Origin of the sequence: Amycolatopsis sp. WAC 04197 (genome assembly GCF_003947475.1) — a bacterium.
In the GTDB taxonomy this organism is placed as follows: domain Bacteria; phylum Actinomycetota; class Actinomycetes; order Mycobacteriales; family Pseudonocardiaceae; genus Amycolatopsis; species Amycolatopsis japonica.
This window is the reverse complement of sequence record NZ_QHJK01000005.1, coordinates 335,886-386,016: the sequence shown is the minus strand read 5'-3', so window position 1 is coordinate 386,016 and position 50,131 is coordinate 335,886. Positions and strand designations below refer to the sequence as shown.

Below are 50,131 nucleotides of genomic sequence, written 5' to 3'. Positions count from 1 at the left end.
GTTCGTGTTTCCGGGTCAGGGTTCGCAGTGGGTGGGGATGGCGGAGGAGCTTGTGGTGGCTGCTCCGGTGTTCGCTGAGTCGATGGCTGAGTGTGAGACGGCTTTGTCGTCCTTTGTGGACTGGAAGTTGTCTGATGTGTTGTCGGATGCGGCTGCGTTGGAGCGGGTTGATGTGGTGCAGCCGGTGTTGTTTGCGGTGATGGTGTCGTTGGCGCGGTTGTGGCGGGCGTGTGGTGTGGAGCCTGCTGCGGTGGTGGGTCATTCGCAGGGTGAGATCGCGGCTGCGTGTGTGGCGGGTGCGTTGTCGTTGGATGATGCTGCGCGGGTTGTGTGTTTGCGGAGTAAGGCGATTTTGGCGTTGTCGGGACTCGGTGGCATGGTGTCGGTGGCCGCTTCGGAGGATCGTGTTCGGGAGTTGCTGCCTGAGGGTGTGTCGGTGGCGGCGGTGAACGGTCCTGCGGCGGTGGTGGTGTCCGGCGACGTTGCAGGCTTGGACGCGCTGATCAAGCGGTGTGAGTTGCTGGATGTGCGGGCGAAGCGGATCCCGGTGGACTATGCGTCGCATTCGGCTCATGTGGATGCGATCGAGCAGGACGTGGTGTCTGCGTTGGCGAGTATTTCGCCGCAGTCGCCGGTGATCCCGTTCTATTCGACGGTGACCGATGAGCCTCTGGAATTGGATGCGGCGTACTGGTTCCGGAACCTACGGGGGAAGGTGCAGTTCGCGGCGACGGTGGATCGGTTGCTGGAGGATGGTTTCCGGTTCTTCGTGGAGACGAGCCCGCATCCGGTGTTGGTTCCCGGTATCAGTGAAGATGCTGTCGCTCTGGGGAGTTTGCGTCGGGGTGAGGGTGGCGCGGAGCGGTTCGTCGCGTCGCTCGCGGAAGCCCACACGCAGGGCCTGAGCCCCTCGTGGTCCACCGTGCTGCCGCCGGCCGAACGGGTCGACCTGCCAACCTATGCCTTCCAGCACAAGCGGTTCTGGCTCGAAGCGGGCGCCGCGAGCGGGGACGCGTCGGCGTTCGGGCAGACGGTGGTCGACCACCCGCTGCTCGGCGCCGCCCTGCCGCTCGCGGACGGCGACGGCCTCGTCCTCACCGGCCGGATCTCGCCGGAAACCCAACCCTGGCTCGCCGATCACGCGGTCCTGGACACCGTGCTCCTGCCAGGTACAGGGTTCGTCGAACTCGCCTTTCGCGCGGGTCGCGAGGTGGGCTGCGACAGTATCGACGAACTGACTCTGGAAGCGCCGCTCGTCCTCGACGGGCCCGTGGCACTGCAGGTCTTGCTCGGGGAGCTCGACGAGCGTGGCCGCCGTGCCGTGTCCGTGCACTCACGGCCGGAGGACTCCACCGAACCGTGGATCCGCAACGCACAGGGAACGCTGTCCGCTGGCGCGCCCTCGACGGTGTCGCTCGCCGAGTGGCCGCCTCCCGGCGCCTCCGAGGTGCCGGTGTCCGATCTCTACGACCGTTTCGCCGAACTCGGCCTCGCCTACGGCCCGGTGTTCCAGGGGCTGCGCGCGGCGTGGCGTCAGGGTGACGATGTGTTCGCCGAGGTCGACCTGCCCGCGGGCGAGGAGGCGGACCGCTTCGGCGTGCACCCGGCCCTGCTCGACGCGGCCCTGCACACCCTCGGCCTCGGCGCCCGGGACGAAACCGTGCGTCTGCCGTTCACGTGGTCCGGCGTGACCCTCCACGCCACGGGCGCGTCGAAACTCCGGGTTCGGCTGACCCCGGCCCCCGACGGTGGCTCGCTCACCGTGGCCGACGAGACCGGCACCCCGGTGCTGACCGTCGGGGAACTGGGCCTGCGCCCGATCTCCCCGGCCCAGCTCGGACGCCACCGGGATTCGCTGTTCCGGCTCGACTGGGTCCCCGCTCCGGTGGGGTCGCCGTCGCCGGAAGAGCCGGTGGTGTGGCGCTGCCCCGAAGGCGAACTGCGGCCGGTCCTGGAGGAGGTCCTGAAGCGGATCCAAGCGGGTTCGACGGCCACGACCGTCGTGCTCACGTCGGGCGCGGTGGCGAGCGCGTCGCCGGATCCGGTGACGGCCGCGGTCTGGGGTCTGGTGCGGTCGGCCCAGGCCGAGCATCCGGGCCGGTTCGTGCTGATCGACGCGCGGACCGACGACGAGGTCCGGACCGCGCTGGCGACCGGGGAAGCGCAGGTCGCCGTCCACGACGGCAAACCGCTGGTACCGCGGCTCGCGCGGGTCGCGGCCGCCGACGCGGGTGAACCGGACTGGACGCCCGACGACGTCGTGCTGATCACCGGTGGCACCGGACGGCTCGGGCAGGCGCTGGCCCGGCATCTCGCCGTCCGGCACGGTGTTCGCGGACTGGTGCTGACCGGGCGGACGGGCACCGGCGCGGAAGACCTGATCGCGGACCTGGCGGAGCGGGGCACCCAGGTCACCGTCGCGGCTTGCGACGTCGCGGACCCGTCGGCGGTGCGCGTGCTGCTGGCCGCGCATCCGGTGACCGCGGTGGTGCACGCCGCCGCTGTGCTCGACGACGGGCTCGTCGACGGCCTGACCCCCGATCGGCTCGGCACCGTGCTGGCTCCGAAGGCCGATGGCGCCCGCGTGCTGCACGAACTCGCCGGGCCGGTCCGCAAGTTCGTCGTGTTCTCCTCGGCGGCCGGCGTGTTCGGCAACCCGGGGCAAGCGGGCTACGCCGCGGCGAACGCCTACGCCGACGCCCTCATGCTCCGGCGTCGCGCCGAGGGGCTGCCGGGTGTGTCCCTCGCCTGGGGTTTCTGGGCGGAACGCAGCAAGCTGACCGGCGAACTCGACGACACCGACGTCCGCCGGATGGCCCGCGCGGGTGTCACCGCGCTGTCCACGGAGGAAGGTCTGGCGCTGTTCGACGCCGCCGTGGCCGGCGCGGACGGGCTGCTCGTCCCCGCCAAAATCGACCTGACCGCTTTCCGGGGCCGCCCGGCCACCGAGATCCCGGCGCTGCTGCGCGGCCTGGTGCGCGTTCCCGTACGCCGGTCGGGGGAGACGTCGGGCACGGCCGAGGCGCTGAAACGGGACCTCGCCGGGAAACCGGAGGCCGAACGCGTCCGGCTGCTGCTGGAGGTGGTGCGGGTCCGGGTGGCGGCCGTGCTCGGGCACGAATCGGCCGACGCGATCGCCGAAGACCGCGGGTTCCTCGAACTGGGCTTCGACTCGCTGACCGCCGTGGAACTGCGCAACCGGCTCGCCGAGGCGACCGGCCTGCGGTTGCCGCCCACGCTCGTCTTCGACCGGCCCAACGCCGGAGCGCTCGCGGCCCACCTGGCGGCCGAACTGGCCACCGAGTCCGCCGGACCGGGCCTCGACGCCGAACTCGACCGGTTCGCCGCCGCGCTGACCGCGGCCGATCCCGGAGAGGCCGAACGGGCCCGGCTCAGCGCCCGGCTGCGGGCCCTTCTGGGCACGCTTCAAGGCGGGGAAGACCCGGCCGAGGAAATCGACGGAAAACTCGAATCGGCGGACGATGAGGAAATGTTCGCTTTCATCGACAATGTGCTTAAACCTTCTTGAGTGGTAAGAATGGTTTCGGCATGGGGCTCCCGGGTGTTGCGAAAGCCACTTTCGCAACCTTCAACGTTGCGAAAGCCACTTTCGCAACACACCCGAGGCGGTGGGGCTCACCAAGCCGCGTCGGCGGGGTAGCGAAGGCCTCCTTACCTACCTTCAGGGTAGGCAAGGAGGCCCTCGCCACCATCTGGGGCGACCGGCTCGCCTCGGGCATGTCGCGAAAGCCACTTTCGGGACGTCACATGTCTCGAAAGTGGCTTTCGCGACACCCGCCCGGCGTCCGCCTCACCCCCTGAAATAGCCCTGTTCGTCGCCTATTCCCTAAGGGGACGTAGGGGCGGCTAGGGGTTGTCCGCCTCTTCGCAGCTCACCTAGCTTTTCCTCGAGTGGCATTTCGTTTTTCCCGGCGCGAAGAGGTTGGCTACTGATGCTGAACGAGGAGAAGCTGCGCGACTACCTCAAGCGGGTGTCGGCCGACCTGCATCGGACCCGGGCCCGGCTGCGGGAGGCCGAGGCGCGGGAGCACGAGCCGATCGCGATCATCGGGATGGCCTGCCGGTACCCGGGCGGCGTCCGCGGCCCGGAGCAGCTCTGGGACCTCGTGGTCGCGGGCACCGACGCGGTGGGCGGCTTCCCCACCGACCGGGGCTGGGACGTCGAGGCCCTCTACGATCCCGACCCCGCGCGGCACGGCAAGACCTACACGCGTGAGGGCGGTTTCCTCTACGACGCCCACGAGTTCGACGCCGCGTTCTTCGGTATCAGCCCGCGCGAGGCGCTCACCGTCGACCCGCAGCAGCGTCTGCTGCTGGAGACCGCCTGGGAGGTCTTCGAACGCGCCGGGATCGACCCGCTTTCCGTGCGCGGCAGCCGGACCGGCGTGTTCGCCGGGGTGATGTACAACGACTACGGCTCCAGGCTCGACCCCCGAGCCGAGGAACTGCGCGAGTTCGAGGGCTACCTCGGCAACGGCAGCGCCGGGAGCGTCGCCTCCGGACGCGTCGCCTACACCTTCGGTCTCGAAGGCCCCGCCGTCACCATCGACACCGCGTGCTCGTCTTCGCTGGTCGCGCTGCACCTCGCCGCCGAGTCGCTCCGGCGCGGGGAATCCACGCTCGCGCTGGCGGGCGGGGTGACCGTGATGGCCTCGCCCGAGACCTTCGTGGAGTTCAGCCGTCAGCGTGGGATGGCGCCCGACGGCCGCTGCAAACCCTTCGCCGACGCGGCCGACGGCACCGGCTGGGCCGAGGGCGCCGGGATCCTGCTGCTCGAACGGCTTTCCGACGCCCGTCGCCACGGGCATCCGGTCCTCGCCGTGGTGCGCGGCACCGCGGTCAACCAGGACGGCGCGAGCAGCGGGCTCACCGCGCCGAACGGCCCGTCGCAGCAGCGGGTGATCCGGCAGGCGCTCGACAGCGCCGGCCTCGCGCCGCACCAGGTCGACGTCGTCGAGGCACACGGCACGGGGACGACGCTGGGCGACCCGATCGAGGCGCAGGCCCTGCTCGCCGCCTACGGACAGGAGCGCGTCCGTCCACTGTGGCTGGGGTCGCTGAAGTCGAACGTCGGGCACACCCAGGCGGCCGCCGGGGTCGGCGGCGTGATCAAGATGGTCCAGGCGATCCGGCACGGGATCGCCCCGATGACCCTGCACGTCGACACCCCGTCGTCCAAAGTGGACTGGGAAGCGGGTGCGGTCGAACTGCTCACCGAAGCCCGCCCTTGGCCGGAGACCGGGGAGCCGCGCCGCGCCGGGATCTCGTCGTTCGGGGTCAGCGGCACCAACGCGCACGTCATCGTCGAACAGGCGCCGGAGGCCGAATCCGCCGAGCGTGACGGCGAATCTCCGCTCGGCGACGGGGTGACAACGCTGCTCCTGTCCGCCCGGAGCGCCGAGGCTCTGCGCGCGCAGTCCGCCCGGCTGCGTGAGCACCTTCGCCAGACGGAATCCTTGACCGACATCGCTTTCTCGCTCGCGACCTCCCGTGCCGCGCTGGAGCACCGCGCTGTCGTCGTGGCCGATGCGGAAGCGTCGCTCGACGCCTTGGCTGCCGGGGCGCCTGCGGCGGGGCTGGTCGAAGGTATCGCTTTGCCGCCGGGCAAGGTCGCGTTCGTCTTTCCCGGGCAGGGCTCGCAGTGGGCCGGGATGGCGCTGGAGCTCAAAGACTCCTCACCGGTGTTCCAGGCCGCACTGCTCGACTGCGAGCGCGCTCTTACGTCCTTTGTGGACTGGAAGCTCACCGACGTGCTCGGCGACGCGACGGCGCTGGAGCGTGTCGACGTCGTGCAGCCCGCCCTCTTCGCGGTCAACGTGTCGCTGGCGGCGCTGTGGCGGGCGTGCGGGGTCGAACCCGACGCCGTGACCGGGCACAGCCAGGGCGAGATCGCGGCCGCGTACGTGTCCGGCGCCCTGTCGCTGGCCGACGCCGCCAAGGTCGTCGCCTTGCGGGCCAAGGCCATTCTCGCGCTGTCCGGTGCCGGGGGAATGGTGGCGGTCGCCCTCGGCCGCGACGACGTGCTCCCTCGGCTGGCGGAATGGGGTGACCGGGTCGCCGTGGCCGCGGTCAACGGACCCGCGTCGGTCGTGGTCTCCGGCGACCCCGAGGCACTCGACGGACTCGTCGCCGCCTGCGAGGCGGACGGTGTGCGTGCCCGCCGGATCCCGGTGGACTACGCCTCGCATTCACCGCAGGTGGACGTCCTGCGCGAGGAACTGCTCGGCCTGCTCGCCGGCGTCGAACACCGCGCGTCCACCGTGCCGTTCTACTCGACGGTGACCGGGGAACCCCTCGACACGGCCGGGCTGACCCCCGAGTACTGGTTCCGGAACCTGCGGGCCACCGTCCGGTTCGACCGGTCCGTCCAGCGGTTGCTCGACGACGGTCACCGGTTCTTCGTCGAAGCCAGCGCGCATCCGGTGCTGACCGGCAGCGTCACCGAAACCATCGAGGAACGGGGCGCCCACGCGGTCGCGCTCGGTTCGCTTCGCCGTGACGAGGGCGGCCTCCGCCGGTTCCTGACGTCGCTGGCCGAGGCGCACGTACGCGGCCTCCGGCCGGATTGGGCCGCGTTGTGGCCCAGCGCCACCAGGGTCGACCTGCCCACCTACGCCTTCCAGCGGGTGCCGTACTGGCTCGACGCCGCCGTCGCCCGGCAGGGCGGGACGGAGGCCGAACTGCGCTTCTGGGCGGCCGTCGACCAGGCCGACACCGGCGCGCTCGACGCCGCCGTCCCCGCCGGGGAGGGAGCCTGGGACGCGGTGCTTCCCGCGCTTTCGGCCTGGCGCCGCTCCGGTCTGGAAAAGTCCACAGTGGACGGCTGGCGGTACCGGATCGACTGGGTCCCCGCGACCGGGACATCCGCAGCCGCCCTCGACGGGACGTGGCTGCTGGTCGTCCCGCCCGGCCCGGTGCCGCCCGTCGCGGAGGCGCTCACCCGGCTCGGCGCCCGTGTCCTGCTCGCCGGCCCGGATGACGAACTGCCGAACGAGCCGGTCGACGGCGTGCTTTCCCTGCTGGCCCTCGACGAACGGCCGCATGCGGACCATCCGGTGGTACCCGCCGGTCTCGTCGCGACCACGGACCTCGCCCGAAAGCTCGACGGACTCGGCGCTCCACTGTGGATTGTCACTTCCGGCGCGGTCGCCGTCGGCCGGTCGGAGAGCCCGAACGCGCAGGCCCCGGTGTGGGGCCTCGGCCGGGCGATCGGCCTCGAACATCCCGAACGCTGGGGCGGCCTCGTCGACCTTCCGGAGGAACTCGACGAACGCGCCGCGGCCCGGCTCGCCGGGGTGCTCGCCAGTGGCCACGAAGACCAGGTCGCCGTCCGGTCGTCCGGGGTCTACCTGCGGCGGCTCGTGCGGGCGCCGCTCGGGGACGCCGTCGCGCCGGAATGGCGACCCCGTGGGACCGTCCTGGTCACCGGTGGCACCGGGGCGGTGGCCGCCCACGTCGCGCGATGGCTCGCCGGGAACGGAGCCGAACACCTGGTGCTCACCAGCAGGCGCGGGGCGGCGGCCGAGGGTGCGGCGGAATTGCGCGAGGAACTCGCCGGACTCGGAGCGCGGGTGACGTTCGCCGCCTGCGACGTCGCTGATCGCGAGGCACTGGCCGCGGTGCTGGCCGAGTATCCGCCGAACGCCGTCGTGCACACGGCGGGGGTCGGGACCACCGCGTCGCTCGCCGAGACCGGCCCGGCGGAACTCGCCGACGCGCTCGCCGCCAAGGCGGGCGGTGCCGCTCACCTCGACGAACTCCTCGAAGGCACCGAACTGGACGCCTTCGTACTCTTCTCCTCCAACGCGGGGGTCTGGGGTGGCGCCGGACAGGGTGCCTACGGTGCCGCGAACGCCGCCTTGGACGCGCTCGCCGAACGCCGTCGTGCCCGGGGCCTGCCCGCCACCTCGGTGGCGTGGGGTCTGTGGGGCGGCGGCAGCGGGCTGGCCGGCCAGGACGACGTCGACCGCTTGCGCCGTCTCGGATTGGCCGCGATGGACCCGGCGCTCGCCGTCTCCGCGCTTGTCCAGGCCGTTTCGCACGACGAGACCTTCGTCGCGGTCGCCGACGTCGACTGGGCGCGGTTCGCTCCCGGATTCGCCCTCGCCCGGCCTCGGCCGCTGCTGGACGCGCTGCCCGAAGTCCGCGAGGCGCTGTCCTCCGACACCGCCGGACCGGGCGGTTCCGAATTCGCCGCCGGACTGCTGGCCGCCCCCGAGGCCGACCGGGCCCGTATCGTGCTCGATCTGGTCCGCGCGCAGGCCGCCGCCGTCCTCGGCCACGGTGGCGCCGCCGCCGTCGAGCCGGACCGGGCCTTCCGCGACCTCGGTTTCGATTCCCTGACCGCGGTCGAGGTCCGCGACCGGCTGGCCGCCGCCACCGGGCTGCGGCTGCCCGCGACCCTGGTCTTCGACCATCCTTCGGCCTCGGCGCTGGCCGGGCATCTCGTCGCCGAACTGACCGGCGACGTCACCGGGACCCAGGCCGCCCCCGCCGTGGTGGTGACCGACGACGAGCCGATCGCGATCGTCGCGATGAGCTGCCGGTTCCCCGGCGGGATCACGGATCCGGAGAAGTTCTGGGAGTTCGTCGCGGACGGCGGGGACGCGATGGCCGCGTTCCCCGGCGACCGCGGCTGGGACCTCGACGCGCTCTACGACCCGGACCCCGCGCACCTCGGCACCACGTACGCCCGCGAAGGCGGCTTCCTCGACGACGCGGGCGGTTTCGACGCGGCGTTCTTCGGGATCTCGCCGCGTGAGGCGCTGGCGATGGATCCGCAGCAGCGGTTGCTGCTGGAGACGTCGTGGGAGGCGTTCGAACGGGCCGGGATCGACCCGGCGACCCTGCGGGGGAGCGCGACCGGCGTTTTCGTCGGCGCTTCCTTCCAGAACTACGGCTTGGACGCCACCGACGCGCCCGAAGGCACCGAGGGCTACTTCCTCACCGGGACCGCCACCGCCGTCGTCTCCGGCCGCCTCTCGTACACCTTCGGGCTGGAAGGCCCGGCGGTGACGATCGACACGGCGTGTTCGTCTTCGCTGGTGGCACTGCATCTCGCGGCGCAGGCGCTGCGGCGCGGCGAATGTTCGCTGGCGCTGGCCGGCGGGGTGACCGTGATGGCCAACCCGGCCGCATTCGTGGAGTTCAGCCGTCAGCGCGGGCTCGCGCCGGACGGGCGCTGCAAGGCGTTCGCCGACGCCGCCGACGGCACCGCGTGGTCCGAGGGTGCCGGAATCCTTCTGGTGGAACGGCTTTCCGACGCGCGCCGCCTCGGCCACCCCGTACTGGCGCTGGTGCGCGGTTCGGCGGTGAACCAGGACGGCGCGTCCAACGGGCTGAGCGCGCCGAACGGGCCGTCTCAGCAACGGGTGATCCGGCAGGCACTGGCGAACGCCGGTTTCGCACCGTCCGATGTGGACGCCGTAGAGGCACACGGCACCGGAACCAGCCTGGGCGACCCGATCGAGGCGCAGGCCCTGCTCGCCGCGTACGGCGGGGAGCGCGAGCACCCGCTGTGGCTCGGTTCGGTCAAGTCGAACCTGGGGCACACGCAGTCGGCGTCGGGTGTGGCGGGTGTGATCAAGATGGTGCAGGCGATCCGCCACGGTGTCCTGCCGCGGACCCTGCACGTCGACGCGCCCACCACGGAGGTGGACTGGACGGCGGGTGACGTCCGGCTGCTCACCGAACCGGTGGACTGGCCGGACACTGGACGTCCGCGCCGGGCGGGCGTCTCCTCCTTCGGGGTCAGCGGGACCAACGTGCACACGCTGATCGAAGAGGTCCCCGAGAGCGCGGCACCGCCCGCCGCCGGGGACACGTGGGTGCCGTGGGTGCTCTCGGCCAAGACCGAGGAAGCGTTGCGGGCGCAGGCTTCCCGCCTGCACGCGCGCCTGGAAGAGCACCCCGGGGACGACTCCGACATCGCGTACACGCTGGCGACCGCCCGTGCAGGGCTGGAGGTCCGGGCCGCCGTGACCGGGCCGGACCGGCTGCGCGAACTGGCGCTCCTCGCCGAGGGGACGCCGAGCGCGGCGGTGCTGCGCGGCGCGCTCACCGCCGGGGCGCCGGGGTTCCTGTTCACCGGTCAGGGCAGCCAGAAACCCGGGATGGGCGCCGAACTCGCGGCCCGCTTCCCGGTGTTCGCCGCCGCGTTCGACGAGGTGTGCGCCCATCTGGACCCGCGCCTCGGGCTATCGCTGCGCGAAGTCCTCGGAACCGAACGAGTGCACGAAACGGCGTTCGCGCAGTGTGCCCTGTTCGCCGTCGAGGTCGCGCTGTTCCGGCTGTTGGAGAGCTGGGGTGTCCGGCCGGCGATGCTGCTCGGGCATTCGGTCGGCGAGATCGCGGCCGCGCATGTCGCCGGGGTCCTGTCGCTCGCGGACGCGGCCACGATGGTCGAGGCGCGCGGCAGGCTCATGGGTGCCCTGCCGTCTCGCGGCGTGATGATCGCCTTGCAGGCCAACGAAGACGAGGTGACCTCGCTGCTCACCGAGCGCGTGTCGATCGCCGCCGTCAACGGCCCGGAAGCGGTGGTGCTGTCCGGGGACGAGGACGCCGTCACCGCCGTGGTGGACCGGTTCGCGGACCGCAAGAGCAAGCGGCTCGTGGTCAGCCACGCGTTCCACTCGCCGCTGATGGAACCGATGCTCGCGGACTTCCGCCGGGTCGTGTCCGGGCTCTCCTTCAGCGAGCCGCGGATCCCGGTCGTGTCCACGGTGACCGGCCGTCCCGATCCCGAAATCGCCTCGCCCGGGTACTGGGTGCGGCACGTCCGCGAGGCGGTGCGGTTCCACGACGCGATCCGGTTCGCCGAAGCCGAGGGTGTGCGCGCCTTCGTCGAACTCGGACCGGAGGGCGTCCTTTCCGCCATGGCGAAGGACTTCCTCGAAGACACCGTGCTGATCCCGACCCTGCGCGGGGAACGCCCCGAGGTCGCCGCGCTGGCGACCACGCTCGGCCGCCTGCACGTCCACGGCGTCGGGATCGACTGGGCGGGCGTGTTCGACGGCGTTCCGGCGAACCGGGTCACGCTGCCCACGTATCCCTTCGAGCACCAGCACTTCTGGCTGGCGAGCACCGGCGCGACGGCGGGCGACGCGGCCGCGTTCGGACTCGGCGAGGCCGGGCACGCGCTGCTCGGCGCCGCCGTGCCGGTGCCCGGCGGGAGCGGGATCTCGTTCACCGGAAGGCTTTCGCTGCGGACCCAGCCGTGGCTCGCGGAGCACGTCGTACTTGGTACGGCTCTGCTGCCCGGCACCGCGTTCGTCGATCTCGCGTTGCACGCCGGTGACCGTGCCGGCTGCGGAACCGTCGCCGAGCTGACCCTGGAGGCCCCGCTGGCGTTGCCGGAAAGCGGCGACGTCCGGCTGCACGTCACCGTCGGCGAGCCCGGCGAGGACGGCGAGCGCACGATCGAGATCCATTCCCGCCCCGGAGCCGCGGCCGACGACGAACCGTGGACGCGGCACGCCACCGGTCTCCTGGCCACCGGAACCCCTGTCGAGAACGGGAATCCGGACAGCTGGCCGCCGGAGGGCACCGAGATCCCGGTCGGGGATTTCTACGACCGGCTCGACGGCACCGGTTTCGAGTACGGGCCGTTGTTCCAGGGCCTGCGCGCGGCGTGGAAGGCCGGGGACGACGTCTACGCGGAGGTTTCGTTGCCCGAAGACCGGTTCCGTGACGCCGAAGGCTTCGGCGTCCACCCCGCGCTGCTGGACGCCGCGCTGCACGCGTCGAAGCTCCGGCTGGAGGGCGAGAGCGAGGGACCGTTCCTGCCGTTCACGTGGAAGGGTGTCTCGCTGGCCGCGACCGGTGCGCGGACGTTGCGGGTCCGGCTGTCCTCGTCCGCTCCGGACACGATCTCACTGCTCCTCACCGACGGCGAAGGCGCTCCGGTGGCCACGGTCGATTCCCTGGTCTTCCGTCGGATTTCGCCGGAGCAGCTGGGAAACCGGCAGGGGAGCAGCTCACTGTTCCACGTCGAGTGGACCGAGGTGCCTGCCGAGGAAGTGTCCGCAGAGGACGTCAGGGTCGGCACCGGAGAGTCCTATGTGGACGTCGCTGCCTTGCTTGCCGCCAAGACGCCGGAAGTCGCGCTGCTGGTCTGCCCGTCCGGGGAGACCGCCGAGGCGGTGCACGACGCGACCGCGTGGGCGTTGCGCCAGGTGCGGGACTGGCTCGCCGACGAGCGGCTGGACACGCACCGGCTCGTCCTGGTGACCGACGGCACCGACCTGGCGCAGGCCGCGGTACGGGGACTGTTCCGCTCTGCCTCGTCCGAGCACCCCGGCCGGTTCGGCATCGCCGAGACCACCGGGGATCCGGTCCGGGTGTCGGCCGACGATCCCGAACTGCGGCTGGAGAACGGCGCCGCGTACGCGCCGAGGCTGGTCCGCAAGACCGCCGCGGCGGCACCGGTCGCGCTCGATCCAGGCAAGACGGTGCTGGTCACCGGTGGTACGGGAGCGCTCGGCGCGTTGGTGGCCCGGCATCTGGTGGCCGCACGCGGCGTGACCCGGCTGCTGCTGGTCTCCCGGCGCGGGCTGGAAGCCGAGGGTGCCAAGGACCTGGTGGCCGACCTGACGGCCGCGGGTGCCGACGTCACCGTCGAAGCCTGCGACGTCGCCGACCGCGCGGCGCTGGAAGCGGCCCTCGCCGGGCACGAGCTGACCGCCGTCGTGCACACGGCCGGCGTGCTCGACGACGGTCTGGTCGACGCGTTGACCCCGGAGCGGCTGGCGAAGGTGCTGCGGCCGAAGGTCGACGCGGCGCTGAACCTGCACGAACTCGCGGGTGACGTCGACGAGTTCGTGCTGTTCTCCTCGGCGTCGGCCACGTTCGGCAATCCCGGCCAGGCGAACTACGCGGCGGCCAATGCGTTCCTCGACACGCTCGCCCGCCACCGTCACGCCCAAGGACGTCCGGCCACGTCGCTCGCCTGGGGACTGTGGGCGACCGACGGCGGCATGACGGGCGAACTGAGCGACACCGACCTGGCCAGGATGGGCCGCACCGGTATCGCCGCGCTGACCCCGGAAGCCGGGCTCGCCCTGTTCGACGCGGCCTCCGGCGCCGGACCGGTGGTGCTGCCGATGGCGCTGACGCCGTCCTCGCTCCGCGATGTGGAACCCGCGATGTTGCCTCCGTTGCTGCGGGGACTGGTGCGGGCTCCGTCCCGGCGCGCCGCGTCCACCCCCGCCGGTCCGTCGTTGCAGGACAGGCTTTCGGGCCTGACCGGCGCCGAACGCGACGACGCGGTGCTGGAGGTGGTGCGCGAGCAGGTCGCGGCCGCGCTCGGTCACGCGGGCGCCGGGGCGATCGATCCGGGCAAGGGCTTCGTCGAACTCGGGATGGATTCGCTCAGTGCGGTCGAACTGCGCAACCAGCTGTGCGCGCTGAGCGGGCTGAAACTCTCGACGACGGTGGTGTTCGACCACCCCAACCCGGCCGCGCTGGCCGGGCACCTCGCGGCCGAACTGCCCGCCGAAGGGGTGGCCACCACCGCGTCGGTGCACGCCGGGCTCGACCGGCTCGAAGCGCTGCTGGCCACCGCCGCCCCGGCGAACGGGGACCGCGCCGGGGTCACCGCGCGCCTGCGCACGCTGCTGGCGGCGTGGACCGGCGAGCCCGCCGCCGAGGCCGACGACTCGCTGGAGTCGGCCACCGCGGACGAACTGTTCGACCTGCTCGATCACGAACTCGGCGCGTCCTGAACCGCCTGACCTGGGAGACCCTTCCGTGGCGAACGAAGACAAGTACCTCGACTACCTCAAGCGCGCGACCGCCGACCTGCGGGAGACCCGGCGACGGCTGAAGGAGGCCGAGGACCGCGGCCACGAGCCGATCGCCATCATCGGGATGGCCTGCCGGTTTCCCGGTGGCGTGCGGTCGCCGGAGGATCTGTGGGAGCTGGTCGCCGAGGGCCGCGACGGGATCTCCGGGTTCCCCGCCGACCGCGGCTGGGACCTGTCCGCGCTGTACGACCCGACGGGGGAGAAGCCCGGTACCTCGTACTGCCGCGAGGGCGGTTTCCTTGACGGCGCGGGCGAATTCGACCCGGCCTTCTTCGGGATCTCGCCGAGGGAAGCGCTCGCCATGGACCCTCAGCAGCGGCTGCTGCTGGAGATCTCCTGGGAGACCTTCGAACGCGCGGGTATCGACCCCGGCTCGCTGCGGGGCAGCCGGACCGGGGTGTTCGCCGGGGTGATGTACCACGACTACGTCTCCCGGCTCGCTGCCATCCCGGAGGAACTCGAGGGCTACCTCGGCACCGGGAACTCGGGCAGCGTCGTGTCCGGGCGCGTCGCCTACACCTTCGGGCTGGAAGGCCCGGCGGTGACGATCGACACCGCTTGCTCGTCCTCGCTCGTCGCGCTGCATCTGGCCGCGCAGGCGCTGCGGCAGGGTGAATGCACGATGGCGCTCGCCGGTGGTGTCGCGGTGATGTCCACACCGGACACGTTCGTCGACTTCAGCCGTCAGCGCGGGCTCGCCGCGGACGGCCGCTGCAAGTCCTATTCGGACGGAGCGGACGGCACGTCGTGGGCCGAGGGCGTCGGGATGCTCCTGGTGGAGAAGCTCTCCGACGCGCGGCGGCTCGGCCACGAGGTGCTCGCCGTCGTCAGCGGTAGCGCGGTCAACCAGGACGGGGCGAGCAGCGGGCTCAGCGTGCCGAACGGCCCGTCGCAGCAGCGGGTCATCAGGCAGGCCCTGGAGAACGCGCGCCTTTCGGCGGGGCAGGTCGACGTCGTGGAGGGCCACGGCACCGGGACGACGCTGGGTGACCCGATCGAGGCGCAGGCGCTGCTCGCCACCTACGGCCGGGAGAAGTCCGCGGACCGGCCGTTGTGGCTGGGCTCGCTGAAGTCGAACATCGGGCACTCCCAGTCCGCCGCCGGGGTCGGCGGCGTGATCAAGATGGTGCAGGCGATCCGGCACGGGATCCTGCCGCGCACCCTGCACGCGGACGATCCTTCGTCCAAAGTGGACTGGTCGGCCGGTGCCGTCGAACTGCTCACCGAAGCGCGTGAGTGGCCGGAGACCGGGCAGCCGCGCCGCGCGGGCGTGTCCTCGTTCGGCGTCAGCGGCACCAACGCGCACACCATCATCGAGCAGGCTCCCGAGAGTGAAGAAGTCGCGGGCGTGCCGCCCATCGGCGCCGTGCCGGCGGTCCTGTCCGGCAAGACCGCGGACGCGCTGCGCGATCAGGTCGTGCGGCTGCGCTCGCATATCCTCGCCCGGCCGGAGCTGAGCGTCGCCGATGTCGCCGCTTCGCTCGCCACCACCCGCGTCCTGCACGAGCACCGGGGCGCGATCGTCGCGGCCGACCGGGACCAGCTGCTCGCCGGGCTGGACATCCTCGCCGCCGGCGCCACCACCGCCGGAGTCGCCCACGGTGTCGCCGCCGACGGCCGGACGGCGTTCCTGTTCACCGGCCAGGGCAGCCAGCGCCGCGGGATGGGCCGGGAGCTGGCTGAGCGGTTCCCGGTGTTCGCCGAGGCCTACGACGACGTCTGTGCCCGGTTCGAGCGGCCGATCAAGGAACTGTCCACCGAGGAACTGAACCAGACGGCGAACACGCAGTGCGCGTTGTTCGCCTTCGAGGTGGCGCTGTTCCGGCTGGTGGAGAGCTGGGGCGTCAAACCCGATTTCCTGGCGGGCCACTCGATCGGCGAGATCGCGGCGGCTCATGTCGCGGGCGTGTTCACGCTCGATGACGCTGTGAAACTGGTGTCGGCACGCGGTCGGCTGATGCAGGCGTTGCCCACCGGTGGCGCCATGGTGGCCTTGCAGGCGACCGAGGCCGAGGTCGTCCCGCTGCTGACCGACCGGGTGTCGCTGGCCGCGATCAACGGTCCGGAGTCGGTGGTCCTCTCCGGTGACGAAGACGCCGTCGCCGCCGTGGTGTCCCGCTTCGACGACCGCAAACACAAACGGCTCGCCGTGAGCCACGCTTTCCATTCGCCGCTGATGGATCCGATGCTCGACGACTTCCGCGCGGTCGCGGACAGTCTGTCGTATGCGGCACCGCGGATCCCGATCGCGTCGGGTGGTTTGGCGGAGGTGTCCACTTCGGACTATTGGGTCCGTCATGTCCGTGACGCGGTGCGGTTCCACGATTCGGTCAAGTTCCTGGAGGCCGAGGGTGTCACCCGGTTCCTGGAGATCGGGCCGGACGCCGTCCTCACCGCGATGGCCCAGGAGAGCACCGAGGACGCGGTCGTCGTCGCGGCCACACGCCGCAACCGCGCGGAGGACGTCACCCTGCTCGCCGCGGTCTCCACACTGCACGTCCACGGGGCGGCCGTCGACTGGACGCCGCTGCTCGCCGGAGCCCGCCGCGTCGACCTGCCCACGTACGCCTTCCAGCACCGTCGTTTCTGGCTGGACGGCCCGCTGAACGCCGAGGGCGACGCGGCGAGCCTTGGCCTCGGCGCCACCGACCATCCGCTGCTCGGCGCCGTCGTCACGATGGCGGACGCGCACGGCGTCCTGCTCACCGGGCGGCTTTCCCTCGCGGCGCAGCCGTGGCTGGCCGGGCACGTGGTCGCGGGGCATGTCCTGCTGCCGGGCACCGCCTTCGTCGATCTCGTGCTGCACGCCGGGGACAAGGTCGACTGCGGGGTCGTGGAGGAACTGACCCTGCGGGAACCGCTCGTCCTGCCCGAACACGACGCGCTCAGCCTTCAGCTGGTCGTCGGCGCGCCGGACGAGACCGGCAGGCGCACGGTCGGTGTCCACTCGCGCCCCGAGGCCGCCGACGCCGAATGGTCGTGCCACGCGACCGGTGTCCTCGCCCCCGGCTTCCCCGACACCGACTTCAGCCTCGCCGTTTGGCCGCCCGAAGGTGCCGAGCCGGTCGCGATCGACGGCCTGTACGGCGCGCTCGCCGAGGTCGGCCTCGACTACGGGCCCGCCTTCCAGTGCGTCCGCGCCGCCTGGACCCACGAATCGGCCGTCTACGCCGAAATCGAGCTCGCCGACGCCGAGAAGGCCGACGCGGCCCGGTTCGGGATCCATCCGGCCCTGCTCGACTCGGCTCTGCACGCCGCCGGCCTCGGCGCGCTGGACGCCACCGAGGCGCGGCTCCCGTTCTCGTGGTCCGGCGTGAGCCTGCGGGCTTTCGGGGCGACCACGATCCGCGTGCGCCTGACCCCGGCTGGACCGGACACGATCGCGCTGGTCGTCGCGGATCCGGAGGGACGGCCGGTGTTCACCGCCGACGGCCTCCTCGTCCGCGCGGTCCCGTCCGGCGCCCTCACCTCGCGAAACCCGGTGCGCGACGCGTTGTTCCGGGTGGACTGGCAGCCGCTCACCATCCCCGCCGAAGCCGCCGCGGAGCACGTCGTCGCCTCGTTCACCGGGTACACCGGCGACCTGCTCGGCGACGCCCACGCGGCCGCCGTCCGCGCGCTCGAACTGGTGCGTGCCGACGATGGCGGGCCGAAACTCGTCTTCCTGACCAGCGGTGCCGTCGGCGACGCCGTGCCGCATCCGGCGCAGGCCACCGTCTGGGGTCTCGTCCGCACCGCGCAGGAAGAGTTCCCGGACCGGTTCGTCCTCCTCGACAGCGACACCGAGCCCACGCCCGAACTCGTCGCGGCCGCCGTCGCCACCGGCGAACCCGAACTCCTGCTCCGCGAGGGCGTCCTGTCCGGTGCCCGGCTCGTCCGCGCCCCGCGTGCCTCCACGGAGCCCGGCGACATCTCCGGGACGGTGCTCGTCACCGGCGGCACCGGCGCGCTCGGCGCGGATCTCGCCCGGCACCTCGTCCGGTCGCGCGGTGTCCGGCGACTGCTGCTCACCAGCCGTCGAGGTGCGGCCGCACCCGGCGCGGACACCCTCACCCGCGAACTGACCGCGCTCGGCGCCGACGTCCGGATCGAAGCCTGCGACGCCGCCGACCGCGACGCACTCGCCGCCCTGCTGGCCGATCAGCCGATCACTCTCGCCGTGCACGCGGCGGGTGTCCTGGACGACGGCCTTCTCGGTGACCTGTCCCCGGAGCGCCTCACCGCCGTCCTGAGGTCCAAAGTGGACGCCGCCGTGCATCTGCACGAACTGCTCGGCGACACCGAACTCGTCCTGTTCTCTTCCGCCGCCGGGGTGTTCGGCAACGAAGGGCAGGCGAACTACGCAGCCGCGAACGCCTTCCTCGACGCCTTCGCCCGGCATCGCCACGCGAACGGACAGCCCGGCACGGCGCTGGCCTGGGGGATGTGGGCCGCCGGAATGGGCGACGCGCTCACTGCCCGCCCCGGCTTCCCCGCACTGTCCACAGAGGACGGGATGGCGCTCTTCGACGCCGCGACGGCGCTCGACGACGCCGCGCTCGTCCCGATCCGGCTCGATCTGCCCGCGTTGCGCGCTCGGCTCGGCGGTGACGTGCCACCGTTGTTCCGCGGCCTGATCCGGCCTGCCCGCCGCGCCGCCGTCACCGGTTCGGCGGGTGCGCTCGCCGACCGGCTGGCCGCGCTCACCCCGGCCGAACGGAGCCGGGAACTGCTGGAGATCGTGCGGACGCACGTCGCCATCGTGCTGGGCCACCTCGGTTCGGAGGCGATCGACGCCGGGAAACCGTTCCAGGAGCTCGGCTTCGACTCGCTGGCGGCGGTCGAACTGCGCAACCGGCTGACCGAGGTCACCGGCCTGCGGCTGGCCGCGACCCTCGTCTTCGACTACCCGACCCCGCTCGTGCTCGCCGAACACCTGCTGGAGGGACTCGCCGGGGGCGGGCTCGCCGAGGCGCCGGACGTGCCGGTGCGCACCGGTCCGGTCGACGAGCCGATCGCGATCATCGGCATGGCCTGCCGCTACCCGGGCGGTGTCACCTCCCCGGAAGAGCTGTGGGACCTGGTGGCCGCCGGCCGGGACGGGGTTTCGGAGTTCCCGGTCAACCGGGGCTGGGACGACGTCTACGACGCGGACCCCGGCAAGGTGGGCAAGAGCTACGCCCGCGAGGGCGGATTCCTGCACGACGCGGGCGAATTCGACGCTGCGTTCTTCGGGATCTCGCCGCGTGAGGCGCTGGCGATGGATCCGCAGCAGCGATTGCTGCTGGAGACGTCGTGGGAGGTCTTCGAACGCGCCGGGATCGATCCGCACGCGGTGCGGGGCAGCAAGACCGGCGTCTTCGCCGGGGTGATGTACCACGATTACGCGGCGCGGCTGAACTCCGTGCCGGAGGACGTCGAGGGCTACCTCGGCACGGGGAACTCGGGCAGTGTGATCTCGGGACGGCTGGCCTACACCTTCGGGCTGGAAGGCCCGGCGGTCAGCATCGACACGGCGTGTTCGTCGTCGCTGGTCGCGATGCACCTCGCCGGACAGGCGCTGCGGCAGGGCGAATGTTCGCTCGCGCTCGCGGGTGGTGTGACCGTGATGGCGACGCCGAACACCTTCGTCGAGTTCAGCCGTCAGCGCGGGATGGCCGCCGACGGCCGGTGCAAATCCTTCGCCGAGGCAGCGGACGGTACCGGCTGGGGTGAGGGCGTCGGCATGCTGCTGCTGGAGCGCCTGTCGGACGCCCGCCGCAACGGTCACCGGGTGCTGGCCGTGGTTCGCGGCTCGGCGGTGAACCAGGACGGCGCGTCGAACGGGTTGACGGCGCCGAATGGGCCGTCGCAGCAGCGGGTGATCCGTCAGGCTTTGGCTCAGGCGGGTCTGCGTCCGTCCGATGTGGACGCTGTCGAAGCGCACGGAACCGGGACCACTCTTGGTGACCCGATCGAGGCGCAGGCTCTGCTGGCCACGTACGGGCAGGATCGTGAAGAGCCGTTGTGGCTGGGTTCGGTGAAGTCGAACCTCGGTCACACCCAGGCCGCCGCCGGTGTCGCGGGCGTGATCAAGATGGTCGAGGCGATGCGGCACGGCGTGCTGCCCAAGACGCTGCACGTCGACGAGCCTTCATCCCATGTGGACTGGGCCGAGGGCGCGGTGTCCTTGGTGACGGAGTCGCGGGAGTGGCCGGACACCGGTCGTCCGCGTCGTGCCGGGGTGTCGTCGTTCGGGATCAGCGGGACCAACGCGCACACCATCATCGAGGCCGTCGAGCCGGATCCCCAGCCGTCCGGAAACCCGGATGTCCCGCCGTGGCCGCTGTCCGGCAAGACCGAGGAGGCGTTGCGAGCGCAGGCCGCCCGCCTCCACGACCACCTGCTGGCCACTCCCGAGGTGACCGCGGCGGACGTCGCGCTCGCGCTCACGGCGCGGGCGGACTTGGAGCATCGGGCCGCGCTTGTGGCCGGCGACCGCGACGGTCTCCTCGCCGCGCTGGACGCGCTCGCGCACGGTGAGACCGCCGAGGGGATCGTCCGGGGAATCGCCCGGCACACCGGCCGGACGGCGTTCCTGTTCACCGGTCAGGGCAGCCAGCGGCTCGGGATGGGGCTTGAGCTGGCCGAGCGTTTCCCGGTGTTCGCCGAGGCTTATGACGAGGTGTGCTCCCGCTTCGAGCAGCCGATCAAGGAGCTGACGGCTGAGGAGTTGAACCAGACCGCCAATACGCAGTGTGCGTTGTTCGCCCTCGAGGTGGCGCTGTTCCGGCTGGTGGAGAGCTGGGGTGTTCGGCCGGACTTCCTTGCCGGGCATTCGGTCGGGGAGATCGCGGCCGCCCACGTGGCCGGTGTGCTTTCCCTCGACGATGCGGTGACGCTGGTGTCGGCGCGCGGCCGGTTGATGCAGGCGCTGCCCACGGGCGGCGCGATGGTGGCGCTGAGGGCGACCGAAGCGGAGCTGACCCCGCTGCTGACGGAGCGGGTGTCGATCGCCGCTATCAACGGCCCGGAGTCGGTGGTGGTCTCGGGTGACGAGGACGCCGTCGCCGCTGTGGTCGAGGGCCGCAAGCACAAGCGACTTACCGTGAGTCATGCGTTCCACTCGCCGTTGATGGACCCGATGCTCGATGACTTCCGTACGGTGGTGGAGGGCCTGACGTTCGCGGCGCCGCGGATCCCGATCGTGTCCGGTGGTCTGGCGGAAGTGTCCACTTCGGACCATTGGGTCCGGCATGTCCGTGACGCGGTGCGGTTCCACGATTCCGTGAAGTTCCTGGAAGCCGAAGGCGTCACGCGGTTCCTGGAGATCGGACCCGACGGTGTCCTGACCGCGATGGCGCAGGACAGCCTGGAGGACGCGGTCGTCGTCCCCGCCCTGCGGCGCGACAAGCCCGAGGTGACGACCCTGCTGACGGCGGTCGCCGGTCTGCACGTCCACGGCGCCGACGTCGACTGGAGCCCGTTGTCCGCCGGGGCCCGCCGGGTGGATCTGCCCACGTATGCCTTCCAGCGCACGGAGTTCTGGCTCGACGCGGGGGCCGCGGCCGGCGATCTGACCGCGGCGGGACTGGCCGACGCCGGACATCCACTGCTCGGTGGCGCGGTGACCCTGCCGGACTCCGGCGGGACCGTGTTCACCGGCAGGCTGTCGCTCGCGGCCCAGCCCTGGCTCGCCGACCACGCCGTCGGGGAGACCGTGCTTCTGCCCGGTACCGCGTTCGTCGATCTGGCGCTCGCCGCCGGACGACGGCACGGCACCGTCGTCCTCGACGAACTCACCCTGGAGAGCCCGCTGGTCCTGCCGGAGCGCGGCGGTGTCGATCTGCGCGTGTGGGTCCGCGAACCGGACGACACCGGCGCGTGCGCGGTCAGCGTGCATTCCCGTGCCGACGACGAGCCCTGGATCCGCCATGCGGTCGGAACACTGACCGAGGACACCGGCGCCACGCCCGCCGACCTCACGTCATGGCCGCCCGCCGCGGAGGAGACCGACGTCGACGGGCTGTACGACGCGCTCGCCGACGCGGGCCTGAACTACGGCCCGGTCTTCCAAGGCGTCCGCGCGGCCTGGCTCGACGGCACGACGGTGTACGCCGAGATCGACCTCGACGAACGCCACCACGGCGACGCCGCGCGCTTCGGCCTGCACCCCGCGCTGTTGGACGCGGCCCTGCACACCGCCGGACTCGGCGCGCTGAGCACCGAAGGCGGGGCACGGCTGCCCTTCCTGTGGTCGGGTGTCTCGCTCACCGGCCTCGGCGCCACGAGCCTGCGCGTCCGGCTCACCGGGACCGGCGACACGCTCTCCCTGACGATCGCGGACGGGGCGGGCGCGCCGGTGGCGACCGTCGCCGGCCTGACCGTCCGCCAGGTCGACCCCGCCGCGTTCGGTGGTGGCGGCGACTCGCTGTTCCGGGTGGAGTGGGTGCCGGTCCGCGCCCGTGCCGCGGACACCGCGCCCGCCATGGTCGTCCGGTCCGAAGTGGACAGTGCGGTGGACGTGCACGACGCGACCGCGCAAACGCTTGCGGCGCTCCAATCCTGGCTCGCCGACGAAAGCAACGCCGACACCACCCTGGTCGTGCTGACCAGCGGCGCCGTGTCGGTGGCGGGGGAGGACACGCGTGATCTCGCCCGCGCCGCCGTCTGGGGGCTGGTGCGGTCGGCGCAGTCCGAGCATCCGGGCCGGTTCGTGCTCATCGACACCGACGGCGAAACAGTGGACCTGGCCGGAGCCGTCGCCACCGGCGAAGCGCAGCTCGCCATCCGCGACGGGAAGCTGTGGGCGCCGCGCCTGGTGAAGAGCGCGCCTTCCATCGCCACACCGCGTTTCGACCCGGAAGGGACGGTCCTGCTCACCGGGGCCACCGGCGCGCTGGGCCGATCGCTGGCCCGTCACCTGGTCTCCGCACACGGGGTGCGGCATCTGCTGCTGGTCAGCCGCAGCGGCGCCGCCGCCTCCGGTGCCACCGACCTGTTGGCGGAACTGACCGGGCTCGGTGCCTCCGCGGTCCTGGAGTCCTGCGACGTCGCCGACCGGGAAGCCCTCGCGGAGCTGCTGGCCGGAGTCGACCCCGAGCATCCGCTCACCGCGGTGGTGCACGCGGCCGGCGTCCTCGACGACGGTCTGATCGACAGCCTGACCCCCGAACGGTTCGACGCCGTCCTGCGGCCCAAGGCCGACGCGGCGCTGAACCTGCACGAACTGGCGGGCGACGCCGAGGAGTTCGTGCTGTTCTCCTCGGCGGCGGGCACGTTCGGCAACGCCGGACAGGCGAACTACGCCGCGGCGAACGCCTTCCTGGACGCCCTGGCGCAGCACCGGCTGGCCAACGGGCTCCCGGCCCGGTCCCTGGCCTGGGGCCTGTGGGACACCGACGACGGGATGGACGCCTCCGCCGCCGTCGCCAGGCTCACCGGTTCCGGGCTCACCACCGAAGAAGGGCTGCGCCTGTTCGACACCGCGGGTGACGGCGTCGTCCTGCCGATGAAGCTCGACCTCGCCGCGCTCCGTGCCGAACTCGGTTCCGACGTGCCGTCCCTGCTGCGCGGTCTGATCAAGGCGCCCGCGCGGCGCTCCGCCGGGGCGTCGGCGTGGAAACGTCAGCTCGCGGGACTGTCCGAAGAGGACCGTGACGCGCGTCTGCTCGAACTCGTGCGGACACAGGTCGCCGCGGTGCTGGGCTACTCCGGCCCGGAGGACGTGCCGTCGGACCGGGCGTTCACCGAGCTCGGCTTCGATTCGCTCACGTCGGTGGACCTGCGGAACCGGCTGAACTCCGCGACCGGTCTGCGCCTGCCCGCCACCCTCGTGTTCGATCACCCGAACTCCGACGCGGTCGTCTCCCGGCTGCGGGAGGAACTGTCCGGCACCACGGTCGCGGCCGCCGTCGTCACCACGGCACCGGTGGACGAACCGATCGCCATCGTCGGCATGGCCTGCCGGTTCCCCGGTGGTGTCCGTTCGCCGGAAGACCTCTGGCGGCTGGTGAGCGAAGGCCGCGACGGCATCACCCCGTTCCCGGCGGACCGGGGCTGGGACGTCGAAGGTCTGTACGACCCCGAGGCAAGCAGGCCCGGCACCTCCTGCACCCGCTACGGCGGATTCCTGCACGACGCCGGTGACTTCGATCCAGGGTTCTTCGGGATCTCGCCGCGTGAGGCGCTGGCGATGGACCCGCAGCAGCGATTGCTCCTGGAGACGTCCTGGGAAGCCTTCGAGCGCGCTGGGATCGACCCAGCCACCCTGCGCGGTTCCGCGACCGGCGTCTTCGCCGGGGCGATGTACCACGACTACGTTTCGCGGCTCACCGAGATCCCATCGGATCTGGAGGGCTACCTCGGCACGGGGAACTCGGGCAGTGTGATCTCGGGGCGCCTCGCCTACGCCTTCGGGCTGGAAGGCCCGGCGGTCAGCATCGACACGGCGTGCTCGTCCTCACTGGTCGCGATGCATCTCGCGGCGCAGGCGCTGCGGCAGGGCGAATGCGGCCTGGCGCTGGCCGGTGGCGTCGCGGTGATGTCCACTCCGGACACCTTCATCGAGTTCAGCCGCCAGCGCGGGATGGCGCCGGACGGCCGGATCAAGGCGTTCTCCGAGACCGCGGACGGCACGGCGTGGGGCGAGGGCGTCGGCATGCTGCTGCTGGAGCGCCTTTCGGACGCCCGTCGCAACGGACACCGGGTGCTGGCCGTGGTCCGTGGCACGGCGGTGAACCAGGACGGTGCGTCGAACGGGTTGACGGCGCCGAACGGGCCGTCGCAGCAGCGGGTGATCCGGCAGGCTTTGGCGCAGGCCGGCCTGCGACCGTCTGATGTGGACGCTGTCGAGGCGCACGGAACCGGGACCACGCTCGGCGATCCGATCGAGGCGCAGGCTCTGCTCGCCACCTATGGCCAGGATCGTGAGGAGCCGTTGTGGCTCGGCTCGGTGAAGTCGAACCTCGGCCACACCCAGGCCGCCGCCGGGGTGGCGAGCGTGATCAAGATGGTCGAGGCGATGCGCCACGGCGTGCTGCCCAAGACGCTGCACGTAGACGAGCCGTCGTCCCATGTGGACTGGACGGAAGGCGCCGTCTCCCTGCTCACCGAATCGCGGGAGTGGCCGGACACCGGTCGTCCGCGGAGGGCCGGGGTGTCGTCGTTCGGGATCAGCGGGACCAACTCGCATGTCGTCCTGGAAGCGGATGTCTCCGGGGACGCGGCACCGGCCGGACAGCCGGACGTACTCGCCTTCCTGTTGTCCGCCAAGACGCCGGACGCTCTGCGCGGGCAGGCCGCCAGGTTGCGTGCCCGGTTGCTGACCGGACACGAGCCCGAGCTCGCCGACGTCGCGCAAACGCTTGCCACACGGGGGCTTTTCGAGCACCGGGCGGTGGTCACCGCGGGCGACCGCGACGGACTGCTCGACGCGCTCGCCGCGCTGGCCGGGGGAGAACCGGGCGCCTTCGTCACCGGTCTCGCGAAACCGGGCGGGAAACTCGCGTTCCTCTTCACCGGTCAGGGCAGCCAGCGTGCCGGGATGGCCGACGAACTGTCGGCCGCGTTCCCCGTCTTCGCGCAAGCCTTCGACGAGATCTGCGAGCGTTTCGACGCTCTACTGGACCGTCCGCTGCGCGAAGCGCTCGCCGGTGATCTGGTCGACCGCACCGAATACACCCAGTGCGCGATGTTCGCCGTCGAGGTCGCGCTGTTCCGGCTCGTCGAAAGCCGCGGCGTGCGACCGGACTTCCTGGCCGGGCATTCGATCGGGGAACTGGCGGCGGCCCACGTCGCCGGGGTCTGGTCGCTGGAGGACGCCTGCACGGTGGTCGCCGCGCGCGGCAGGCTCATGCAGGCGCTGCCCCCGGGCGGCGCGATGATCGCCGTCCAGGCCACCGAGGAGGAGGTCCGGCCGCTGATCGACGACGAGACCGTGTCGATCGCCGCGATCAACGGCCCGGTGTCGGTCGTCGTCTCCGGTGCGGAGGCCGCCGTGACCGCGCTGGCCGCCGGGTTCGCCGAACGCGGCCGCAAGACCAAGCGGCTCACCGTGAGCCACGCGTTCCACTCGCCGCTCATGGACGGGATGCTCGGCGAATTCCGCGCCGTGCTCGACGGGATCTCCGCCGCCGAACCGCGGATCCCGCTGGTGTCCACGCTGACCGGGGAACCGCTGACCGGCGATCAGGCACGATCGAGCGAGTACTGGGTCCGGCACGTGCGGGACGCGGTCCGGTTCTGCGACGCGGTCCGAACCCTGGAGGCGCATGGTGTCCGGCGTTATCTGGAGCTCGGCCCGGACGCGCCGCTGACCGCCCTTGGCGAGCACTGCGTCACGAACGAGTCCACAGTGGACGCTCCGCTGTTCGTGCCATCGCTGCGGGCAGACCGGTCCGACGTCGAGTCGTTCGTCACCGCGCTCGCGCGGTTGCACGTCGACGGGGTCCGGGTCGACTGGGCGAAGGCGCTCCCCGGCCGGAAGATCGATCTGCCCACCTACGCCTTCCAACGCGAGCGGTTCTGGCTGCGGCCCGTCGCCCCCGCGGTGGGCGATGTCACCGGGCTGGGGCAGTCGCCCGCCGGGCATCCGCTGCTCGGCGCGGCGGTCGAGGCGCCGGACAGCGACGCGGTGCTGTTCACCGGCAGGCTGTCGGTGCAGGAGCAGCCGTGGCTGGCCGACCACGTCGTCGCCGGGACGACCCTCCTGCCGGGTACGGCGTTCGTCGAGCTCGCGTTGCGGGCCGGGGAGCTGACCGGCTGCGCGGCCGTCGACGAACTGACCCTGGAAGCGCCGCTGGTGCTGCCGGACCACGGTGGCACGGCACTGCGGATCGTCGCCGCCGCGCCGGACGAGACCGGCAGGCGCGCGCTGGACGTCTACTCCCGCCCCGACGACGGCGACTGGATCCGCCACGCCACCGGGACCGTGTCGCCTCTGGCGGCGGGCGCGCCGTTCGATCTGTCGGCCTGGGCGGCCGCCGATGCCGAGACCGTCGAAACCGACGGCCTCTACGACGGCTTGGCCGCCGCCGGGCTCGAGTACGGCCCGGTCTTCCAGGGACTCCGCTCCGCCCGCAGGCGAGGGGACGACATCTGGGCCGAGGTCGACCTCCCCGAGGACACCACGACCGAGGGTTTCGGCCTGCATCCGGCCTTGCTCGACGCCGCCTTGCATGCCCTGGGCTTCGCCGAAGGGGGTGAGCAGGAGGCCGACGTGGCGGCCGGACGCGTGCGGCTGCCGTTCGCCTGGTCCGGCGTCCGGCTCCACGCCTCCGGTGCGCGTGCCCTGCGGGTTCGGCTGTCCCCGGCGGGGGAGAACGCGGTCTCCCTGGCCGCGGCGGACGAGACCGGCAGGCTGGTGGCCACAGTGGACGCTCTGACGCTGCGCCCGGTCTCGCTGGAGCAACTCGGCGGGCGGCAGGGCAGCCACGAGTCGCTGTTCGGTCTGGAGTGGGCGCCGGTTCCGCTCGACCCCACCGCCGCCGTGGCCGCGAGCTGGGCGGTCGTCGGTGTCGACGACTACAAACTCGACGCCGCGCTCACGGCCGCCGGCTATCGCGGGCAGGTTCACGCGAATCTGGCCGAGGTGAGCGATCGAGTGCCCGAGCTGGTCTTCGTTTCGTGCGCGCCGGACCACCGTCAAGGGCTGGCCGCCGCCGCGCACACCGCCGCCCACCGCGCGCTGGAGCTGGTCCGTGCGTGGCTGGCCGAGGACCGGTTCGCCGGTTCCCGGCTGGTGCTGGTCACCGGCGGCGCCGTCGACGAACCGGCGCAGGCGGTGATCTGGGGCCTGATCCGCTCGGCGCAGTCCGAGCACCCCGGCCGGTTCGTGCTGGTCGACCTCGACGAACAGGACGCGTCGTATCGCGTGCTGCTGCCCGCCCTCGCTTCCGGCGAACCGCAGCTGGAGTTGCGCGAGGGAACGGTGAAGGCACCGCGGCTGGTCAAACCGGCCGTGACGCCGGTCGAAGGCAAGGTGCGGACCGACGGGGCCGTGCTGATCACCGGTGGCACCGGCGCGCTCGGCGCGGCACTGGCCCGGCATCTGGTCACCGCGCACGGGAAGACCCGGCTGGTGCTCGCCGGCCGCCGGGGCCCGGACGCGCCGGGCGCGGGCGAGCTGGCCGAAGAACTGCGAGGGTTGGGCGCCGAGGTCGCGGTGGTCGCTTGCGACGCGGCCGACCGTGAAGCGCTGCAACGTCTTCTTGCCGAGCATCCGGTGACCGGGGTCGTCCACGCCGCCGGCGTCCTCGACGACGTCGTCCTCGACGGCCTCACCCCGGAGCGGCTCGACGCCGTCCTGCGGCCGAAGGTCGACGCCGCGGTGAACCTGCACGAACTGGCGGGCGACGTCGACGAGTTCGTGCTGTTCTCCTCCGCGGCGGGCACCTTCGGCAATCCGGGGCAGGCGAACTACGCGGCGGCCAACGCGTTCCTCGACGCGCTCGCCCGGCATCGCCGTGCGCACGGGCTGCCGGCGACCTCGCTCGCCTGGGGGCTCTGGGCCGGCGACGGGATGGCGGGCGGCATGTCCGGACGCGATCTGGAACGGATGACGGCCTCCGGCGCGGGCGCACTGTCCACAGAGGAGGGACTGGCGCTGTTCGACCTCGCGGTGACGGCGGCCGAACCGGTGCTGTTGCCGATGCGGCTGGACCTCGCCGCGGTGCGGGCGGGCCTCGGCACCGACGTCCCGCCGCTGCTGCGCGGCCTGATCCGCGGTACCGGCAAACGTGTCGAGACCGCCGGTTCGCCGACCGGGGACGCGCTCAAGGCGGAGCTGGCCGGGATGACCGGGGAGGAACGCGCCGCGGCACTGCTGAACCTCGTCGCCACCCACGTCGCCGGTGTGCTCGGGCACGCCGGTCCCGAGCAGGTCGATCCGGACAAGGCGTTCACCGAACTCGGGTTCGACTCGCTCGCCGCGGTCGAACTGCGCAACCGCGTCAACGAGGCCACCGGTCTCCGGCTGCCCGCCACGCTGGTCTTCGACCATCCGACCACCGCCGCGGTGGCGGAACTGGTCGGCGCGGAGATCGTCGTGGACGACGCGCCACCGCCGCTGGGGGTGCTCGCGGAACTCGACCGGCTGGAGGCCGCGTTCGCCGGGGGAAGCCCGGACGACGCGATCCGCGGCAAGGTCAAGGACCGGCTGCGCGCCCTGCTCGCGGCGTGCGATCCGGGCGAGGGCACCGAATCCGTGGCGGATCGGCTCGAAGACGCCTCGGACGACGAAATGTTCGAATTCATCGGCAAGGAACTCGGGATCTCCTGACTTGGGGGCGGAAATGAAAGACACCGAGGACAAACTCCGGTACTTCCTCAAGCAGGTCACCGCGGATCTTCACGAGACCCGGAAGCGCCTGAAGGAGACCGAAGCCGCGGGCAGCGAACCGATCGCCATCGTCGGGATGGCCTGCCGCTATCCCGGCGGCATCGCCTCGCCCGAGGATCTGTGGCGGATGGTCGAAACCGGCGGCGACGGGATCAGCGGATTCCCGGTCGACCGCGGCTGGGACCTCGAAGCGCTGTACGACCCGGACCCGGACAAGCAGGGGACGAGTTACGTTTCGCAGGGCGGTTTCCTCCACGACGTCGCCGAGTTCGACCCGGCGTTCTTCGGGATCTCGCCGCGTGAGGCACTGGCGATGGATCCGCAGCAGCGGCTCCTGCTGGAGACGTCGTGGGAGGCCATCGAGCGGGCGGGTATCGATCCGGGTTCGCTCAAGGGCAGCCGGACCGGCGTGTTCGCCGGGCTGATGTACCACGACTACGTCTCCGGGCTGACCGAGATCCCCGACGAGGTCGGCGGCTACCTCGGCACCGGGAACTCCGGCAGCATCGCCTCCGGGCGGGTGTCGTACACCTTCGGGTTCGAGGGGCCGGCGCTCACCGTGGACACCGCGTGCTCGTCGTCGCTGGTGACCCTGCACCTCGCCGCACAGGCGTTGCGGCGGGGCGAGTGCGACCTCGCGCTGTCCGGCGGCGTGACGGTGATGTTCACCCCCGGGACGTTCGTGGAGTTCAGCCGTCAGCGCGGAATGGCGCCGGACGGCCGCTGCAAACCGTTCGCCGAAGAGGCGGACGGCACCGGCTGGTCCGAAGGTGTCGGGATGCTGCTGGTGGAACGGCTTTCCGACGCGCGGCGCAACGGCCATCCGGTACTGGCGGTCCTGCGCGGGTCGGCGGTGAACCAGGACGGCGCGTCGAACGGCCTGACCGCCCCGAACGGCCCGTCCCAGCAGCGGGTGATCCGCGAGGCGCTCGCCGACGCCCGGCTGACGACGGCGGACGTCGACGTCGTCGAGGCGCACGGGACCGGCACCACCCTGGGCGACCCGATCGAAGCGCAGGCGTTGCTCGCGACCTACGGCAAGGGCAGGCCGTCGGACCGGCCGCTGTGGCTCGGGTCGATCAAGTCGAACCTCGGGCACACGCAGGCCGCGGCGGGGGTCGCCGGGATCATCAAGATGGTGCAGGCACTGCGAAGCGGGACCCTGCCGCGCAGCCTGCACGCGGAGACCCCGTCGTCGCATGTGGACTGGAGCGCGGGCGCGGTCTCGTTGCTGGACGAAGCACGGCCGTGGCCGGAACTCGACCGTCCTCGCCGGGCCGCGGTGTCGTCGTTCGGCATCAGCGGTACCAACGCGCACGTCGTCCTCGAAGCGGCCCCGGCCGCCGAGGTCGAGCCTCGGCCGCCGGTGGTGACCGGTGCGACGCCGTGGCTTCTGTCGGCGCGGACGCCGGAAGCCTTGCGGGCGCGAGCTGCTCAGCTTCGGTCCTTTGTGGATCTTCCGGGCGCGGCCGCCACCCTGGCCGCGCGGCCGCTGTTCGCGCACCGGGCGGCCATCGTCGGTGATCCGCGCGCCGCGCTCGACGCGCTCGCCGCCGGAGAGCCGTCGAGCCTGCTGATCGAGGGCACGGCGCAGTCGGGTAAGGCTGTTTTCGTGTTTCCGGGTCAGGGTTCGCAGTGGGTGGGGATGGCGGAGGAGCTTGTGGTGGCTGCTCCGGTGTTCGCTGAGTCGATGGCTGAGTGTGAGACGGCTTTGTCGTCCTTTGTGGACTGGAAGTTGTCCGATGTGCTGTCCGATGCGGCTGCGTTGGAGCGGGTCGATGTGGTGCAGCCTGTGTTGTTTGCGGTGATGGTGTCGTTGGCGCGGTTGTGGCGGGCGTGTGGAGTCGAACCCGCAGCCGTGGTGGGGCATTCGCAGGGTGAGATCGCTGCGGCGTGTGTGGCGGGTGCGTTGTCGTTGGATGATGCTGCGCGAGTGGTTTGCCTGCGGAGTAAGGCCATTTTGGCGTTGTCGGGTCGTGGTGGCATGGTGTCGGTGGCCGCTTCGGAGGATCGTGTTCGGGAGTTGCTGCCTGAGGGTGTGTCGGTGGCGGCGGTGAACGGTCCCGCGGCGGTGGTGGTGTCCGGCGACGTTGCAGGCTTGGACGCGTTGGTCAAGCGGTGTGAGCTGCTGGACGTGCGCGCGAAGCGGATTCCGGTGGACTATGCGTCGCATTCGGCGCATGTGGATGCGATCGAGCAGGATGTGGTGTCTGCGTTGGCGGGTATTTCGCCGCAGTCGCCGGTGATCCCGTTCTATTCGACGGTGACCGATGAGCCTCTGGAATTGGATGCGGCGTACTGGTTCCGGAATCTGCGGGGGACGGTGCAGTTCGCGGCGACGGTGGATCGGTTGCTGGAGGATGGTTTCCGGTTCTTCGTGGAAACAAGCCCGCATCCGGTGCTGGTCCCCGGGATCAGTGAAGACGCTGTGGCGTTGGGGAGTTTGCGTCGGGGTGAGGGTGGCGCGGAGCGGTTCGTCGCGTCGCTGGCCGAAGCCCATGTGCACGGTCTGAGCCCGGCGTGGTCTTCGATCCTGCCCACGGCGGACTGGGTCGATCTGCCGACGTATCCGTTCCAGCGCAAGCGGTTCTGGCTGGAAGCCGGGACCGTCGCCGGGGACGCGTCGGCGTTCGGGCAGACAGTGGTGGACCATCCGCTGCTCGGCGCCGTCGTCGCGGTCCCCGGGACCGGCGGGCTGCTGTACACCGGCCGGATCTCGCTGGAAACGCATCCCTGGCTCGCCGATCACGCCGTGTCCGGGACCGTGCTCGTGCCCGGTACCGCGTTCGTGGAGCTCACGCTGGCCGCCGGCAGCCAGGTGGGCTGCACGATGCTCGACGAATTGACCCTCGAAGCCCCGCTCGTGCTCGAAGAAGGCACCGACGTCCGGCTCTCGGTCGAACTCGGCGACGCGGACGTCGACGGCCGTCGCGAGGTCGGCGTGTACTCCCGCCGCGGCGACGAACCCTGGACCCGGCACGCCAACGGCGTCCTGCTGCCCGAAACGGACGGCGTGCCCACCCCGCTCGCGGAATGGCCGCCTGCCGGGGCGGAACGCGTCGGCGTCGAGGCGCTGTACGACGAACTCGCGGACGCGGGCCTCGAATACGGCCCCGCGTTCCAAGGACTTCGCGCCGCTTGGCGTCGCGAGAACGAGGTCTTCGCCGAAATCGACCTTCCCGAAGCCCAGACCGGCGACGCTCCGGCCTTCGGTCTGCATCCCGCGTTGCTGGACGGCGCGCTCCACGGGATCGCGCTGGGGGTGCTTCCCGACGACGCCGAGGGGCTTCGGCTCCCGTTCGCGTTCTCCGGGGTACGGCTGTGGTCACGGGGTGCGACGGCGTTGCGGGTGCGGCTGCGGCCGGCTGCGGACGGGGTCGCGCTGACCGTCGCCGACGCCGAAGGCCTGCCGGTCGCCGACGTGGACGGTCTGCTGCTGCGGCCGGTGTCGGTGTCCGGGCTCGGTGGGTATCGCGAGTCCCTGTTCGGCCTGGACTGGGTGCCCGCGGGCGCGACCGAGCCGCACGACGCGACGGTGTGGCACTGCGAATCCGGGGATCTCCGCACCGTGCTGGGGGCGGCGCTCGAACGCGTCCGGACGTGGCTCGACGAACCGGGGGACGGCCCGCTCGTGGTGGCCACCCAAGGCGGGATCGCGACCGAACGCCCGGATCCGGTGGCGGCCGCGGTGTGGGGGCTCGTGCGCTCGGCGCAGTCGGAGCACCCCGGGCGGTTCGTGCTCGTGGACGGAGACGTCCCGGCCGCGCTGCCCGCCGGGGAGGCGCAGGTCGTGGTTCGCGACGGGGTCAGCTTCGTCCCGAGGCTCGTCCGCGTCCCCGAGCCCGGCCCGGCGCGGCTGTGGAGCGACGGCGACGTCGTGCTGATCACCGGTGGCACCGGCCTCCTCGGCGCGGCCGTCGCGAAACATCTGGTGGTGACACACGGCGTCCGTTCGCTGGTGCTGCTGAGCCGTTCCGGTGCTTCCGCGCCCGGCGCGGCGGCGTTGGCGGACGAACTCACCGGGCTGGGTGCCGAGGTCCGGATCCTGGCGTGCGACGCGGCCGACCGGGAGGCGCTGCGCCAGGTGCTGGCCGCGCATCCGGTGACCGGTGTCGTGCACGCCGCCGGTGTCCTCGACGACGGGCTGATCACCGCGCAGACCCCCGAACGGCTCGACCGGGTGCTCGCGCCGAAGGTGGACGCCGCGGTGAACCTGCACGAACTCTTGCCCGACGCCGCACCGTTCGTGATGTTCTCATCGGCGGCCGGGGTCTTCGGCAATCCGGGGCAGTCCGGTTACGCCGCGGCCAACGCGTTCGTGGACGCGCTGGTGGAACGCCGCCGGGCAGAAGGCGCCGCAGCGACGTCACTGGCGTGGGGCCTGTGGGCGACCACCAGTGCGATGACCGATTCCGCCGACGTCGAGCGGATGGCGCGGGCCGGGCTCGGCGGACTGTCCACTGAGGAGGGTCTGGAGCTGTTCGACGCCGCGCTCGCCACCGGGCGGCCGCTGACCGTCCCGATGCGGCTCGACCTCGCCGCGCTCCGCGCCGAGGAGGTCCCGCCGTTGCTGAGCGGACTCGTCCGCGCTCGTGCCCGGCGCGCGCCCGACGGCGGCGGCGCGTTCCGTGCCCGGCTCGCCGGACTCGACGCGGACGGCCGTGACGCGGAGATCCTGGAACTGGTGCGCGGTCAGGTCGCGGCCGTCCTCGGCCACGACGGTGCCGGCGCCATCGACGCCGACGTCGCCTTCCTCGAACTCGGCTTCGACTCGCTCACCGCCGTCGACCTGCGCAACCGGCTCGCGGCCTCGACCGGCCTGCGGCTCCCGCCGTCGCTGGTCTTCGACCACCCGACACCGCTCGCCGTCGCGGAACGGATCTCCGGTGACTTCTCGGCCGCCGACCGGCGGCCCGAAACACCGCCCGCGGCCACGAGCTTCTTCGGCGCGATGTTCGCCCGCGCGGTCGAACTCGGCGAGGTCGCTCAGTTCGTGGCGCTGGCCGCGCAGGCGTCGCGCTACCGGCCGTCATTCACCGTCGAAACCGCGCGGGAACAGAACCTGCAACCGGTCCGGCTCGCGAAAGGCCCGTCCGGCCCCGAACTCGTCTGCGTCCCCTCCCTCCTGGTCGGCTCGGGGGCGCACGAATACGCGCGGTTCGCGGCGTCGTTCCGGGACGTGCAGGACGTTTCCGTCGTTCCGGTGCCCGGCTTCGGGCACGGGCAGCCGCTGCCGGACTCGATCGAGGCGGTTCTCCACGCACAGGCGGACGCCATCCTCCGCGAAGGCGGCGACCCGGTGGTCCTGGTGGCCCACTCGTCGGGCGGCCCACTCGCGCACGCGCTGGCGAGGCATCTGGAGGAAGCGGGCGCCGCGCCCCGCGCGCTCGTGCTGATCGACGTCTACCCGCAGGACGAACACGCGCTGGACGGCATCCGCGACCGGCTCGCCGACGGCCTCGGGGACGACACGCGGCTCACCGCGATGGGTGCTTACCTGCGGCTGTTCGCCGACCACGTGCCCGCGGCGACCGGTGTGCCGACCTTGCTGGTGCGGGCGTCGGAGCCGCTCGAGGCGTGGCGCGACCGGGCCGGGTGGCAGTCCGACTGGGCTTTGCCGCATGACACGGTGGACGTCGAGGGAGATCACTTCACGATGCTGGAGCGGCATGCGGGGACGACCGCCGAGGCCGTTCGGGAGTGGCTGGGGCGGCTGCCGTAGCGACTGCGCGTGAAGGCCCCCTTCCCTCGGCTCAGCCGAAGAAAGAGGGCCTTCACGCGCTGGGGGAGCGGAAACCTTAGGCGCGGCTCCGCGGCTTCAAAGCCATCGCCGGCGTCACCGTCCGCACCTCGAAGTTCGCCACCGTGCTGTCCACCCGGTGGAAGAGATTGTCCGGACCGGAGAAGCACAACGACGTCACGCCCTGCTCCCGCAAGGTCGCGACCATCGACGGCCAGTCGATCGGCCGGTCGAAGGTGTCGAGCAACATCCGGCGCACCCCCGCCGCCGAGTCCAGGAGCGCACCGTCCTGGTCCGCGACCACCGGCAGTTCGGGGTCGCGGAGGGTGAAGCCGGACAGCACCTCCTCTTCGGCACGCCGACGCAAATCGCCGAAGAAGGTGGAGTGCACGGGCGGGCGCATGGTGTGCATCGAGTAGCCGCCGATCGCCCGGACTCGAGCCTTCACCCGTTCCAAGTCCTTCTCCCGCACCGAAAGCAGGTAGAAGCCCTTGTCGATGACGCCCGAAACGTCGTGGAACTCGTCCTTCAGTTCGGCCAGGACCTCGGCGAAACCCTCTTCCGGAGTCCGGACGAAACAGTGGGTCACGACGTCCGAGTAGTCGCTTTCGAAGTAGGACACCTCGCATCGCGAAAGCTCCGCGGTGAGCCGGACGGTCTCCTCGAACGACAGCACACCGGTGTACGAGGTCAACGCCTTCTGGCCGAAACTGGGACCGGCGCAGATCTCGGGTTTCACCCCGAGGGCGTCTTCGGCCCACTCCGCCAGGGAAAGACACGTCAGCATGAAGACGACCTGCGCGGCCTCGTCGTACACATCACCGTCTTCGCGGGCCGGGCCGAGCAGGCGACGGCCGAGGACGTCCTCGGCCGTCGCGAGCCGTTCCCGAGCCTTCCGGTTGATCATCAGGAACCGGCTCACGTCCCCGGATTTCGTCGGGGCCATTCCCGGGAAGATCAGGGCGGTGCGTTCGTCGGTCACGTCGCTCAGCCGGCCTTCGGTGAACTGGCCGATTCGGCGAGCGCCAGCTCCGTCATCCGCTTCTTGTCGGGTTTTCCGTTGCGGTTCAGCGGAAAACGGTCGACGACCCGGATGCGGTCCGGTCGCTCGAACTCCGGCAGCACCTCGGCGATACGCGTACGCCAGTGCCTGCCGTCGTGGCCGAGCGGGTCTTCGACGAAGAACGCCAGCTGACAGCCGCGCCGTTCGTCCGGCAGCGCGATGATCTTGACCGGGACCAGTGCTTCGGTGACCTTGTGCTCGATGATCTCCGGGTAGAGCGTGTGTCCCTTGCGGTGCACGGCGAACTTGCGGCCCACCACGAACAGATTGTCGTTCTCGTCCAGGTAACCGAAGTCGCCGGTGTGCCGCCAGCCCTGCTCCGCCGGCTCCAGCGAGCCGTCCGCGGCGAGGTAGCCCGCCATCATGTCGGGGCAGTGCATCACGATCTCGCCGGTCTGCCCGGCGGGCAGCGAGTTGCCTTCGTCGTCGAGGATCCGCAGTTCGTGCCCGGGGAGCGCGCGGCCGCAGCCGACCGGGTTCTCCGGCGTCGCGAACGCGAGGTTGCCCAGTTCCGTGCTGCCGTAGCTGTCCAGCAACGGGAGGCCGAACCACGCGACGTAGTCTTCGCTGAGTGTCGAGCCCAGGGGAGCGGCACCGCTGCAGAACATCCGCACGCCCGCGAGGTCGAGGCCGTAGCGGGGATTGCGCTTCACGATGTTGAGGATGCTCTGGTACGTCGACGGCGTGCCGTCGGTGACGGTCACCCCGCACTGGCCCGCCATCCGCAGCGCGCGGTCGATCCGCCGGTACGGCGCCACCACGAGCGAGCAGCGCACCAGCCACGCGATCAGCACCATCGACAGGCCGTACTGGTGGGAGAAGGGCAGCATCGGCATCAGCACGTCACCCGAGTGGTGGCCGACCTGGTCGGCGTTGCGCTGGAGGTTCTTGAGGAACCGCCCGCCGTTCTTGACCACGCCCTTGGGCACTCCGGTCGATCCGGAGGAGTACATGATCAGCCCGTCCGGCAGCTCGCACCACGGCTCCACCCGCAGCTCCGGATCGCGGGTGGTCTGGGACGCCCCGGCGACGAGCAATTCGTAGAGCAGGGTGTGCGGGCCGTCGGTGACCAACGGCGCGTCCTCGTCGACCAGGCTGATCTTGACCCCGGCCTGGTTGCAGACCCGCTGGGTTTCGGCGGCGTTCTCCTGCTGGTCGACGAGCACGATGCTCGCGCCGACATGCATCAGGGCCAGCAGGGTCGTCACGTAGGCGGCCGAGTTCCCGGCCTTCAGCATCACCCTGGTCGCGGGTGTCACGCCACGCTCCCGGAGGGACTCCGCCACCCCCAGCGCGCTGTGTTCGAGTTCGTCGAACGTCTGCAAGGAATCGAGGGCGAAGAGTCTCGCGGACATGGGATTCCCCTTTCTCTCACTCGGCGATCTTGGTGCGGCCAGACCACCGGAAGACGGCGACGACCTCATGACCGTCCTTTTGGAATTCCCCGTCATGGGAAAAGTGCTCGTAGCCTCCGTCGACGCAGATCTTCAAGTCCTGGTCCAGGTTCTCGACCTTCTGGTAGGACTCCAAATCCGCCGAACGCGCGCGGGATCCGGTGGGATCGATTCTGATGTGCACCACGGAAGGGCTCCTTTCACTGGGTGACGCGGAGGTCGGAAGGGCGCAAGGCGTCCGAGATGGCCCCGATCACGGCCGGGGCGTGGGTGTTCAGATAGAAATGCCCGCCGGGATACGTGGTCAGGGTGAACCGCCCGGACGTGTGGGTGGCCCAGTCGCGGACTTCGTCGACGGTCGCCTTCGGGTCGTTTTCGCCGACGTGGGCGTGGATCGGGGTCCGCAGTAGGGGGCCCGGCGTGTATCGGTAGGTCTCCGCGGCGGTGTAGTCCGTACGGATCGAGGGCAGCACCATTTCGAGGATCGCCTCGTCCTCGAAGATCTGGGCGTCGGTGCCGCCGAGTTCCTTCACGGCCGCGATGAGTCCCGCGTCGTCGCGCCGGTGGACCGTCTCGTCGCGAGCGCGGCTGGGCGCCACGCGGCCGGAGACGAACAACGCGTGGGGCCGCACGTCACCGGCTTCGAGGCGGCGGGCGACCTCGAAGCCGAGTGACGCGCCCATGCTGTGACCGAAAAGGACGGTCGGCCGGTCCAGCCACGGCAGGAGCGCCTCGGTGACACCGTCGGCCAGTTCGGCGATGGTGGCGAGCCCCGGTTCGTGACGCCGGTCCTGACGTCCGGGGTACTGGATCGCGAGTACGTCGGCGGCGGGGCTCAACGCCCTTGAGACCGGGAAGAAATAGCTCGCGGAACCTCCCGCGTGCGGGAAACAGACCAGACGGAAGGGCGCGTCGTCCGCGGGATGGAACCTGCGTACCCAGAGTCCTTCGTCGTTGCCTGCCACCCGGCCACCTCCTGCGTCGGCGACGGGCGGATCGCCCGTCCCACCGAGCGTGCGGGCGGCCGGTCCGGCCGGACAACCCCTACCGACCCGGCGTGGCCCCTATCGCGCCTCCTGAACGACCAGGGCGATCAGCGGGCGATGGAGACGGCGAAGGGGGTGAAACCGTTGCGGCGCAGGACATGGGGGACGACGAGGACCATGGCTTCGGTCGCGCGGGCGGTGGTGATGTCGCCGAGGTCCTCGATCCAGCCGGGATCCCAGCCCAGGTCGCCGAGGAGTCCCGCGACGGTTTTCTTGGCCTGTTCGTCGTTTCCGGACAGATAGGCGGTGGGCGGGATCCTCAGCGCGCCGGGGTCGGTCATGACCGTGAACAGCATGGTGTTGAGGGTCTTGACGACCTGGGTGGCGGGCAGGGCGGCCTGGAGCTGCTCGGCGAGACTGCCACCGGGGTAGCACAGATCGCCGGGCAGACCGTCGGCCGCGTCGTGGGTGGCGTTGGAGACGTCGACGAGGATCTTGCCCGCGAGTTCGGCTCGCAGGGCGGTGAGCCGCTCCAGTGTGGTGTCGCCGGGGGTCGCGTTGATGACGATGTCCGCGCCACCGGCGACGGTGGCGTGATCGCCGTTCCCGCGGCGGCCGAGAGTGACCTGGTGGCCCGATGCGGCCAGCGCGCGGGCGAGATTGGTGCCGACACGGCCGGCGCCCAGGATGCCGATGGTGGTCATGGCGTGGTGCTCCCTTGTGGACTGGTCAGAGCGGGGAAAGGACGTCGAGCGCGGCGGCGTGGACGCGGGGAGCGGCGGCGAGGAAGTCGCGGCTGCCCGCGTTCCAGGGCTTGCCGTCCAGGTCGGTGACGGTGCCTCCGGCCTCGGCGACCAGGAGGGCGCCGGCGACGAGACCGGAGCGGACGTCGGAGAACTGCCAGAAGGCGTCCATGCGCCCGGCGGCGACGTGGATGAGTTGCAGGGTGGCCGGAACGGACACGCGCACGACGAGGCCGGCGGTGAGCATGGCGGTCACCGATTCGCCGATCCGGCGGAAGGTGCCGGCGCTCTCGCCGGGCCTGGCCTGCCCGGTGCCGATCAGCGCGGCCTCCAGGTCGGCCTTCGCGGAGACGGCCAGGGGGCGGCCGTCTAGATGGGCGCCGCCACCGGCGGTGGCCGTGTACGTGTCGCCGCTCAGCGGAAGATGCACGACGGTGAGGATGGGCTGGTTGTCGCGCACCAGGGTGGCGGTGACGGCCCAGTCCGGCATGCCGTGGACGTGATTGATGTTGCCCTCGGCCGGATCGACGACCCACCACTCGCCGGGCGGGAGCGCTCCGCCCGCGAGTTCGTCCTCCGCCCACTGGGAACCCGGCCTCGCCGCCAGCAGCGGCTCACGCATGACGGCGAGGACCGCTTCGTCGTTCGCATGGATCTCGCCGACGACCTCCGCCAGGGTCACGCCCCGGGCGTGGGTCGTGTAGCGATCCCGCAAGGTCTTTCCCGCGTCCTTCACGATGGCGGTCACCGCGGGCAGCAAGGTCGTCCGGAGGTCGGTGGGCATGGCTGTACTCATGGCGTACTCCTTGGGATTCGGGCTTTTTCCAGCCCCGTGATTTCCAAAGTAGAGAGCCCGACCATTAACGACAAGTGCATGTTCAGCACTTATATAGTTACTGCCATGCAACTGGATTTGAACCTGCTCACCGCGCTCGACGCCCTGCTGGAAGAGGGGAGCGTGGCCGGGGCCGCGGCTCGGCTTCACGTCACCGCACCGGCGATGAGCCGCTCGCTGGGCCGCATCCGCAAAGCGACCGGCGACGAGATCCTGGTCCGCACCGGACGCCACATGACCCCCACCACCCGCGCGGTGGCCATGCGCACCGAGGTCCACGCCCTGGTGCGACAGGCGCACCAGTTGCTGTCGGCTCAGGCGGAACTCGACCTGGCGACGCTGGAGCGGGTGTTCACCGTCCGCTGGCACGACGCCCTCACCGCCGCCTGCGGAACCGCGCTGATCGCCGCGGTGCACCGCCAGGCCCCTGGTGTCCGGCTGCGTCTCACCGCCGAACCCGGCGACGACACGCCGGAGTTGCGTCGTGGCGAGGTCGACCTCGCCTCCGGCACCGGCCCGCCGTCCCTGCCCGACATCCGCCACCACCTCGTCGGCCACGACCGGCTCGCCGTCGCCGTCCGGCCGGGGCACCCACTCGCCGAACAGCCCATGACCGCCGAGAATTACGCGGCCGCCGAACACCTCACCGTCTCCCGGCGCGGGCGTCTGCGCGACCGGATCGACGACGTCCTCGCCACTCTCGGCCACGAGCGCCGTGTCATCGCCTCCGCCCCCACCACAGCCACCGCGCTCCAGCTCGCCCGTGACACCGACCTCGTGGTCACCCTGCCCGACGCGGTCACCCGGTCCGCCCGTGAGCAACTCGGCTTGATCACCCTGCCGCTACCGCTGCAACTGCCCGACGTGCCTCTGCACCTGCTCTGGCATCAGCGGCACCACAACGACCCCGCCCACGCCTGGCTGCGCGAAACGGCCACTGAAATCCTTCAAGACCTGCTCGCGCCGGGCTGATTCCGTCAGCAGCGCACCCGGTAGCGCAGGTGAAGCACTCGGTTGCCCTGAAGCACCGCCTCGGGATCCTCCAGCAGATGCTGCGCGTGGACCGACCCGAAGAAGCGCCTCCCGGACCCGAACACGACGGGTACGACGTCCATGCGCACCTCGTCGACCAGACCCGCGGCGAGCGCTTGGCCGCCGACGTCGCCGGCCGCGACCTCGACGACGCGGTCGCCCGCGAGCTCCTGCGCCTTGGCGACGGCCGCCTCGACGCCGTCGACGAAATGGAACGGGGCGCCGGGATCCCAGGCATCGGGCGCGGGCCGATGCGTCACGACGACCACGTGGTCGATCCCGCTCGGCGGCTTCCCGTCCCAGCCGTCGGTCAGGTCGAAGACACGGCGGCCGGCGATCGTCACCCCGATCTCGTCCCAGTACCGCCGGGTGTAGTCGTGGGACGCTCGCGACACCTTGAGCACGCCGCTCTCGTCCAGCGGGACGTCACCGCCGGTCAACCAGTCGAACAGCGGTCCGGGTTGGTCGTTCTCGTCCGCGACGAAACCGTCCACCGACACCGAGCCGTACATGACCACCTTGCCCACGGGCTCTCCTTTGCTTCGAGGGCCCCGAAACTAGCGCGCCGTGAGCCGCCGCGCTTGTAAGAAATCAATCGGCGGGCAGAGGCCAGCTGTCCAGCACATGGCCGGGATGTTCGCGGTGGAACCGTCGCCGGACCTCGATGTAGCGGGTCGGCGTGAGCCCGGTGAACGCCCGGAACTCGTGGCCGAAGTGGGCCTGGTCGAAATATCCGGCGTCATGGGCGAGTTCGCCCCAGTCGATCGGTTCGGCGGGGTCGATCCCGAACACGGTGGCGGTGAAACGGTAGGTGCGGGCGAGTCGCTTCGGCGTGACGCCGATGAGTTCCTTGAACCGCTGTGCCAGATGGGTGCCGCTGACCCCGGCCGCCGCGCTCAGGTCGCCGATCGCCACCGCGCCGCCGGTCGTCGCGATGGCGCCGCTCATCCGGCGGACCAGCTCCAGGCCGGAGGGCTCGCGCAGCCGTCGCCTCAGCTCCTCTTCGAGCAGCGCCAGCATCTCGTGCGGTCCGGGCGCCGAGGCCAGCCGGTCCCGCAGCTCGGCGACGGCGGACCGTCCCCAAACCTGCTCCAGCGTCACCGGCCGGTCGCACAGTTCGGCCGCGGGCATCGGCAGGAACGACGACGGCCCCCACGGCTTGAAGTGCACGCCGACGGACCGGCTGCGGCGTGGGTAGCCGAACTCGTACGCGCGGGTGGGCATGGTGATCACGCAGCCGTCGGCGTACCCGGCCGTCTCGATGTCGGCACCGGCGCGGATGCGGAACGGTGCCCCGAGATTGACGATGAGCAGCGCCGAGGGCGACGGCGGCAGCGTCAGCCGGGCGTACGGCGGCGTGCCCTCCAGGTAGTAGAGGTCGTCGATCAGCCCGTCCAGGGGCGGACGCGGCACTCTGGACACGTACTCCACGCGTCAAGCATCGCCGACGTTCGCCGGCATCGCCTTCTTTTCAGCCGAGATGGTCGTTCGCGCCGCTGACCCAGGCGACGTAGCGCTCGGCCGAGCGTCGCACCGCGGCTTTCGCGTCAGCCTGCAGAGTGGCGCCCGTCAGCGCGTAGAGCCGGTCGAACTCGTAGGGCTCCAGCCGGTCCAGGAGGCGCTCGACCAGACCGGCCGAGAGCGGGATCTGGTTGGGATAGCTGCGCATGAAGGTCACCCAGCCCGCCGCGGCCACCGGCACGATGGTGTCGCCCACCAGCAGCGAGCCGCCGTTCGCGGCGACATGGGCGACCGCGGCGCCGGGGAAGTGGCCGCCCGCTTCGACGAGCGTGACGCCGGGCAGGATCTCTTCGGTACCACGCCATTCGCGGATCACCGGATCTTCTCGCCGCACCCACCGCCGGTCGGCGGCGTGCACGAGGACCGGCACGTTCCCGAGGTGATGGCTCAGACTCACCTGCGAGCCGTACATATGCGGATGGCTCGCCACGATCGCGGCCGCCCCGCCGAGTTCGGCGATCTTGCCGAGCAGGGGCCCGTCGAGCGCGTTCGGCGGATCCCACAGCAGGTTGCCCTGATCGGTCTGGACGACGTAAGTCCATTGGCCGATCGAGAATTCCGGCTCGCGGTGCAGGCGGTGGATGCCGGGCTCGGGCTGCTCGTGGACCAGCTTGTGCGGATCCGCGGCGAGCTCTTCCGCGGTGGTCCAGGATTGGCCGGAAGCGCGGACGTACTGACGTTCGTCCGCGCAGATCCGGCAGATCCCGGCCGGAGGCGCGGCGGTGTCGGGGTGCTCGACGCCGCAGGTCGCACAGATCCAGATCGTCATGAGTCCAGGATGGAATCTCCAGTTCGCTGGAGGTCAAGACGTCCGGTCTACTCCTTGCGGCCGCTGACGGTCAAGCCGACGCCGAGCCCGACCATCGTGAGCCCGGCCGCGCCGCCGACCAGGTCCAGGCGCCGCGCCGAGCGGGCGAACCAGGACCGGACCGCTCCCGCCGCCACGCCCCAGACGGAATCCATCGCCAGGGCGATCGTGGCGAACACCGCGCCGAGGACCACCATCTGAAGGCCGGCCTGTCCGGCGGAGGGGTCGACGAACTGCGGCAGGATCGCCGCGAAGAACACCACGGTCTTGGGATTGGTGACGCCGACGATGAATCCCTGCAGCAGCGTGCGCCCGCCGCTGATCGGGGCCGCTTGCGCCTCGAATGCCTCCCGGAGCGCCCGGCGGTGCCGGATCGCCTGGACACCGAGGTAGATCAGGTACGCGGCACCGGCGAATTTGATCACGGTGTAGATCACGGCGGAGGCCTGGATGACGGCGCCCACCCCGATGGCGACGGCCGTGGCGGCGACGAAGCTGCCGAGCGCCCCGCCGACCACGGTCACCAGCGCGGTCCGCCGTCCGTACGCCAGGGCGCGGCTGATCGCGAACAGCACGGCGGGGCCGGGGATGAGGATCAGGACGAACGAGGCGAGCGCGAACGCGGCGAGGCGATCAGGGGACGGCATAGGGCCACGCTAGCCGAGCCGGGCCAGGCCCGAGGAGATGGCGGCGATCGCCGGACTGATCAACGGCGCCCCGTCCTGACCAGCGGCGGGCTATGCTCTTGCCCGGTCGAGACGCGCTCAAACTGGGAGGTGGGCAGTGTCGTCCGCTTCCACTGACCGGGTCGCCACGCCGCCACCGGCGGAGCTGACCAGCTATGTCGGGCGCCGTGACGAAGGCGCGGACGTGCGCCGTCTGCTCGGCAAAGCGCGGTTGGTGACGCTGAGCGGTCCTGGCGGGGTCGGCAAGACCAGGCTCGCGTGGCGGGTCGTCCGGGACGTCGCCCGCGCCTTTCCCGACGGGGTCGTGTTCGTGGAGTTGGCCGAGGTGCGCGACGGTGCGCTCGCGGCGAACCTGGTCGCCGATCGGCTCGGCCTGCACGACCGGTCGGGCCTCTCACCGATGCGGCAGGTGCTCGATCACCTCCGGAACCGTGCTCTGCTGCTGGTACTGGACAACTGTGAGCACCTCATCGACGCCTGTGCCGAATTCGTCGCCGCCGTGCTGACGGACTGTCCCAAGATCGTGGTGCTGGCCACCAGCCGGCAATCGTTCGCCGTCGCCGGCGAACATGTGCTGCCGGTGCCGCCTCTGCCGGTCGCGGACGCGGTGCGGCTGTTCCGGGAGCGCGCCGCGGCGGCGTGGCCCGAAGCCGCGGACGGTGCTTCGGTCAGCGAGGAGACGCTGACCGAGCTGTGCGACCGGTTGGACGGGCTGCCGCTGGCCATCGAGCTCGCCGCGGCGCGGATCCGATCGCTGTCCCCGTGCCAGATCCTCGATCGGCTGACCAGCAGGCTGACCTTGCTGACGTCGGGCCTGCGTACCGGACCGGAGCGGCACAAGACGTTGCGGGCCACCATCGACTGGAGCCACGATCTGTGCTCGCCGTCCGAACAATCCGTCTGGGCAAGGCTTTCGGTCTTCGTCGGATCCTTCGATCTCGAGGCCGCGCAACAGGTGTGCGCCTACGACGGCATCGGCGAGGAGAGTGTGCTGGAGCTGATCGAAGGCCTGCTGGACAAGTCGGTCCTGATCAGGCGCCAGCAGACCGACGGCGTCCGCTTCCAGATGCTGGAGTCGCTGCGCGAGTACGGCCAGGAACGCCTCGACCAGGCCGGTGACCGGGGTCGGGTGAGCCGGTTGCACCGCGACTGGATGGCCCGGCTGGTCGAGCAGGCCGACGACGAGTGGGTGAGCGGCCGTCAGCCGTACTGGATCGAGAGGCTCGGCCATGACCACGCGAACCTGCGGGCGGCGCTGTCGTGGTCGGTGTCCGAACCGGACGAGGCGGGCGCGGCGTTGCGGATGGCCGTCCGGCCCATCGAGTACTGGTTGCTGCGCGGTCTCGCGGGGGAGGCCGGAACATGGCTCGATCGCGCGCTGGCCGCGACGCCCGAGGAGCATCCCGACCGTGCGAGGGCGTTGTGCGCGTCCGCGCTTCATACGCTCTGGCAAGGGAATCAGGAGAAGATGGCGCGCTTGGTGAGCCAAGCCGAGTCTCTTGCGGAGAAGAACGCGGATGAGCCGTCGTGGGCCAGGGCCATGCATGTCCGGAGTTTCGCGGCCATGCTCGCGATCCGGCCCGAATCGGTGGATCTGGCCGCCGCGACCTGCGCGGCCTTCCGTGCGCTCGGTGAGACACGCGCGGAACTGCACCCCTTGTTCATCCACGGTGTGTCGGTCGCTTACCGCGACCGGGACCTCGACGCCGCGCGCCGGTCGCTTCAACGAATGTCCGAGCTGACGGGTGCCGACGGCGAGTCGTTCTATCGGGCGATGTCGTTGTTCGGACAGGCCATGGTCGAAGTCGCGTTCGGTGATGTCGCCGTGGCCGCCGAAGCGGCGACGGAAGCGCTGCGGCTCGACCTTCGCGTCGGCAACCAGCAGGGGATCGCCTACCGGACGGACGCACTGGCCTGGGTCGCCGACCGGCAGGGTGATCACGTACGCGCGGCCACTTTGTTCGGAATCGCCGCCACCCGCTGGGAACGGATCGGCCTCGCCCCGGAATTCGCCGCCTCCCTTCCGCATGCCAAGCACACCGCCGCGGCCCGTGCCGCGATCGGTGACACCCGATTCGACCGCGCCTTCGACGCAGGTCGCGCGATGCCTGCCGACGAGGCCGTGAACTACGCGCTCGGAGAACCGGCCCGGAAACCGGACGGAGTCACCGAAAAGAAGCTGACCACTCGCGAAACCGAGATCGCGAAGCTGGTCGCCAAGGGACTGACCAACCGGGACATCGCCGCGCGGCTGGTGATTTCCCAGCGCACCGTCGACAGCCACGTCGAACACATCCTCGCGAAGTTGGGCTTCGGTAACCGCACTCAGATCGCGGCTTGGGTGGCGGGGCACGGCAGATGAGTCTGAAGCGCTGCCCGCTGGGCGGCTACGCTCGGCTGGTGAAGGCGGAGAAGATCGATTGGGGCGGGCAGCGCGAAGGTGAGGCAACGAAGGCGGAACGCGCCTTCGCGATGTCGTTGGACACGCTGGTTCCCGGCTTGGATTACTGGCTGCATGCCGACGACGATGGCACCCCTTGGCTCCTGGTTTCCCAGGACATCGTCGAAGGCGACGCTGTACGCGACACGTTGCGGTTGGACTTCGACGCGCGTGGGATTCGCGGCGGCTGGAGCCCGGCGTGTCTCAATTGGGACGATGGAGTGCGGGCCGAGGAAGCCTTGATCGACCTGTCGGGGCCCGACGGTTTGCACTACCTTGCGGACAGGGCGCCGGTCGAGGACCTAGCTCGCCGTGCCGCGGCGTGGTTCACCGCGCCGAAGAGGGGGCGTTGGGCCGACTGACGCCACCGTCGCGATGTCACTTCAGGTCGGCGTCCGGTTGATCGCGATCAAATGACTGCTCAGCCCGAGCAATGAGGGTTCGTTCTCGACGGCTTTGGTGAAGTGGAGGACAACGTCCCGGTTCGCTGCCCTTGTCCTCGGCGGCCGAAGTGCTCCTTCGCGAGCCCGATACTGGTGGAGCAGCGGGTCTGTCCTGTTCCAGGGGTGCTCGCGATCTTTCCGTCTTATGGCGGCCGAGAGATCGAGCGGAAGAACTCTGGAGGCTCTTGAGCGGGCTTGCTTGTCCGGCTGTTGCCGGGAAACGGCGATGGGGTCAGGCATGCGGCGAAGTTGTCGGTCAGCGCGTGGCGTGTTGCCGGGAAGTGGCGACGGTTCTGGCGGCGGTGGTTGTGTGTGGTCGGTTCTGCGGTGCGGTCTGTTGTCGGGAAATGGCGGCGTGGCTCGGTTTTGCGAGGTGATTTCCGGCTGGTTGCCGGGAAACGGCAACGGGATCAGGCAAGCGGGCAAAGTTATCGGGCGGTCCGCGGCGTGTTGCCGAGAAGTGGCGGTGGTGATTGTGGGTGGTCGGTTCTGCGGTTCGGGCTGGCCAGTCCGTTGTCGGAAACTGGCGACGCGGCTCGGTTCGCGAAGTGATTCCCAGCCGGTTGCCGGAGAACGGCAACGGGATCAGGCAGGCGGTTGTGCTGTCGAGGCGGTTCGCAACATGACTGGCTCTGCATCGCCGGAAAACGGCGACGTCGACCTGCAGGAGCTACAGGGCAGGCTGGAGTCGACATCTTGTGCGGGTTCCTCACCGACATCGGGCGAGAGCTGGGAAAGCCGGTCCTCATGACATCGGAAGGCGGAAGCCCGGCCATCCGGTCCTCGGATTCGATCCGGAGCAAGACCGGGTCGTGTTGCTGACCGAACCGCTGTAAACAGGCAACAGGCGTCTTCCCTCGACACTGATCGGCTATCTTGCGGGCGTGGATATTCAGGTGATCGAGGGCGCGTTGGTCGAGGTACCGACGGACACCGCGACGGGGATGGACCGGCGTGCGTTCGGTGAGTTCGTCGGGCCGCGGGGCGAGTTGGCCTCGTACGCGTTCGGCTGGATCACCGGTGCCGATCCGCACGCCGCTCGCCTGTCGATCGGGATCGGCGCGGGCAACCCCGGTGGCGGAACCTTCCACGCCGTCGTCTTCCAGCACGAGGACGGACACGCGTTCTCGTTGACCAGTGACCCGTTCGAACGGGTACCGCAGGGCGGGCCGGACCTGACCGCGGACGAGGCACGCGCCCATGGGGACCTGCCGTTCGTCTGGGCGGTCGCCGACGAGGTCATGCGGCGCGATCGGCGGGCTTGGTGGATGCGGCACTGGCTTCTGCGCACCCTGTGCGTCCAGACCCGCGAGGTATTCGAGCGCCGCGAGCCGATTCTGCTTGTTGGGCACGACGCCGACGACGGCATGTGGCAGCTCATCGGCGCTTCCGACGCGGACGGCGGCACCGGCAAGGTCGGGCACCTGCACCACGCCATCGACGAAGACCCGACCCTGATCGACGTCCTCGACCTGCCACCCGGCGGCAGCGCGACACGAACGGGCGCCGGAAGTCCTTGGACCGGAAGCGCCTAGACCTTCTGCGCGTACCGCGCCGGCCGACCACTCTGACGGCTAACCGAAGATCCGGGCCCGCAGTTCTTTCACCGTCTGCACCGAAGCGATCAGGTCCAGGGTGTCGAAATGCAATGACCAGGCCGTCCCGGTCGCGGTCTTCACAGTCCGTTCGACCAGGCTGAAGGAGATCGGGCGCGGGTCGGCGCCGCCCAGCGCCACCGCGGTGCCGACCCACTCCCGGTATTCGGTGCCGTCCGCGGACACGGTGGCGCGCGGCTCGAGCGCGACGTCAAGGACCGCGCCGAACAACCGGTCCAGGTAAGCGGTCATGGCCCGGCGGCCGGAGATCGGCTCGGTCAGGCCGGGGCCCAGCAGGGTCGCCGTACCGTCCACCCCGGCGACCAGGATCCCCGCCGCTTCCCGGTTCCACGCCAGTTGCCGGATTCGCGGCGGCAAGGGGATCGCCGGGGCCGGATCGGTCGCCGACGCGGTGATCCCCTCGAAGAGGTTCCGCAGTGGGTTCGCCGGATCCTCCACCGGACGGAACATGGTGACCTGGTCCCAGAACCGCCTGCCGTCCTGCACCCGCGCCGGATCCTTGCCCGCGGCGGGATCGCCGAGGACGAGCCGGTGCATCGTCTTGAAGGAGACCGGTTTCCCCTTGACGGTGCCGGTGTTCAGCGCCTCGATGAAGACGACCCTGCCGTCGGGGTCGGAAATGACGGTCTCCGGAACGAAGACGTAGTCCGGCGCCAGCTTCAGCACGCCCTCGATCTGGCTCCTGATGCCCGCCCAGTCCCGGGGTGTCTCGAGCCCGCTGTCCCACAAGCGCGCCGTCCCGTCTTGGACGAACAGGTTCATGTACGCGTCGACATCCTGAGCGTTTCTTCCCCAGGCACGGTAGGCGTCCATGAACCGCTCCACGTTCGCGGGACGGTCAAGGGATTCAGCGTTCGCCGGGGGCGTGAGAACGACAAAGGACAGAACGGCCGCCGCGAGCGCGGGCAAGAGTCGTGAAACCTTCATGGCCGAAGGATCATCGAGACGGGAGCCCCTGTCGATTACGTCCGAGGTAAGCGAGCCGCGGGTAGGTTCTCCGTGTGGGGCTTGAAAAGAAAACGGTGCGCCGGGTGGTGATCGTCGCGTTCGACGACGCCCAGATCCTCGATGTGGCCTGTCCGAGCGGGGCACTGGAGATCGCGAACTCGCACGGCGCCGCGCCACCGTATGTCGTCGAGCTGGCGACGGTTCAGGGGCGGACGACACGGAGTTCGTCGGGGATCATGCTCGCGGGTGCCCGGCGGCTCGCCGAGGTGTCCGGGCGGGTGGACACGGTGATCGTGGTCGGTGGCGCGGGAACGGGCGCGGCCGCGGCGGACGAGCGTCTGCTGACGCAGGTGCGACGGCTGGCCGGACGGAGCAGGCGGATCGCCTCGGTGTGCACGGGTGCCTTCGTGCTGGCGGCCGCCGGGTTGCTCGACGACCGGCGGGTCACGACGCATTGGGGATACGGCGAGCTGCTTGCCGCCACTTTCCCGGCGGTCAAGGTGGATCCGGCCCCGCTCTACATCCGCGACGGCAACGTGTTCACCTCGGCCGGGGTCATCAGCGCGCTGGATCTCACGCTCGCGCTGATCGAGGACGACTGCGGTCCGACGCTGGCCCGCGAGGTCGCCCGCGAGCTGGTGACCTATCTGCACCGTCCGGGTGATCAGGCCCAGATCAGCACGTTCCTGGCCGTCCCACCGCCGGGTAACCGGGTCGTACGCGACCTCTTGGGGTACATCGCCGCGCATCTCGCC

The 50,131-nt window shown here is 71.1% G+C and carries 20 protein-coding genes (1 of these 20 running past the window's edge); 9 read left to right on the top strand and 11 right to left on the bottom strand.

Features of this window, described 5'->3' with window-relative positions; genetic code table 11:
• Positions 1-4 precede the first annotated feature (4 nt).
• The 4 genes from DMC64_RS22285 (at position 5) to DMC64_RS22270 (ending at position 34,843) form a co-directional block, all read left to right on the top strand.
• Entirely contained in the window at positions 5-3,529 is a 3,525-nt protein-coding gene (locus tag DMC64_RS22285) for a type I polyketide synthase (RefSeq protein ID WP_255432683.1), read from the top strand.
• 421 nt (positions 3,530-3,950) lie between these two features.
• Positions 3,951-13,742: a type I polyketide synthase gene (locus tag DMC64_RS22280; protein ID WP_370324519.1), complete on the top strand. Its 9,792-nt coding sequence runs from the start codon at positions 3,951-3,953 to the stop codon at positions 13,740-13,742.
• A 25-nt stretch (positions 13,743-13,767) separates the two neighbouring features.
• On the top strand, positions 13,768-29,061 hold the full coding sequence (locus DMC64_RS22275) for a type I polyketide synthase (RefSeq protein WP_125735100.1): 15,294 nt from the start codon (positions 13,768-13,770) through the stop codon (positions 29,059-29,061).
• A gap of 13 nt (positions 29,062-29,074) precedes the next feature.
• A complete protein-coding gene (locus DMC64_RS22270; protein ID WP_125735099.1) occupies positions 29,075-34,843 on the top strand; it encodes a type I polyketide synthase in 5,769 nt (1,922 codons plus the stop codon).
• Positions 34,844-34,919: 76 nt separating this feature from the next.
• Here DMC64_RS22270 and DMC64_RS22265 read toward each other — a convergent pair whose 3' ends face one another.
• The 6 genes from DMC64_RS22265 to DMC64_RS22240 all read right to left on the bottom strand — a co-directional run bounded on the left by DMC64_RS22265 (position 34,920) and on the right by DMC64_RS22240 (position 39,843).
• Positions 34,920-35,843 carry an ACP S-malonyltransferase gene (locus tag DMC64_RS22265; RefSeq protein ID WP_125735098.1) on the bottom strand — a complete coding sequence of 308 codons (924 nt, stop codon included), beginning with the start codon at positions 35,841-35,843 and terminating at the stop codon, positions 34,920-34,922.
• A 5-nt stretch (positions 35,844-35,848) separates the two neighbouring features.
• Positions 35,849-37,279, bottom strand: coding sequence for a class I adenylate-forming enzyme family protein (locus DMC64_RS22260; RefSeq protein WP_125735097.1), 1,431 nt, complete (start codon positions 37,277-37,279; stop codon positions 35,849-35,851).
• A 16-nt stretch (positions 37,280-37,295) separates the two neighbouring features.
• Positions 37,296-37,505: a DUF5988 family protein gene (locus tag DMC64_RS22255; RefSeq protein WP_125735096.1), complete on the bottom strand. Its 210-nt coding sequence runs from the start codon at positions 37,503-37,505 to the stop codon at positions 37,296-37,298.
• A gap of 13 nt (positions 37,506-37,518) precedes the next feature.
• Complete coding sequence (locus DMC64_RS22250; RefSeq protein ID WP_125735095.1) at positions 37,519-38,283, bottom strand: thioesterase II family protein; 765 nt, start codon at positions 38,281-38,283, stop codon at positions 37,519-37,521.
• Between the two features lie 128 nt (positions 38,284-38,411).
• Positions 38,412-39,008: an NADPH-dependent F420 reductase gene (locus tag DMC64_RS22245; protein WP_125735094.1), complete on the bottom strand. Its 597-nt coding sequence runs from the start codon at positions 39,006-39,008 to the stop codon at positions 38,412-38,414.
• A 25-nt stretch (positions 39,009-39,033) separates the two neighbouring features.
• Positions 39,034-39,843, bottom strand: coding sequence for an inositol monophosphatase family protein (locus DMC64_RS22240; protein ID WP_125735093.1), 810 nt, complete (start codon positions 39,841-39,843; stop codon positions 39,034-39,036).
• Between the two features lie 105 nt (positions 39,844-39,948).
• Between DMC64_RS22240 and DMC64_RS22235 the strand changes: the two genes are divergently transcribed.
• A complete protein-coding gene (locus DMC64_RS22235; RefSeq protein ID WP_125735092.1) occupies positions 39,949-40,854 on the top strand; it encodes a LysR family transcriptional regulator in 906 nt (301 codons plus the stop codon).
• Between the two features lie 5 nt (positions 40,855-40,859).
• On the opposite strand, the gene DMC64_RS22230 is transcribed toward DMC64_RS22235, so the two are convergent.
• From DMC64_RS22230 to DMC64_RS22215, 4 genes are all read right to left on the bottom strand, one after another.
• Positions 40,860-41,441 (bottom strand): dihydrofolate reductase family protein, encoded by a 582-nt coding sequence (locus DMC64_RS22230; RefSeq protein ID WP_125735091.1) that lies wholly within the window; start codon positions 41,439-41,441, stop codon positions 40,860-40,862.
• A gap of 64 nt (positions 41,442-41,505) precedes the next feature.
• A complete protein-coding gene (locus tag DMC64_RS22225) occupies positions 41,506-42,327 on the bottom strand; it encodes a helix-turn-helix domain-containing protein (RefSeq protein ID WP_199755054.1) in 822 nt (273 codons plus the stop codon).
• Positions 42,328-42,385: 58 nt separating this feature from the next.
• Positions 42,386-43,204: a hydrolase gene (locus DMC64_RS22220; protein WP_125735089.1), complete on the bottom strand. Its 819-nt coding sequence runs from the start codon at positions 43,202-43,204 to the stop codon at positions 42,386-42,388.
• Positions 43,205-43,251: 47 nt separating this feature from the next.
• Complete coding sequence (locus DMC64_RS22215; protein WP_125735088.1) at positions 43,252-43,890, bottom strand: LysE family translocator; 639 nt, start codon at positions 43,888-43,890, stop codon at positions 43,252-43,254.
• Between the two features lie 136 nt (positions 43,891-44,026).
• Between DMC64_RS22215 and DMC64_RS22210 the strand changes: the two genes are divergently transcribed.
• The 3 genes from DMC64_RS22210 to DMC64_RS22195 all read left to right on the top strand — a co-directional run bounded on the left by DMC64_RS22210 (position 44,027) and on the right by DMC64_RS22195 (position 48,347).
• Positions 44,027-46,291, top strand: coding sequence for a LuxR C-terminal-related transcriptional regulator (locus tag DMC64_RS22210; protein WP_125735087.1), 2,265 nt, complete (start codon positions 44,027-44,029; stop codon positions 46,289-46,291).
• Entirely contained in the window at positions 46,288-46,731 is a 444-nt protein-coding gene (locus DMC64_RS22205; protein ID WP_125735086.1) for a hypothetical protein, read from the top strand. Before DMC64_RS22210 ends, DMC64_RS22205 begins: the two co-directional genes overlap by 4 nt.
• A gap of 965 nt (positions 46,732-47,696) precedes the next feature.
• Complete coding sequence (locus DMC64_RS22195; protein WP_233629765.1) at positions 47,697-48,347, top strand: hypothetical protein; 651 nt, start codon at positions 47,697-47,699, stop codon at positions 48,345-48,347.
• Positions 48,348-48,386: 39 nt separating this feature from the next.
• Here DMC64_RS22195 and DMC64_RS22190 read toward each other — a convergent pair whose 3' ends face one another.
• The gene (locus DMC64_RS22190) at positions 48,387-49,355 is read right to left on the bottom strand and encodes a nuclear transport factor 2 family protein (protein ID WP_125735085.1); all 969 of its coding nucleotides are present in this window, start codon (positions 49,353-49,355) and stop codon (positions 48,387-48,389) included.
• Positions 49,356-49,459: 104 nt separating this feature from the next.
• On the opposite strand from DMC64_RS22190, the gene DMC64_RS22185 reads away from it, so the two are divergent.
• Positions 49,460-50,131, top strand: partial view of a GlxA family transcriptional regulator gene (locus DMC64_RS22185; protein WP_125735129.1) — the 5' portion only. Its footprint extends 291 nt past the window's final position; only the first 672 of its 963 coding nucleotides appear in the window; its start codon is at positions 49,460-49,462; the stop codon falls past the right edge of the window.

What these genes read in the sequence shown, in the direction of transcription:
- DMC64_RS22260 (WP_125735097.1), bottom strand. Translation starts at nt 37,279, where the DNA reads ATGTCCGCGAGACTCTTCGCCCTCGATTCCTTGCAGACGTTCGACGAA.
- DMC64_RS22240 (WP_125735093.1), bottom strand. Translation starts at nt 39,843, where the DNA reads ATGAGTACAGCCATGCCCACCGACCTCCGGACGACCTTGCTGCCCGCG.
- DMC64_RS22245 (WP_125735094.1), bottom strand. Translation starts at nt 39,008, where the DNA reads ATGACCACCATCGGCATCCTGGGCGCCGGCCGTGTCGGCACCAATCTC.
- DMC64_RS22205 (WP_125735086.1), top strand. Translation starts at nt 46,288, where the DNA reads ATGAGTCTGAAGCGCTGCCCGCTGGGCGGCTACGCTCGGCTGGTGAAG.
- DMC64_RS22235 (WP_125735092.1), top strand. Translation starts at nt 39,949, where the DNA reads ATGCAACTGGATTTGAACCTGCTCACCGCGCTCGACGCCCTGCTGGAA.
- DMC64_RS22220 (WP_125735089.1), bottom strand. Translation starts at nt 43,204, where the DNA reads ATGACGATCTGGATCTGTGCGACCTGCGGCGTCGAGCACCCCGACACC.
- DMC64_RS22270 (WP_125735099.1), top strand. Translation starts at nt 29,075, where the DNA reads ATGAAAGACACCGAGGACAAACTCCGGTACTTCCTCAAGCAGGTCACC.
- DMC64_RS22215 (WP_125735088.1), bottom strand. Translation starts at nt 43,890, where the DNA reads ATGCCGTCCCCTGATCGCCTCGCCGCGTTCGCGCTCGCCTCGTTCGTC.
- DMC64_RS22190 (WP_125735085.1), bottom strand. Translation starts at nt 49,355, where the DNA reads ATGAAGGTTTCACGACTCTTGCCCGCGCTCGCGGCGGCCGTTCTGTCC.